This is a genomic window from Kitasatospora sp. NPDC098652 (genome assembly GCF_044760155.1).
Taxonomy (GTDB): Bacteria; Actinomycetota; Actinomycetes; order Streptomycetales; family Streptomycetaceae; genus Kitasatospora.
In genome coordinates this window covers 109,773-166,130 of record NZ_JBIWAQ010000013.1, presented here as the reverse complement: position 1 = coordinate 166,130, position 56,358 = coordinate 109,773, and the positions used below count along the sequence as shown (strand labels likewise).

Here is a 56,358-nt window from a genome sequence, read left to right as displayed (position 1 = left end):
CGAGGTCGTCGGCGAGCGGCAGGATGCGCAGCACCGGGGCCTCGACCACCTGGGCGCCGCGGCGGGTGAGCAGGGCGGTGAGCTCCTCGCGGCGGCGTGCGGCGGTGACGCCGATGGTGAGGCCGGTGAGCGGGCCGGGCGGGGTCGCCTGTTCCGCCGGGCTTGCCGCTCCGGGCGGTCCTGCCGGTCCTGCCGGTCCGGGCGGGGTGGGGTTCGGTGCCATGCCGGTCAGCCTGCGCGGCACGTGTTACGGGGGCATTGCCTGCCCGTCACCCACCGGTAAGCGGAAGTGCCGCTGCGGTTACGGCAGATGTCCGGGTGTGCACCCCGGTGACCGGGCGCCGTGAGCGAGGCGTACCGCGCCCGCAACATCCGCGACCCGGACGCGAAACAGCGGGCCGCGACCGTTCTCGGCATGACGCCGACCAGCCCCGCCGCCCTCGCCGCGGCCACCGACACCCACTGCCCGTACTGCTCGCTGCAGTGCGGCATGCGGCTGGCGCCGGGCGCGGACGGGCCGCTGGAGGTGCTGGAGCGCCCGGCCTTCCCGGTGAACCGGGGCGCGCTGTGCGGAAAGGGCCGGACGGCGCCCGCGCTGCTCGCCCGGGGCGTACGGCTGGACGGTCCACTGCTGCGGGACCGGCCCGGCGCCCCGCTGCGCTCGGCGAGCTGGCCGGAGGCGCTGGACCGGGTCGCCGCCGGGCTGGCCCGGGTGCGGGCCGAGCACGGCCCGGACGCGGTGGGCGTGTTCGGCGGCGGCGGTCTGACCAACGAGAAGGCCTACCTGCTGGGCAAGTTCGCCCGGGTGGTGCTGGGCACCGCCAACATCGACTACAACGGCCGGTTCTGCATGTCCTCGGCCGCCGCCGCGCACCGCAGGGCCTTCGGCCTGGACCGCGGGCTGCCCTTCCCGCTCGCGGACCTCCCGCACACCGGCTGCCTGATCCTGGTCGGCGGCAACCCGGCCGAGACGATGCCGCCGGCCGTCCGCTACCTGCGCGAACTCCGGGAGAACGGCGGGAAGTTGATCGTCGTCGACCCGCGCCGCACCCGGACCGCCGAACTCGCCGACCTGCACCTCCAGCCGCGCCCCGGCGGGGACCTGGCGCTGGCCCTGGGCCTGCTCCACCTGGTGATCGCCGACGGCCTGCTGGACCGGGAGTTCATCGCGCGCCGGACCACCGGCTTCGAGGCGGCCCGCGCCTCGGCGATGGCCCACTGGCCGGACCGGGTGGAGCGGATCACCGGCGTCCCGGCCCGTCAACTCCACCAGGCCGCCAGGATGTTCGGTGAGGCCCGGACCGGCATCGTGCTCACCGCGCGCGGCCCCGAGCAGCAGAGCAAGGGCACCGACACCGTCGGCGCCTGGATCGACCTCTGCCTCGCCACCGGCAAGGCCGGCCGCCCGTACAGCGGCTACGGCTGCCTCACCGGCCAGGGCAACGGGCAGGGCGGGCGCGAGCACGGCCAGAAGGCCGACCAACTGCCCGGCTACCGCTCGATCGAGGACCCGGCCGCCCGGGCGCACGTCGCCGCCGTCTGGGGGGTGGACCCGGCGTCGATCCCCGGCCCCGGCAAGTCCGCCTACGAGCTGCTGGACGACCTCGGCCGGCCCGGCGGCGTCCGGGCTCTGCTGCTGGCCGGCTCCAACCCGGCGGTGTCCGCGCCGAACGCCGGGCACGTCACCGGACGGCTGCGCGCACTGGACCTGCTGGTGGTCGCCGACGTGGTGCTCTCCGAGACCGCCCGGCTCGCCGACGTCGTGCTGCCGGTCACCCAGTGGGCCGAGGAGGACGGCACCACCACCAACCTGGAGGGCCGGGTGATCCTGCGCCGCCGCGCCGTCGACCCGCCGGACGGCGTCCGCAGCGAACTGTGGCTGCTGCGCGAACTCGCCGCCCGGCTCGGCGTGCCGGCCGGCTTCCCCGCCGAGGGCTTCCCGGCCGACGCCGAGCGGGCCTTCGACGAACTGCGGCGCGCCTCGGCCGGCGGCGACGCCGACTACGCGGGCATCAGCTACGCCCGGATCGTCGCCGAGGACGGAGTCTTCTGGCCCTGCCCGGCCGAGGACCACCCCGGCACCCCGCGGCTCTTCCTGGACCGCTTCGCCACCCCGGACGGCCGGGCCCGCTTCGCCGCGGTCACCCACCGCCCGGCCGCCGAGGAACCGGACGCCGAGTACCCGCTGTACCTGACCACCGGCCGGGTGCTCGCCCAGTACCAGAGCGGCGCCCAGACCCGCCGGGTCGGGGCGCTCAACGCGGCCGCGCCCGGCCCGTACGTCGAACTGCACCCGCGGCTCGCCGAGCGGCTCGGCATCGCCGACGGCGTCCCGGTCGCGGTCACCAGCCGGCGCGGACGGGCCGTCGCCCCCGCGCGGGTCACCGACGCCATCCGCCCGGACACCGTCTTCATGCCCTTCCACTGGGCGGGCGCCGGCCGGGCCAACACCCTCACCAATCCCGCGCTCGACCCGGTCTCCCGGATGCCCGAGTTCAAGCTCTGCGCGGTGCGGGTCGAACGAGTGGAGGTGACGACGACATGACCGACCAGCGGATCGCCGGGGTCGGCGGGGACGCCGCGGGCCCCAGGGCCACCGGGGTCGGCGGCGACACGGCGGGCCCCAGGATCGCCGTGGTCGGCGGCGGCATGGCGGCGGCCCGCTTCGCCGAGCGGTACACCGCCCTCGGCGGGCCCGGCACGGTCACCGTGTACGGCGCCGAGCCGCGCGCCCCCTACAGTCGGGTGCTGCTCGCCGAGGTGCTCACCGGTCGCTACGACGCCGAGTCGATCGCCCTGCCGCTCGGCGGGGCCCGGGCCCGGACCGGCTGCGAGGTGGTCGCGCTGGACACCGCCGACCGCACCCTGCGGCTGGCCGACGGCACCGTGGAGCCCTGGGATGAACTGGTCCTCGCCACCGGCGCCAACCCGGTGCTGCCGCCGGTGCGCGGGCTGCGCCGCCCCGACGGGTACGGACTGGCCGAGGGCGTGCACACGCTGCGCACCCTGGAGGACTGCACCCGGCTCGCCGAGGAGGCCGCCGGTGCCAAGCGGGCGGTGGTGATCGGCGGCGGAGTGCTCGGGGTGAGCGCCGCCCGGGCGCTGGCCGCGCTCGGCGTGCGCACCGAAATCGTCCACCAGGCACCGCACTTGATCGATCGTCAACTGGACCCGGAGGCGGCCGTCGTGCTCCGCGACCGGCTCCGCATGTTCGGTGTCGACTGCTACCCCGGCAACCGGGCCCGGGCCGTCCACGGCGGGGAGAGGGCCGGCGCGGTGGAGCTCGCCAGCGGCTACCGCCTGGACTGCGACCTGGTCGTGCTCGCCTGCGGCACCCGCCCGCGCACCGCGCTCGCCCACGCCGCCGGACTACCCGTCGGCACCGGCGTCCTGGTCGACGACCAACTGGCCGTCGCCCCACAGGTGTCCGCGATCGGCGACTGCGCCGAACACCGCGGCACCGTCCACGGCCTGGCCGGCCCCGCCTGGGACCAGGCCGACGTCCTGGCCCGCCGCCTCTCCGGCGCCGAACCCGACGCCCGCTACCACGGCACCGGCCCGCGCGCCCGGCTCAGCACCGGCGGCCTGGAGTACGCGGCCTTCGGCACCGTCGACGAGACCCTCGACCCCGGCCTCGACGTGCTGCGGCTCACCGACGCCACCCGCGGCAGCTACAAGAAGCTCGTCCTGCGCGGCGACCGGCTGGTCGGCGCCATCCTGCTCGGCGACCTCGCCACCGTCGACGCGCTGGCCGGCGCCTTCGCCGACGGCGGCGCGCTCACCGGACACCCCCTGCACCTGCTCACCCGAGACCGCAATGACTGGAGAGGCGCAATGACTGGAGACGCGCAATGACTGGAGACGCGCGATGACCACCCCGAGCGACCGCGCCGTACGGGACCTCGTGCTGGTCGGCCACGGCATGGTCGGCCAGCGCTTCCTGGAGGCCTGGAGCGAGCAGCCCGCCGCCCGCGACTGGCGGGTCACCGTGCTCGCCGAGGAGCCCCGGCCCGCCTACGACAGGGTCCACCTCAGCTCGCTGTTCTCCGGCAGCACGCCCGAGGACCTCGCACTCTGCCCGTCCGGCTTCCTCGCCGAACACGGCTTCGACCTGCGGCTCGGCGACCCGGTCAGCGCGATCGACCGGGCGGCGCGGTTGGTCCGCACCCGCTCCGGATCCGAACTCCGGTACGACGTCCTGGTGCTGGCCACCGGCTCGGTGCCCTTCGTGCCGCCCGTCCCCGGCACCGACGCGCCCGGCTGCCACGTCTACCGCACCGTCGAGGACGTCGACGCCATCCGCGCCGGCGCCACCGGCGCCGCCACCGGCGTGGTGGTCGGCGGCGGACTGCTCGGCCTGGAGGCGGCCGGCGCCCTGCGGGCCGGCGGACTGGCCACCCACGTCGTCGAGTTCGCGCCCCGGCTGATGGCCGTCCAGGTCGACGACGGGGGCGGCGCCGCGCTGCGCCGCAAGATCGAGGAGCTGGGCGTGACCGTGCACACCAGCGCCGGCGCCAGCGGGGTGCTCGCCGGCCCGGACGGCCGGGTCCGCGGCCTCGCCCTCTCCGACGGCCGCGAACTGGCCGCCGACCTGGTGGTCTTCTCCGCCGGGGTGCGCGCCCGCGACCAGCTCGCCCGGGACTGCGGTCTGCCCGTCGGCCAGCGCGGCGGCATCGTCGTCGACGCCCGCTGCCGCACCGAGGACCCGGCCGTCCTCGCCATCGGCGAGTGCGCCCAGGCCGCCGACGGCCGGGTGTACGGGCTGGTCGCCCCCGGCTACCAGATGGCCGAGACGGCCGCCCGCACCATCGCCGAGCAGCCCGGCCAGGCCTTCACCGGCGCCGACACCTCCACCAAGCTCAAGCTGCTCGGCGTCGACGTCGCCAGCTTCGGCGACCCGCACGGCACCGCCGAGGGCGCCCTCGACGTGCTCTACAGCGACAGCCGCAGCGGCGTCTACCGCAAGCTGGTGATCGGTGCCGACGGCGCCCTGCTCGGCGGCGTCCTGGTCGGCGACACCGAGGGCTACGGCGTGCTGCGCCCGCTCGCCGTCGCCGGCAAGCCGCTCACCGTGGCCCCCGAACAGCTGGTGCTGCCCGCCGGGTTCGCCTCGGCCGGACCGCTCGCCCTGCCCGACGACGCGGTGCTCTGCTCCTGCCACAACGTCACCCAGGGCGCCGTCCGGGCCGCCGTCCGCGAACAGGGCGCCGACAGCGTCGCCGCCGTCAAGAAGTGCACCCGGGCCGGCACCGGCTGCGGCAGCTGCCTCAAGCAGCTCGGCACCGTCGTCACCGAGGAACTGGCTGCCGCCGGGGTCGCCACCGTCCAGGGCCTGTGCGAGCACTTCGCCCACAGCCGGGCCGAGTTGTACGAGATCGTCCGGGTCACCGGGCTGAACAGCTTCTCCGAGCTGCTCGCCGGGCACGGCAGCGGCGGCGAGGGCTGCGAGATCTGCAAGCCGACCGTCGCCTCCATCCTGGCCAGCCTCGGCAACGGCCACATCCTGGACGGCGAACAGGGCGCCCTCCAGGACTCCAACGACCACTTCCTCGCCAACCTCCAGCGCAACGGCTCCTATTCGGTCGTGCCCCGGGTGCCCGGCGGCGAGATCACCCCCGAGGGCCTGATCGCGATCGGCGAGATCGCCCGCGACCACGGCCTCTACACCAAGCTCACCGGCGGCCAGCGGATCGACATGTTCGGTGCCACCGTCGACGAACTCCCCGTCATCTGGCGCAAGTTGGTCGACGCCGGCTTCGAGTCCGGACACGCCTACGGCAAGTCCCTGCGCACGGTGAAGTCCTGCGTCGGCGAGGCCTGGTGCCGCTTCGGCGTCCAGGACTCCACCGCCCTCGCCATCGAACTGGAGCTCCGCTACCGGGGGTTGCGCTCCCCGCACAAGCTCAAGGCCGCCGTCTCCGGCTGCGCCCGCGAATGCGCGGAGGCGCAGAGCAAGGACTTCGGCGTCATCGCCACCTCGGCCGGCTGGAACCTCTACGTCGGCGGCAACGGCGGCACCACCCCCCGGCACGCCGACCTGCTCGCGGCCGACCTCGACCGCGAGACCCTCATCCGCACCATCGACCGCTTCCTGATGTTCTACATCCGCACCGCCGACCGCCTCGAACGCACCTCGGTCTGGCTGGAGCGCCTGGAAGGCGGACTCGACCACCTGCGGGCCGTCGTCCTGGACGACTCGCTCGGGATAGCCGCCGAACTCGACGAACTGACGACACGTCATATCAGCGGTTATCGGGACGAATGGGCCGAGACCCTGGCCGACCCCGAGCGGCTGCGGCGGTTCGCCTCCTTCGTCAACGCCCCCGGCACCCCCGACCCCGCCGTGACCTTCGTCCCCGAACGCGGCCAGATCCGACCGGCCCGCCCCGGCGAGGCCGGCCACACCCTCAACTCCCCGGTGCTCGTCGCCGGGGCCCGACTGGAGGTGCTCACCCCGTGACCGTACAGATCCACGATGGCAACCACTGGCAGACCGTCTGCGCCCTCACCGACCTCCAACCCGGCCGCGGCGTCGCCGTACTGCTCCCCGACGCCGACCAGGTCGCCCTCTTCCGCGGCCGCGACGGCGAGCTCTACGCCGTCGACAACCTCGACCCGTTCAGCGGCGCCCCCGTCCTCTCCCGCGGCCTGCTCGGCAGCCGCGGCGACCGGCCCACCCTCACCTCGCCGATGTACAAGCAGGTGTACGACCTCACCGACGGCCGCTGCCTGGACGAGGACACCGCGCCCGACGGAACCCCCGCCGTGCTGCGCCGCTGGCCGGTCCGGGTGCTCCCCGTGGAGGCCGCGGCGTGACCACCGTCCTGGAGCCCGGAACCCGTTCCCCGCTGGCCGGTTGGGACCCGGAGGACGAGGAGCTCTGGGCCCGTGGCGGCGCCCGGATCGCCCGGCGCAACCTGGTCTTCTCCGTCCTCTCCGAGCACATCGGCTTCTCGGTGTGGAGCCTGTGGTCCGTGCTGGTGCTCTTCCTCGGGCCCGAGTACCACATCGACACCGCGGGCAAGTTCACCCTCACCGCGCTGCCCACCGCGCTCGGCGCCCTGCTCCGGCTGCCCTACACCTTCGCCGTCGCCCGGTTCGGCGGCCGCACCTGGACGGTGATCAGCGCCCTGCTGCTGCTCGTGCCGACGGTCCTCGCCGCCCTGGTACTGGAACCCGGCGTCTCCTACGGCACCCTGCTCGCCGTCGCCTGCGCGGCCGGCGTCGGCGGCGGCAACTTCGCCTCCTCGATGGCCAACATCAACGCCTTCTACCCGTACCGGCTCAAGGGCTGGGCCCTCGGCATCAACGCGGGCGGCGGCAACCTCGGCGTCCCCGCCGTCCAGTTGCTCGGCCTGCTCGTGCTGGCCACCGCGGGTGCCGCCCACCCCCGGCTGCTGCCGCTGCTCTACCTGCCGCTGATCGTGCTCGCGGCGGCGGGGGCCCAGTGGAAGATGGACAACCTGCCGGTGCCGCCGAACGGCGAGGGCCGGGCGCTGCGGGAGGTCGCCCGTGACCCGTACGGCTGGGCGGTCTCCGCCCTGTACATCGGGACGTTCGGCTCCTTCATCGGCTTCGGCTTCGCCTTCGGCCAGGTGCTCCAGGTCCAGTTCCACGACCGCTTCGACACCCCCGTCAAGGCCGCCGCCCTCACCTTCCTCGGACCGCTGCTCGGCTCCCTGCTACGGCCCGTCGGCGGGCGCCTCGCCGACCGGTACGGTGGCGCCCGGGTCACGCTGGCGACCTTCGCCGCCATGGGCGCCGGCACGGCGGTCGTGCTGTTCGCCTCCCGGGCCGGCTCGCTGCCGCTGTTCCTCGGCGGGTTCGTGGCGCTCTTCGTGCTCAGCGGGATCGGCAACGGTTCCACGTACAAGATGATCCCGGCGCACTACCAGGGCGTCGCCCGGACGGCGGTCGCGACCGGTGCCGACCCGGCCGCCGCCGAGGCCGACTCCCGACGGCGGACGGCGGCGCTGATCGGCCTGGCGGGCGCGGTCGGGGCCTTCGGCGGGGTGCTGGTGAACCTGGCCTTCCGGCAGTCCTTCCTGAGCAGCCACAACGGGGACGCCGCATACCTCGGCTTCCTGGTGGCGTACCTGCTGTGCTCGGCGCTGACCTGGGCGGTGTGGCTACGGCGACGACGGTGACGCTGTGCTGCTGCCGCGCCGCCGCCGGGTCGTTCGTACGACGATCGGACGACCCGGCGCGCGGACCCGCTGACCGGCGGTTAGCGTCGGCCGAACCACGCCCCACACCCCCGGAGGTTGCAGTGCAGCGGTGGATCGTCCTGACGGTACTGACCTCGGCCCTCGTCGGCCTCGCCGCCCCGGCCCAGGCCGCCGCTCCGGTGGCGGCCCCGGCCGAGGACGCGGCTACGACCACCGTCACCCTCGGTGACGTCGTGATCGACCCGAAGATCCCCAGTCGGGCCCGGGTCGACGTCAGCTACCTGTGCTCGGTCGCCGACGAGGCCCGCTCGCTCACCGTCTCGGTCGAACAGCAGGACCCGGAGGACTCCTCCTCCAAGGCCTTCGGCTCCAGCCGCACCCCGGAGGCCGACATCGTCTGCGACGGCACCGTCCAGCATCGGCAGCTGCTCGTCCAGTCCAAGACCGTCAACTGGATCCCCGGCGCGGACGCCGTCCTCATCGCCACCGTCTCCAACATCGGCTCCACCCCGTCCGCCGCCGCCGACTCCCGCCGGGTGAAACTCGCCGTCGGCTGACCTGCGCTCCGCGCCCCGTACATGAGGTGGGGCACGGCGCATCGAGCACCTCCATGCGGGGCCCGCCGCCGTCCGGCGCCACGGACGGCGACGACCCGGGTACCCGTGGCCGAGCTCTGCTGAGTGCTGAATCCCACCCCTGAGCAGGGCTGCTCCTTCGTACCCCCATGTTCTACAGTTCTGTAGAACTACGCGAGAGGGGCACGGCATGGACAGGCCGCTTCGGCTGCCGCAGCAGGATCGGGCCGACTTCGAGACGGAGTTGGGCAGGGCGCTGGCCGCGCCTCAGGTGCGGGCGGCGTTGCAGGGGATGGGGGGTGAGGTGGACCGGTTGCGGCGGGTGGCGCGGGAGAACGCGGAGTACGTGCTGGCCGCTGCCGCGCCGGAGTACGAGCGGTATGCGGCGTTGCGGGCGGATGCCGAGGCCGTGGCGCGGTTGCCCGTGGAGGTGCCGGCGCGGGGGCGGGCTTCCGGAGGGTGGGGGGTGTTGGGGGTGATCGTGCCGATCATCGCCGTTGGCGCCGCCGTGGTGCTGTTGCTGCTCGGCTATGTGCTGGGGTTGTCCGACGATGCGGAGGGGTTGGGCCGCGCGCTGGTGGGGGCCGGGTGGGTGGCCGGGGGGATCGGGGCGGCGTGTCTGCTGTTGGGCGGCTTGGGGTTGCTGGGGGCGGCGTCGCGGTCGGCGGGGGGTGAGGAGGCCGTGGGTGGGCCGGGGGAGTTGGTGGTGGCGCGGGATGCGTGGCGGACGGCGCTGGCGGAACGCGGGTTGGTGCCGTTCCTGGTGGCGCAGGCGCATGCGGGGCGGCGGGTCTGAGGAATGCCAAGGTCCTGGCGGGGCCTGGTAAGGGGGAGTTAAAATCCGTGCCCGCCAGGGGAGTTGCCCGCGGGGTGGTCGTGGGGTGATCGGCCCTGGTGGGGTGCGGTGCGGGTCTGTTCGGCCCCGGGGGTGTCGCTGCCGGGCCCTGGGTACGGCACCTTGTGCGCGACCATCAGTGAAATATCATATGGCGCATTGCACAGCGCTCGGCCCGGAGTGAGGCCCGGTTCCCCGTCCGCCCGGACCGCGTGTGCGTCCCGCCCTCCCCCCACGTCTCGAGAGACGGAACCCGACCCGTGTTCAGATTCCGATCCCGCACGCCCAGCGGCGCCCGCAGCCCGGTCCGCGCCCCGCGGACCGCCCTGGTGGCGCTCGCCGCCGCCATGGCCGGTGCCGCGCTCAGCAGTCCGCTGTCCGCGATGGCCGACTCCCACGCGCCGCAGGCCGCCACCGTCGTCGCCCAGCCCGGCACCCCGAGGGCGGACAAGGCCGTCGCCCCGAAGAAGTCCGGCCCGCGCCGGGTCGGGGCCGCGAAGGCCGGCCCGGTGGGCACCACGACGAAGGCGCCGCAGCTGGTGGATGGTGCCGACCCGGGCACCGGCGGCAAGGACGGCGACGGCAGCGTCGCCAACGAGTACGACCTCCAGGTCACCTACAAGGGCGGCCAGGAGTCGACCGGTGTGGTGATCGGCGCGCCCAAGGTGTACCTGGTGCTGTGGGGTTCCCAGTGGGGCACCCCGTCGACGAACGCGACCGGTGACACCGTGGTGACCGGCGACCCGGACCAGGCCGCGCCCTACCAGCAGGACTTCTTCAAGGGCCTGGGCAGCCAGGGCGACGGCTGGAGCGCCGTGCTGACCCAGTACTGCGAGGGCATCGCCGCCGGCTCCGTGCAGTGCCCGGCCGGGGCCGCGCACATCCCGTACCCGCAGCAGGGCAGCGTGCTGGCGGGAGTCTGGGTGGACAACGCCGCGCCCGCGCCGCAGGCGGCGACCGAGCCGCAGCTCGGGGCGGAGGCGCTGGCCGCGGCCAAGCACTTCGGCAACCTGACCGAGGCGCAGAACCGCAACGTGCAGTACGTCATCGACTCGCCGCAGGGCACCGACCCGGACAAGTGGAAGGAGCTGGGCTACTGCGCCTGGCACGACTTCCAGCGCTCCCCGTACGGCCAGCTCGCCTACACCAACATGCCGTACCTGACGGACGTGGCCGGCTGCGGCACCAACTGGTTCGGCGAGAACACCCCGCGGGGGCGGCTGGACGGCTACGGGATCATCGGCGGCCACGAGTACGCGGAGACGGTGAGCGACCCGAACACCCCGGGCGGCTGGACGGACGCCACCGGTCAGGAGATCGGTGACAAGTGCGCCTGGATCCCGAAGGGCGCCAACGGCGGGCTGTTCTTCGAGGACCTGGCGACGGGCAGCTTCCCGTTGCAGACGCTGTGGTCCAACACCGACCACCTGTGCATGGCCTCGGACCCGATCGTGGCCTCCCCGCCGGTCTCGGTGAGCACCATGTGCGACCGTACGGACAAGGCCGGCCAGCCGCTGTCCATCCCGGCGGTGGGCGTCTCCGGCACCGGCTCGGCCCTCACCTACAGCGCGACCGGGCTGCCGCGGGGGCTGGCCATCGACCCGCACAGCGGGGTGATCGCCGGCACCGCCGCCGCGACCAACGGCTACCAGCGGATCGACGTGACGGCGACGGACGCGGCGGGCAAGGCGGCGTCCACCGGCTTCTGGGAGAACGTCAGCGCCGCCGGCGGTTCCGGCTGCGGCTCGATCGAGCAGCTCACCGACGCCGGGTTCGAGAACGGCTCGGCCGACGTCAACCACACCGTGATGACGGACGCGTGGAGCCCGTCGGGGTACAACATCATCACCCCGTCCAGCCTGCACGCGCCGCACTCCGGCTCCTGGTACGCCTGGCTGGGCCAGAACACCGGGACGGACGACTCCATCACCACCTACCTGAACACCTACCCGGGCTACGGACAGGCGAGCTTCTCCTTCTGGCTGGACGTGGAGTCGAGCAACACCTCCACCGCCGCGCCCGACACCCTGTCGCTGGTGGCGGTCGACCAGTACACCGGCCAGCCGCTCGGCACGGTGAAGACCTGGAGCAGCCGGAACCCGACCAACGGCTACCAGTACCAGTCGGTGGACCTCTCCTCGGTGATCGGCCAGGTCGGTTGGGGGACCACCATCGGTCTCAAGCTGGTCTCCCACGAGGCCGGGACGAGCCCGACCACGGCGTTCCTGGTCGACGACGCCTCGGGCCGGGAGAGCTGATCCGGCACCCGAACGTCCGCCCCGGTACCGCGTGTTGCGGTGCCGGGGCTTCGCCGCTACCACGCCGCCGTTGCCGTTCACGCCCCCGGCGGCGGCGGTCCGGCGTGGGTGCGGGCGGCGTCGACCAGCAACTGGACGGCCTCGACCGGCAGAGCCAGCCGGCGGGCGATCCAGGGGGCGGTGCGGCCGGCCCGGGCGAGCATCCAGGCGGAGTACAACTGGCCGAGCTGCGGGGCGTGTTCGGCGAGCAGCAGGGGGCGGACGGCCTCCATCGGGAAGCCCTCGAGCGCCCGGGCGCTGTACTCGCGCCCGTTGGGGCCGGGCGGGGGCAGCGGGAGCGGACGGCGGGCTTCGAGCCAGCGGCTGAACAGGACCGCGCCGACGACCAGCAGGCCGGAGCAGGAGGCGCCGATCAGGATGCCGCCGATGACGGGGCGGTCCTCCTCCTCGGCGAGGCCGAGGGCGATCTCCTCCAGGACGAGCAGCCCGAGGACGGCGGCCAGGACGGCCGCCTCACGGGGGTCCGGGAGGAGCCTGGACGTCGTCATGGGGTACCTCTTCCTCGGCGGGGGGTGCGGAGGGCGGGGGCGGGCGCGGCGGATCACCTTCCGTACAACGGTGGCGAGCAGCTCGGGGTACGCCCGGACGGCCAGGTGGTGAAGGACTGCGCACGGAGTTGACGCCGCGTCAGCAGTTCATCCCCGGAAGGGAGTTCTGCCGGAGGCGGACCCGCGGGTACGGGGCCGGGAGTGGGCCCGGGTGCGGGCGTCGCGCGGGCGGGGGCCCACCGGGGTGCGGTCCGTGTGTCTCGCCTCCTTCCGGTCGGGCGCGCCAGGGCGGTGCGGACGTCGACGGGTACAGGAGTCCACCTTCGGACCTGCCGACAGCATAGCCCGGCCATGCCGGCATCGACAGGCTTGTCGAAGTTGACAGTCGAGGTTGACAGCCGAAGTTGGCATGCGGAGCGGCCAACTCCCCTCCGGTCCACGGCCGGACGGGCCGCGCCCGGCTTGGAGGATCGACCAGCGGCGGCCCGGTCCGAATGGTGCCCGGGACCACTCGTGACGCCCGCCCGCCGACGGCTTCAATCGCCCTACCGAACGAACGGAACCGGCCGAGGACGGAGGGGCGACATGGATCTGAACACGGTGGCCGAACTGCGGGACGCCCGCCTCGGCGGCCCCTGGCGGACCGGCGACGCCTGGCTCGGCGGCGGGACGTACCTGTTCTCCGAGCCGCAGCCGCACATCCGCCGCCTGATCGACCTCGGCCGGATGGGCTGGGAGCCGCTCACCCGCACCCCGGGCGGGGGCCTGGAGATCGCCGCGACCTGCACCGTCGCCCAGCTCTCCCAGTACGGCCGCCAGGAGGCGGACTGGACGGCCGCGCCGCTGGTCGAGCAGTGCTGCCGGGCCTTCCTGGCCTCCTGGAAGGTCTGGAACGCGGCCACCGTCGGCGGCAACCTCTGCAACGGCCTGCCGGCCGGCCCGATGATCTCGCTCACCGCCGCGCTGGACGGCGTCTGCCTGCTGCGCGCCCCCTCCGGCGAGTACCGGAAGGTCCCGGTGGCGGAGTTCGTCACCGGCGCCGGCCGCAAGGACCTGCGGACCGGCGAACTGCTGCGCTCGATCACCCTGCCGGCCCGCGCGCTGGCGAGCCGTACGGCCTTCCGCCAGGCCTCGCTGTACGGGCTGGGCCGCTCCGCCGCACTGCTGGTCGGCACCCTGGACCCGGTGGACGGTTCGCTGACCCTCACCGTCACCGCCTCCACCGTCCGCCCGTTCCGGTTCTGGTTCCCGCCCGCACCCAGTGCGGCGGCCGTCGAGGAGGCGATCCGGGACGGCATCCGGCCGGAGGACTACTTCGACGACATCCACGGGCTGCCCGCCTGGCGGCGGCACCTGACCTTCCACTTCGCCGAGCAGATCCGGCGCGAGCTGGGTGCCCCGAGCTGAGCCCCGCAGCCCCGGCCGTGGCCCCCGTCCCCCGCCCCCCAGCCCTGGCCCCCGCCCCCCAGCCCTGGCCCCCGGCCCCCGGCCCCCGGCCCCGTACTGAGCTTCCGGACCGAGCTTCCAGACCCCCACCCAGGAGGCAGCGCGATGAGCTTCGCGATGCACGTCAACGGCCGCCCCACCGGGGTCGAGCCGCGCCCCGGCCAGTGCCTGCGCACCTACCTGCGTGAGCGCGGCTGGTTCGGCGTGAAGAAGGGCTGCGACGCGGGCGACTGCGGCGCCTGCACCGTGCAGGTCGACGGCGACCCGGTGCACAGCTGCCTCTACCCGGCGGCCCGGGCCGAGGGCCGGTCCGTCACCACGGTGGAGGGCCTGGCCGGACCGGACGGCGAACTGCACCCGATGCAGCAGCGGTTCCTGGACGCCCAGGGCTTCCAGTGCGGCTTCTGCACGGCCGGCTTCCTGATGACCACCAGCGCCCTGGACGACGAACAACTCACCGACCTGCCACGCTCGTTGAAGGGCAACCTGTGCCGCTGCACGGGCTACCGGGCGATCGAGGACGCGATCAACGGCGTCCGCCACACCGAGGAGCCCGACCCCGGCCACGCCGTCGGCCGCAACCTCGGCGCCCCGGCCGGCCCGCAGGTGGTCACCGGCACCGCCCGCTACACCTTCGACGTCGAGGTGCCCGGCCTGCTGCACATGAAGCTGCTGCGCTCCCCGCACCCGCACGCCCGGATCCTCGCCATCGACACGGCGGCCGCCCTGCGCGTGCCCGGCGTGCACCTCGTGCTCACCCACCACGACGCGCCCGAGCGGCTCTACTCCTCGGCCCGGCACGAGCACCCGACCGAGGACCCGGACGACACCCGGGTGCTGGACGACGTGGTGCGCTTCGTCGGCCAGCGGGTGGCCGCCGTGGTCGCGGACAGCGAGGCGGCCGCCGAGGAGGGCTGCCGCCGGATCGTCGTCGAGTACCAGCAACTCCCGTACGTGCTCGACCCGGAGGAGGCGATGGCGCCCGGCGCGCCGGTGCTGCACCCCAAGGGGCCGGAGTCCCGGATCGCCCGCCCGGAGAACAACGTCTGCGGCGAGGCCCACGGCGAACTCGGCAGCGTGGAACAGGGGTTCGCCGAGGCGGACGTGGTGTACGAGGAGACCTTCCGGACCCAGCGGGTCCAGCACGCCAGCCTGGAGACCCACGGCTGCGTCGTGACCTTCGAGCCGGCCGGGCAAGCCGGGCAAGCCGGGCAACCCGGGGAAGCCGGGCAACCCGGGGAAGCCGGGCAACCCGGGGAAGCCCGGCAACCCGGGCAAGCCGGGGAAGCAGGCGAGGGCGGCGGGGAAGGTGCGGGGGAGGAGCGGATCGTGGTCCGGTCCTCCACCCAGGTGCCCTTCCTCACCCGGCGCGCCCTGTGTGCCCTGTACGACCTGCCGATGGAGAAGGTCCGGGTGGTGGCCGGCCGGGTCGGCGGAGGCTTCGGCGGCAAGCAGGAGATGCTCACCGAGGACATCGCGGTGCTCGCGGCGATGCGGCTGCACCGGCCGGTGAAGCTGGAGTTCACCCGCGCCGAGCAGTTCCACGGCGCCACCACCCGGCACCCGTTCCTGATCACCGTCAAGCTCGGCGCCAAGCGGGACGGCACCCTGACGGCGATCCGGTTCCGGGTGGTGTCCAACACCGGCGCGTACGGCAACCACGGTCCGGCGGTGATGTTCCACAGCGTCGGTGAGTCGATGGGCGTCTACCGGGCGCCGAACAAGAAGGTGGAGGCGTACTCCGTCTACACCAACGGCGTGCCGGCCGGGGCCTTCCGCGGCTACGGCCTCGGGCAGGTCACCTTCGCCGTGGAGTCCGCGATGGACGAGCTCGCCCGGCGCCTCGGCATCGACCCGCTCGTCCTGCGCGAGAAGAACATCATCGGCCCCGGCGAGCACATGGAGGGCCCGCTCGGCGAGGAGGAGGACCTCCACATCGCCAGCTACGGCCTCGACCAGTGCCTCGGCGTCGTCCGGGAGGCCCTCGCGAACGACACCAGCGCCGAACTCGCCCCCGAGGGCTGGCTGGTGGGCCAGGGCTTCGCGATGGCGGCCATCGCCTGCGGCCCGCCCGGCGGGCACATCGCCGACGCCACGGTGCGGCTGCTGGAGGACGGCGGGTACGACATCGCCGTGGGCACCGCCGAGTTCGGCAACGGCACCACCACCGTGCACCGGCAGATCGCCGCCGGGGCCCTGGGCACCACCGTGGACCGGATCACCGTCCGGCAGTCCGACACCGACGTGGTCCGGCACGACACCGGCGCCTTCGGCTCGGCCGGCACGGTGGTCGCTGGCAAGGCGGTGATGCAGGCCGCCAACGCCCTCGCCGAGCGCCTCCTCACCTTCACCGCCGAGTACGCCCGCACCCCGCGCAGCCTGCTGCGGCTCGGCGCCGACGCGGTCGAGTGCGACGGGCGGACGATCACCCTCAAGGAGGTCTTCGAGGCCGCCCGGGGCAAGGGCGTCGAGCTCGCCGCCGACGGCCACTTCGGCGGCTCGCCGCGCTCCATCGCCTTCAACTCGCAGTGGTTCCGGATCGCCGTCGACCCGGACACCGGGGAGATCCGGATCCTGCGCAGCGTGCACGGCGCCGACGCCGGGCGGGTGATGAACCCGATGCAGTGCCGCGGCCAGGTCGAGGGCGGGGTCGCCCAGGCGCTCGGCGCGACCCTGTTCGAACGGGTGCTGCTGGACGAGCACGGCGAGGTCACCACCGCGGCCTTCCGCCGCTACCGGCTCCCGGCGTACGCCGACGTGCCGCGCACCGAGGTGCACTTCAGCACCACCTCGGACGCGATCGGCCCGCTCGGCGCCAAGTCGATGAGCGAGAGCCCGTTCAACCCGGTCGCCCCGGCCTTCGCCAACGCGCTGCGCGACGCCACCGGCATCCGCTTCACCGACCCGCCGTTCCTGCGTGACCAGGTCTGGCAGGCGCTGGCCGAGCGGCGGGGGGCCACTACTGCGAGTGACGGGGCCGAGTGACGGGGGCGCGTTCCCCGCCCGGTGGTCCACAGTGGTGGGGGAGGCCGGGACGGATGGGACTCACCAGTCACAAACTGCTGGCGCTGGCCGCACTGCTCGCGGTGGCCACGGTGCTCGGCACGCTCTGGGTATGGCCCAGGCTCGCCGTCCGCAGCTGGCCCGCGATGTTCCTGCGGCTCGGCACCATCGCCGTCACCCAGGTGGCGCTGCTCGCCACGCTCGGGCTCGCCGTCAACGACTACTTCGTCTTCTACAGCAGCTGGTCCGACCTGCTGGGGCGCGAGCACGGCGCCGGCGTCATCCAGGGCGCCTCCCCGGGAGCGCCCGCCTCCCCGGGCACCCCGGGCGCCACCGCCACCCCGGGCACCCCGGGTGGCGGGCCGGCCGGGGTGCAGGTGCTCGGCACCGCGGAGATCACCGGCGCGGGCCCGGGCAGCCACGACCCGGCCCGGATCGGGCGCCTGGACAAGGTCCGGCTGCCCGGCGGCACCACCGGGCTGAGCACCGACGGCTACGTCTACCTGCCGCCCCAGTACTTCCAGCCCGGCAACGAGGGCCGGCACTTCCCGGCGGTCCTGGTGATGACCGGGTTCCCCGGGGACGCCACCAACCTGGTCACCAAGCTCCGCTACCCGGCCACCGAACTCGACCTGCTCGGCAAGGGCGCCATGAAGCCGACCGTCCTGGTGCTGATGCGCCCCTCGCCGAGCATGCCCCGGGACAGCGAGTGCGAGGACGTCCCGCAGGGCCCGCAGGCGCAGACCTACTTCACCACCGACGTGCCCGCCGACCTGCGGGCGAGCTACCGGGTGCTCGGGGGCGAGGCCGGGGGCGCGAGCGGGAGTGGGGGCGGGAGCTCGGGCGGCCTGGGCGTGATGGGCGACTCCACCGGCGGCTACTGCGCCGTTAAGCTCGGCATGGTGCACCCGGGCACCTTCCCGGCGGCGGTCTCGCTCTCCGGCTACTTCAAGGCGGCGGAGGACATCACCACCGGCGACCTCTTCGGCGGCAGCCAGCAGCGCCGCAACGAGGCCGACCTGAACTGGCGCCTCGCCCACCTGCCGGCGCCCGCGCTGTCGGTGCTGCTCGCCGACAGCAAGGAGGACGGCAGTACCTACGCCGACTCCAGCGCCTTCGCGGCGGCGGCCCGTCCCCCGCTGGTGGTGGCCCAGGAGACGGTCGACAGCGGCGGGCACAACTTCACCACCTGGGACCGGCTGATCCCGCCCGCGCTCGGCTGGCTCAGCGCGCGCCTGCCGGACCCGTCGTGAGGGTGCGGAGAGGACGGCTGGCACCCGCCGCCCCGGCGGGGTGCGCCGGGGCGGCGGGGCGTTCTCGGGTTCCGCGGCGGGTTCCTCGGCGGCGCGTCGGCGGCTCGACGGCTGGGCCGGGCCGGGCCCGAAGGCTCCCGCCCGGGTCCGCTACCGCGCCAGCAGCGGCAGCGGCGCCCCGGTACGGGCGGTCAGCTCCAGCCGGGTCAGCAGCGCCGACGGCGAGACCTCGACCACCCGGCAGCCCGCCCGGTGCCGGCAGTACCGGGCGACGGAGGTGCCGCGCAGCAGGTCGAAGCGGCGCCGGGTGGCGGCACCGAGGACGAGCAGGTCGTCCGGTCCGCTGACGGCGGCGGCCAGGGCGGGCCCCGGTTCGGCGTTCACCACCACCGGGTGGATCACCAGGCCGGACGGGTAGCCGCCGTAGGCCTGCTCGAAGGCGATGTCCAGCCGCCGGCGGGCGGCGTGCTCCAGTTCGGACAGCGGGCGCAGCCCGTCCCGGTCGCCGACCGTCCAGGCGGCGACGGGCACCAGCACGGCCTCGTGCCGGGCCGCCTCGCCGACGGCGTGGTAGAGGGCGGCCAGACTGCTCAGCGACCCGCTCAGGCCGACGATCACCCGGGTGGTGCCGGTCGTGGTGCCGGTGATGGTGCCGGTGGTGGTGTCGGTCGTGGTGCCGGTCATGGCGGTTCGCCTCCGTCTCTCCGGTAGTGCACTCCGGTCGGGTTGTGCCGGTGCGGTGCTCCTTGCTTCGGATGCCTCCAGTGAACCCCGGAACCGTGCCGTCCGTCCCGGCGCTGACACCGCCATGACGCCGGTCGCACACATCTTGACGGCCTCCTGACAGCCGTGGGGTTCAGCCCAGGCCCGGGACGAACTCGATCAGCAGGTCGATCGCCTTGATGCCGAGGAACGGCAGCACCAGCCCGCCCAGTCCGTACACCCGCAGGTTGCGCCGGAGCAGGTCGGTCGCGGAGGCGGGCTGGTAGCGCACGCCGCGCAGGGCGAGCGGGATCAGGGCGACGATGATCAGCGCGTTGAAGATGATCGCGGAGGTGATCGCGGACTGCGGGCTGTGCAGGCCCATGATGTTGAGGTGGTGCAGCCCGGGGTAGGCGTGGGCGAACATCGCGGGGATGATCGCGAAGAACTTGGCCACGTCGTTGGTGATCGAGAAGGTGGTCAACGCGCCCCGGGTGATGAGGAGTTGCTTGCCGACCCGGACGATGTCGATCAGCTTCGCCGGGTTGGAGTCGAGGTCGACCATGTTGCCGGCCTCCTTGGCGGCCGGGGTGCCGGAGTTCATCGCGACGCCGACGTCGGCCTGGGCGAGGGCGGGGGCGTCGTTCGTGCCGTCGCCGGTCATCGCGACCATGTTCCCGGCGGCCTGTTCGCGCTTGAGGTGGGCGAGCTTGTCCTCGGGGGTGGCCTCGGCGAGGAAGTCGTCCACCCCGGCCTCCTCGGCGATCGCCCGGGCGGTCAGCGGGTTGTCGCCGGTGACCATGACGGTGCGGATGCCCATCCGGCGCAGTTCGGCGAAGCGCTCGGCGATGCCCTCCTTGATCACGTCCTTGAGCTCGACCACGCCGAGCGCCCGGGCGCCGTGCCGGTCGTGCACGGCGACCAGCAGCGGGGTGCCGCCGGCCGCGGCGATCCGGTCGACCAGGGGCTTCGCCTCCATCGGCATCCGTCCGCCGGAGTCCACCACCCAGCGGGCGACGGCCGCGGCCGCGCCCTTGCGGATCAGGCAGCCGGCGCCGTCCGGCCAGCTGAGGTCGACGCCGCTCATCCGGCTGTGCGCGGTGAACGGGACGGGCCGCTGCTCGCCCAGTTCGCCGGGGGTCCGCGGCGGCACCCAGTACTGACGGTTCGTCAGTTCCACCAGGGAGCGGCCCTCCGGGGTCTCGTCCGCGACGGAGGCCAACTGGGCCGCCTCGGCGAGCTGTTCGGTGGTCGCGCCGGGCAGCGGGTGCAGGGCGACGGCCCGGCGGTTGCCGTGGGTGATGGTGCCGGTCTTGTCGAGCAGCAGCACGTCCACGTCGCCCGCGGCCTCGACGGCGCGGCCGGACAGGGCGATCACGTTGCGCTGGACGAGCCGGTCCATCCCGGCGATGCCGATCGCGGACAGCAGGGCGCCGATGGTGGTCGGGATCAGCGCGACCATCAGCGCCACCAGCACGACGGTGGTCTGCGGGGCGTGGGCGTAGATGGCCATCGGCTGGAGCGAGACCACGGACAGCACGAAGACGATGGTGAGCGAGGCCAGCAGGATGTTGAGGGCGATCTCGTTCGGCGTCTTCTGCCGGTTCGCGCCCTCGACCAGGGCGATCATCCGGTCCACGAAGCTCTGCCCGGGGCGCGAGGTGACCCGGACGACCAGGTGGTCGGAGAGCACCTTCGTCCCGCCGGTGACGGCCGTGCGGTCGCCGCCGGACTCCCGGATGACGGGCGCGGACTCGCCGGTGATGGCGGACTCGTCCACCGTGGCGACGCCCTCGACCACCTCGCCGTCCTGCGGGATCACCTCCCCGGCCGGCACCAGCACGATGTCGTGCAGCATCAACTCCTCGGCGGGGAGCACCTCGTGGCGGTGGTCGCGGATGCCCACCCGCCAGTGCAGCAGCCGTCGGGCGGTGGTGGCCGCCTGGGCGCGGCGCAGGTAGGCGGCCTGGGCCTTGCCCCGGCTCTCGGCCACGGCCTCGGCGAGGTTGGCGAACAGCACCGTCAGCCACAGCCAGAAGGAGATCAGCCAGGCGAAGACGCTCGGGTGGATGACGGCGCTGATGGTGGTGAGCGCCGAGCCGGTCTCGACCACGAGCATCACCGGGTTGCGCAGCATGGTGCGCGGATGCAGCTTGCGTACGGCGGCGGGCAGCGCCTCGGCGAGTTGCTGCCGGGTGATCAGCTGCCGTCGGCCCTTGGCGGTCGACGGGCGGTGGCTCGGGTGCGGTGGCTCCGGCGCGGCGGGCACCGGTGCAGTGGACTCCGGGCGGCGGAACCAGTTCTGCCGGCCGGGGCCGGTGTCCGGGCCGGTGCCCGGGGTGGTGCCGGTGGTGGTGCCGGGTGTGGTGTCCGGTGGGGTGAGGGCCGAACGGCGCATCGTCTCGGGGGACCTTCCGGGGCGCCCCGAAGCTGCGGGGCGGCGTGCTCGGGGCGACGGGGACGGGCCACAGCCCACCATCGGAGTCCGCCGCGCCATGCGGGCCTTGACGCAGGCTTGGCGGGGAAGCGGCCGTCCTTGACGCTTCCCTGACATCGTGAGCGCCCGGCTCGCGCCCGGCCCCTGACCTGCGCGAACAGCCGTTCGGAAGGCGGGAATCCCGGGCACGTCAGGGAGTCGTCAAGGTACGCCCCCGATGCGTAGGCCGTGCGTCAAGGCCGGGTGCGAACGGTGCCCGGAGGGTCTCCACTGGATGCGGGCCGCCGGACGACGGCCCCCGCCGCAGACCCGAGGAGCCCGCCGTGACCACCGCCACCGCCGTCATCGACGTCGACCGGCCGCTGGGGCGCACCGTCCGCCTGGTGCCCGCCCTCGGCCACCAGGACCGGCAGGACCGGCCCGAGCCGCCCTTACCCGCGCCGAGCGCCGTCGACCGGGCGCGCACCCGCCCGGCGCACTGCCGCTTCGCCGTGCACTACGAGGACTAGGCCGGCACGCCTAGCCGAGCCGCCTTCCCGACCACCCGTAGGAGTAGTCGCCATGACCCAGCTGATCGCCCCGCCGGTTCCGACCCCCGCCCCCGCCGACGCGCTCGGCGGCCCCTGGCCCGCCTCGGCGCGGCCCGGCCCGGGTGGTGAGGTGCTGGTCGGCGGCGTCGGACTGGCGGAGGCGGCCGAACGGTTCGGCACCCCGCTGTACGTCCTGGACGAGGGCGAGGTGCGCGGCCGCGCCCGGGCCTACCGGCGGGCGCTGCCGCACGCCGAGGTGCTGTACGCGGCCAAGGCCTTCCTGTGCAGCGCGATGGCCGACTGGGTCGCCGAGGAGGGCCTCGGCCTGGACGTCTGCTCCTCCGGCGAACTGTGGCTGGCCGTCTCGGCCGGCTTCCCGGCCCAACGCATCCTGCTGCACGGCAACGCCAAGTCCCCGGAGGAACTGCGGCTGGCCCGGCGGCTGCGGGTCGGGCGGATCGTGATCGACGGCCCGGCGGAGATCGCCCGGCTGGCCGCGCTGGTCGCCGCCGACACCCCGCAGCGGGTGCTGGTCCGGGTCGTCCCCGGGATCGCGGCCGGGCACCACGCGGCCGTGCGGACCGGCGTCGGCGGCCAGAAGTTCGGCTTCCCGATCGAGGGCGGCGACGCGGCCGACGCCATCGCCCGGGTGCTCGACCAGCCCGGCCTCGAACTGGCCGGACTGCACTGCCACTTGGGCTCGCAGATCACCGAGCTCGAACCCTTCCTCCAGGCCGTGGACGCCCTGGTGGGCCTGCTCGCCGAGGTGCGGGAGCGGCACGGCGTCGAACTGGCCGAACTGGACCTCGGCGGCGGCCACGGCATCAAGTACCTGCCGGGGGACGCCGAGTTCGACCTCGCCGAGTTCGCCGTCCGGGTCACCGACCGGCTCGCGGTCCGCTGCGCCGAGGCCGGGCTGGAGGTGCCCCGGCTGATCGTCGAGCCGGGCCGCGCCATCGTCGGACCGGCGGCGGTGGCCGTCTACCGGGTGCTCTCCGTCAAGCACACGGCGGACGGCCGCACCTTCGTGGCCGTCGACGGCGGCATGAGCGACAACCCGCGCCCCGCCCTGTACGGATCCCCCTACAGCGTCCGCCTGGTGGGCCGCCGTTCCGACGCCGGCGCGGCCCGGGTGGACGTCGTCGGCCGCCACTGCGAGGCCGGGGACGTCCTGGTGCGCGACGCCGTCCTGCCCGCCGACCTGCGCCCCGGCGACCTGCTCGCCGTCCCCGCGGCCGGTGCCTACCAGCTCTCGATGGCCTCCGGCTACAACCTGGTCGGCCGCCCCGCCGTGGCCGCCGTCAAGGACGGCCGCGCCCGGCTGTTGATCCGCCGCGAGACGGTCGAGGACTTCCGGCTGCGCGAGGTGGGGCGCTGAGACCTTCGCTCCACCCGTTCATTCATCCGTTCGGGTGGATTGACGTGTCTCCGTCCGGGACGACTGCCGGCCGCGGTCAAGACTGTCGCGACGCGCCGCTGGGGCGCGTCGCGACAGAAGGAGTCCGCCATGCCGGGCTGGAGCTACACGAACGCCGGTCTGCCGTCGGATCCGCTGCGGATCGACTCCGTCTCGGTCACGCCGGATCCGCTGAAGCCGGGGAGCGCCGCCACGCTCCGGATCGACGGGACGGTGCAGCGGGAGATCCAGGAGGGCGCCTACTTCGACCTGACCATCAAGATCGGCCTGGTCAAGATCCTCCACCGCAGGTTCGACCTCTTCGAGGAGCTGCGCGGAGGCGGCTCGGAGGCCCTGCGGCTGAGTTGCGACACCAGCGACGGGAAGGGCCCCGTCCCGGTGGGCGGCACAGTGCTGACCGCCGCCATCGACCTCCCCGGGGACGTCCCGCGCGGGAAGTTCAAGCTCCAGGTCCGCGCCTGCACCGTCGACGAGGACGACCTGGCGGCCCTGGACCTCGACGTGGACCTCATGCCCACCCGGTAGGTCCGACGGACCGCGCGGGACGTCGGCCCGGCCGACTTCCCGCGGAACCGTGTTCAGCCGAGGAGGTCGCGGCCGAGGGCGGTGACGCTGTGCCGGACTTCCCGGCCCCGGCGCTCGGTGGTGATGGCCCCGGCGTCGCGCAGCACGGTGGCATGGGCCGAGGCGGTCGGCGCGGAGACGCCGAGGCTCTCGGCCAACTGGCCCGTGGTGCAGGCGCCTTGGGCGATCGCCCGGAGGGCCCGGGTGCGGGCGGCGCCGATCAGCCGGGCCAGGCCGTCCGCGCGGCGGGCCGGGTGCTCGCGGCCGGGGTAGAGCAGGGCCGACGACCGGTGGTCGCCCAGGGGCGCGGTGAGGCCGGAGAGGAAGAGGTTCGGGCGCAACTCCAGCCCGCGCCCCCCGAGGTCGTACGCGAGCTGCCACTCCGGACCGGCGTACCGGAGGAGGCCCTCGTCGTGCCAGGACAGGTCCGGGTGGAGCTGCGCCAGCATCGGGCCGAGCCCTGTCTCGGCGACGGTGCGCGAGCGCTGCTCGATGTCGGCCCGTAGGGCGCGCTGGATGTCGGGCCAGTCCGGGGCGAGGCAGCTGCGGAACAGCGCCCAGGCAGCGTCGGTGATCCGGCGCAACTGGCGGGTGCCGTCGTCACGCAACTCGGCGATGACGCGGGGGAGGTGCGGCCCGGTGCCGTAGCCCTGCATCTCCTGGTGGACCTCGGCCTCGGGGAGGGCGAGCAGGGCGTCGAGTTCGTCGCCGATGGTCGCCCGCGCGCCCGTGCGGTCAGGGGTCAGGAACATCGGCACGCCGAGCGGGCTCGCGTTGACCAGCTCGACGAAAACCGCGGCCTGCTGCGGGACATGCCCCTTCACCCGGCGCCACCACCGGTCGCGGTTCACCGAGTCGCGGGCGCAGTGGTGCTGCGGGCCGGCCACGCCGCCCAGCACGTGATCCAGCGGAGAGACCGCGAACCGGACGCGAGCCAGGTCGGCCGGCCGGAAGCCGATTTCGAGCACAGCCGATGGTGCCACGCGGCCGGGCCGCCGTGGGTGAGTTCTCAACTATGAGGCCCAGCGGCGAAAAGCTGTCGCCGGAGGAGCCCCGACGGCGAGGGTGGCGGTGCACGGCCAATCCGACAGCGGAGGAAACACACCCATGCGCAAGCTCACCAGCCTCGCCCTCGCGGCGGCGGCCACCCTCGGCCTGGTCGCCGGCTCCGCCGGCAGCGCCTCGGCGCAGGCGATCGGAGGCGGCGGCTGCCGCGGGGGCATCGACATCAAGGCGAACTCGGTGTACGTGGGCCACGGCGTCTCGCTGCTGCCGTGCGCGCGGCCCGACAACTACCAGAACAGCGTGGCCTCGTCGGTGACCGTCTACGGGACGCCGGACACCCAGCTGCGCGTCTGGCAGGCGGTCGCCCGCGTCAACCCGGACGGTTCCATCAGCGACTTCTACCCGAGCGTCCTCTACACCGTCGACAGCGATCTGACCGTGAACGTCTCGCAGCAGTGGATGGGGCACGACCTCTACTGCGCGCTCGGCGGGACCCTGGTGATCGACACCTGGATCACCAACAACGACGTCCGCCAGGGCTCGGTGCAGTCGCCGAGGTTCACCTGCTGACGCAGGATCCCGACGGCCCCGAGCCGGCGCGCGCCCGCGCGGGTCTGGTGAGTCTCCCCCACGACTCACCGGGCCCGCGCGGCCGTTCTCCCATGACCCCTTGTTAGACATTTAGCCAAGGTGCTAAATATTGGGGATGACCGATGCCCAGGCCGAGGCCGGAGCCTTCCGCGCCCTCGCCGATCCGACGCGGCGCCAGATCCTCGAGGACCTCAGGGGCGGTGAGCTCGCGGCCGGCGAGATCGCCGCCAGGTTCGCGATCAGCGCGCCCTCCATCTCACGACACCTCGGCGTGCTCAAGGGAGCCGGGCTCGTCACCGAGCGGCGGGAGGGCAACCGGATCATCTACGCGCTGGCCGAGGAACGCCTGGCCACCTGCGTCGGCCGGTTCCTCAGCGCGGTCTGCCCCGAGCAGATCGTGCTCCGTCACACCAAATGGCGCCCCGGGGCGCAGAACGAGGGGTCATGAGGCAGCCACGACTGTCCAGCGTCGTCGAACGACGGCTGCTGGTGAACTACCGGGTCGCGCCGGAGGTCGCGGCGCGTCTGCTCCCCGGGCCGCTGCGCCCGCAACTGGTGCACGGCCACGCGGTCGCGGGCATCTGCCTGCTGCGCCTGGGGAGTGTGCGGCCCGTCTGGGCGCCCAGGGCGTTCGGGCTGCGGAGCGAGAACGCGGCCCACCGCTTCGCCGTCGAGTGGGACGGGCCGGACGGCGTCGAGACCGGCGTCTACATCTCCCGCCGCGACACCGCCTCGCGGCTCAACGCCTGGGCCGGCGGCCGGCTCTTCCCCGGTGAGCACGGCCGGGCCGACTTCGAGGTGGACGAGACGCCCGACCGGCTGCGCGTCGCACTGGCGGCCAGGGACGGCGGTACCCGGGTGGACGTCACCGTCGAGCTGTCCGACGAACTGCGGGGCAGCGAGCTCTTCGCCGACCTCGCCGAGGCCTCCCGGTTCTTCCGGAACGGGGCGAAGGGCTTCTCGGCCACCGGCTCCGGCCGTCGCCTGGACGGCATGGAACTGCGGCCCGACGCCTGGCCGGTGGAGGCCTGCCGGGTCCGCTCCGCCGCGTCCTCCTTCTTCGACGACCCGGACCGCTTCCCGCCGGGGAGCGCCGCCGTGGACTGCGCCCTGGTGCTGCGCGACGCCCCGGCGAGCTGGTGGCCGATCCCGGCCATGGCCGTCGAACCGCAACCGGCGTAGCCGGCCCAGCCGGCCTACCCGAGCGAGGCCTCGGCCACGGCGACCAGACCGAGGCCCTCGCGGTGGACCCGCCCGGCGCCCCAGGCGCCGAGCGGCCGGAGCGCCTCGTTGAGCGTCCGCCCGTCCTCGGTCAGGGAGTACTCCACCCGCGGTGGCACCTCCGCGAAGACCTCCCGGTGGACGAGGCCGTCCTGCTCCATCTCCCGCAGGTGCTGCGTCAGCATCTTCTCGCTCACGCCCGGCAGGGCGCGCCGGAGTTCGCCGAAGCGGCGCATGCCGTGGGTGGCGAGTTCCCAGAGGATCAGCCCCTTCCACTTGCCGCTCACCACGTCGAGCGCGGCGTCGATCCCGCAGATGTAGGGCCCGTTCCTCGGTGCCTTGGCCATCACCGATCCCCCTTACGAGAAGGTAAGTACCGCAGAAAACAGTGGGTACTTCCAAGGATAGTGACCCTGGTCGAGCATGGAGGGGTGAACGAACGACAGAACCACACCAGCAGTCAGCACAGCGCCGTCACCGTGATCGGGCTCGGCCCGATGGGGCAGGCGATGACCCGTGCCCTCCTCGCCGCCGGCCACCCGGTCACCGTCTGGAACCGTACCGCCGCCCGGGCCGACGGCGTCGTCGCCGCCGGGGCGACGCTCGCCGCGACGCCCGCCGAGGCGGTCGGGGCGAGCGACCTCGTGCTCCTCAGCCTCACCGACTACCGGGCGATGTACGACATCCTCGACGGCGCCACCGCGGCGCTCGCCGGGCGGACCCTGGTCAACCTGAGCTCCGACACCCCCGACCGCTCGCGCGAGGCCGCCGCCTGGGCGGCGGGCCACGGCGCCGCCTTCCTCACCGGGGGCGTCATGGTCCCCGCGCCGATGGTCGGCACGGCGGCGGCCCAGGTCTACTACAGCGGCCCCGCGCAGGTGATGGAGCGCCACCGGTCGGCGCTGGCCCTGGTCGGAGCGCCGAAGTACCTGGGTGAGGACCCGGGCCTGGCCCAGATGATGTACCAGGCCCAACTCGCCGTCTTCCTCACCACTCTGTCCGCCCTGATGCAGGCCACCGCGATGCTGGGCACCGCGGGGATGAAGGCCGGGGAGGCACTGCCCGAGCTGCTGGCCTCCGCCGACACGATCGGCGCCATCCTGCGGGCCGGCGAGGCCAGCCCCGGCACCGCGCTCGACGCCGGCGAGCACCCCGGTGACCTCAGCACGGTCACCATGATGGGGGCGACCGCCGACCACATCGTCGAGACCAACACCTCGCTCGGCCTCGACCTCGCCCTCCCGCTGGCCGTCCAGGCCCACTACCGGCGCGCCATCGAGGACGGACACGGCGGTGACAACTGGACCCGCATCATCGACGGCATCCGGTCACCCCGCTGACCGACCGCCGTGCGGGGCGCCGTGCGTGGGAAGTCGGCCCGGCCGACTTCCCGCACACGGTTCCGCCCCGTCGAGCCGGACGACTCGACGGGGCGGAGCACCGTGCCGCCGTCAGCCCGCCCGGACGGCGCTGACCAGGTCCGGCAGCAGGTTCGCCGCGTCGGGCGTGCCCAGGCCGGTGACCGGGTCCCAGCCCGTACCGGCCGGGTAGCCCGGGACGGTCGGGTCGGTGGTGTTGTCGCCGAGCGTCACGTCGTGGAAGTCGGCCGCGTACTTCGCCGGGTCGGTGCCCAGCTTGTACAGGGCCGGGTTGATCAGGCCCAGGCCGCCGCCGTTGATCTGGTCCGCGATCGAGACCAGGCCGGCCCACTGCGGGCAGGACAGCGAGGTGCCGCCGATGTCGTACCAGCCCGTGCTGCACGGGGTGGCACCGCACTTGAGGCCCGAGGAGCCGTCCGGCGGCAGCGACAGGTAGACCAGCGCGCCGGTGCTGGAGGCGGCCTGGAGGGAGATGTCCGGCACGCCGCGCTTGGCGCCGATCGCGGTGGAGCCGGCCGGCAGTGCCGACTGGTAGTCGGGCCGGTCGAAGACCCGGCTGAACCCGCCGCCGGAGTAGGTCCAACCCACCTCGGCGGAGCCGGAGTCGTGCTGGCAGACGGCCGGGTTGTCGGTGCTGTCCACGGTCCGGGCGCCGGTCGCCCCGGGGTCGGTGCACAGGTAGGTGCCGCCCACACCGGTCACCAGCGGGTCCGAGGCCGGCCACTCCACCGACGGGTACGGCAGGGTCGAGCCGCCCGACTTCACCGGGGTCTTCTCCGAGCCGGTCGTGCCGTTGTCGCCGGAGGAGCCCAGCACCGTGACCCCGTTCAGGGCCGCCGACTTGAAGGCGTGCCGCAGCGGCTCGATGGACTGGGCGCTGCCGAAGGCGCCCTCGGCGGAGGCGAAGGACTGCGAGATGACGTTCGCCAGGTGGTGGTCGACCACGTACTGCTCGGCGTTCATCATCGCGGGCAGGCCCTGGACGCCGAGCGTCTCCGCGGTCGGCGTGCTGACCAGCAGGATGTTGGCACCGGGCGCCATCGCGTGCGCGGTCTCCACGTCGAGCGCGACCTCCAGCGCCCACGCGGCCTTGCTCTCCTGGCCGGTGCCGTGGCTGGTGGGCGGTGGCGCGGTGGTGCCCGGATCGCCCTGGACGTGCAGCTCGCTGAAGGACGGCATCCCGGGCCGGCAGGTCACCGCCTCCTCGCCGCACATCGCGGCGACGCCGAAGGCCTGGTCGAAGACGTGCAGGTCGTGCGCCATGGTGTCGCTGCCGTACGAGTCGAGGATCGCGATCGTCTGGCCGCGGCCGTCGAAGCCGCCCGCGTAGAGCGGGCCCAGGTGGTAGGCGGCCCTGATCGCCTGCGGGTCGAAGCAGCGGCGGCCCGCACCGGCGCACTGCGCCGGGGTGGGGGGAGTGGTGCTCGCCGACACCTGGGCGTAGTCGGCCACGGTGGGGTGCACCGTCGGGTAGTCGGCGGTCACGGCGCTGCCGGCCACGGTGCCGCCGACCACCGGTGCGGCGAGCGCGCCGGAGGCCGCGAGGGCCAGGCTGCTCGCCCCGGCCAGGAGCATGCGGCGTATCGTTCGAGCCTTCAAGTAGTCCTCCACGAGGGTTGGTTGGGGGACGTGGGCGATCGGCCCGGGGCGGATCGAGCGCCCTGGGCACGGGGGGAATGCGGAGCGGAACACGGGGGAATGCGGGGCGGAACACGGAGCGGAATCCGGGACGCGGGGTCACGGACGGCCGCGAGTGTAGGCGGGTCGTCGGCGGGCTCTCAATGGCCCGTTCGACGCGGGTTCGGCGCCCTTTCGACGGCGGCGGCCGCCCGTCGCGCCCCGGCGTACCCCCGCCGGAACCGGTGGAACCCGTTCGAGTGAACGGCCGCCCGGTTGCTTCGTCCACGGCCGTCGACCCGCCAAGCTGGGCCGCGGATGCGTAAGAACCAGGTGAGGAAAGGCCGTTCGATGACGCGCGCGCTGATCGTGGTGGATGTGCAGAAGGACTTCTGCGAGGGCGGAAGCGTCCCGGTCGGCGGCGGTGCCGACCGGGCCCGGGCGATCGCCGCGCTGATCCAGGGCCCGGAGCGGGAGGGTTGGTCCCGGGTGGTCGCGACCCGGGACCACCACGTCGACCCGGGCGGCCACTTCTCCGAGCACCCCGACTACCGGGACTCCTTCCCGGTGCACTGCGTGGTCGGCACCGACGGCGGCGAGTTCCACCCCGACTTCCTGCCCGCGGTCGAGGCCGGCGCGGTCGACGAGGTGTTCTACAAGGGCGCCCGCTCCGCCTCCAAGAGCGGCTTCGAGGGCTTCACCGCCGACGGCACCCCGCTCGCGGACTGGCTGCACGACTGCGGCGTGGACGCCGTCGACGTCGTCGGCATCGCCACCGACCACTGCGTCAAGGCCACCGCCCTGGACGCCCGCCGGGCCGGCTTCGACGCCCGCGTCCTGCTCGACTACACGGCCGGCGTCGCCCCCGACACCACCGACGCCGCGCTCGCCGAGCTCCGCCACGCCGGCGTCGACCTCACCGGCGCCCCGGTGGTCCGCCCCTGACCCCCGACGCTCATAACGGAACGGTTGCGGAGCCCGTCCTTCGGTGCGCAGGGGTTGACGGCGCGGGGAGGGCGGGCGTTTGCTGTGTCCCGCTCGTGCGAATCTGTTGAGTTGTGGTCTGTTTTGTTGCTTTGAACGTTCAAACTCAGCCGCCGAGCGTACACCACCCCCATGCCCCGCCTCCGTCCAGAGCCACCCATCGGGAGGAATGCAATGTCACACCTTTCCCGCCGCGATCTGCTCCGCGCCTCCGGCGCCGGCCTGCTGGCCCTCGCGGCCGGCGGAGCCCTCGCCGCCTGCGGCGACTCGGGCTCGGGGAGCGCCTCCGGCGGGGACGCCGACACCGGCAAGGTCACCGTCTGGTCGTGGGCCACCGCGGCCGTCGCGCTGCGCGCCGTCGTCCCGGCCTTCGAGAAGGACAACCCGGGCATCACGGTGGACGTCCAGGACATCGGCAACCCCGCCATCTGGGACAAGATCACCGTCGGCCTGGCGGCCGGCGGCCAGGGCCTCGGCGACGTCCTGCACATCGGCTGCGACTACCTGCCCGGCTACCTGGAGAAGTTCCCCGGCGGCCTCGCCGACCTCTCGGCCCTCGGCGCCGACGCGCACCGGGAGAAGTTCGCCAAGGGCCTGTGGCCGGTCGTCACCGGCAAGGACGGCCACGCCTACGCCCTGCCCTGGGAGGCCAACCCGCTCGGCTTCTTCTACCGCAAGGACTACTTCGACAAGGCCGGCCTCGACCCCACCACCTTCGCCACCTGGGACGACCTCACCGCGGCCGCCGACCGCTTCAAGGCCGCCAACCCCGGCATCTCGCTGATCGGCATCAACAAGGCCGCCAACCCCAGCCCCGACCTGGACTTCGTCCAGTCCCTGATGCAGCTCCAGGGCGCCTTCTACTTCGACCTCCAGGGCCGGATCACCCTCGGCTCCGAGCCGGACGTCCGCGCCCTGGCCACCCTCAGGCGCCTGGACGACGCCGGGCTGGTCGCCGACGCCCCCGGCGACCACGGGTGGGCCAACCTGATGAAGGCCGGAAAACTCGCCGTCGCCCCGATGCCCGCCTGGGCCGCGCACTACCTGGAGGCCAAGTTCGCCGACCAGCACGGCAACTGGCGCCTCGCCAAACCCCCGGCCGTCACCGCCGGCGGCAGGCGCACCGCCCTGGTGAACTCCACCCACCTCACCGTCGCCGCCTCCAGCCCGCGCCGCCGCGCCGCCTGGAAGTTCGTCGAGTACGCGCTCACCCGCCCCGCCTCGGTGAACGCCATGTTCGAGGCCGGCGGAGTCTTCCCCGCACTCCTCGACGCCTACGGCGACCCGATGTACGCCAGGCCCAGCGACTACTACGGCGGCCAGTCCCCGTTGCGCACCTTCGCCGACCTGGCCACCGACGGCGGCGACCCCACCAACTACTCCGGCGACTACGCCCGCGCCCTCAAGCTCGCCAGCGACGCCCAGACCAAGGTCCTGCTCAAGGGCGGCGACCCCGCCGCCGTCCTCCAGGACGCCGCCAAGCAGCTCGCCCAGCAGACCGGACGCACCGTCGTATGACCGCCACCACCGCCGTCACCGCGCCCGCCGTCAGCGGGGCGGCCGGGCCCGCCCGCCCCGCCGGCCCGGCCGCGCGCGCCCACCGCCGGGCCCGGCTGCGCCGCACCGCCCTGCCGTACCTGCTGCTCGCCCCCGCCCTGATCACCTTCGGCGTGTTCAAGGCCTACCCGATCGTCGACTCGCTGCTGCTCTCCTTCACCACCGGCTCCGGCCCCGCCGCCCGCCCGGCCGGACTCGCCAACTACCGGCGCCTGCTGGACGATCCACTGTTCTGGACGGCCCTGCGCAACACCGGCGAGATCCTCGTGGTGCAGGTCCCGCTGATGCTCGGGCTGGCCCTGCTGCTGGCCGTCGGCATCAACTCCACCCTGGTGCGCTGGCGGGCCGTTTGGCGGCTCGGCGTCTTCATGCCCGCCGTCACCGGCCTGGTCGCCACCGGCGTGATGTTCGCCTTCCTGCTCAAGCGCGACGACGGCGCGGTCAACTGGCTGCTGCACGCCGTCGGTCTGCCCTCCGTCGACTGGCTGGGGCAGCCGTTCTGGGCCCGGATGTCCGTCGTCCTGGTGCTGACCTGGCACTACACCGGCTACAACGCCGTCATCTACCTGGCCGGCCTGCAGTCCGTCCCGAAGGAGCTGTACGAGGCCGCGATGGTCGACGGCGCCGGTGCCGTCCGCCGCTTCACCGCGATCACCGTCCCGGCGCTGCGCCCGGTGCTGCTGTTCACCGTCGTGCTCTCCACCATCGGCACCCTCCAGCTCTTCGACGAGCCGTACGTGCTGACCGGCGGCGGCCCGGACAACGCGAGCCTGACCGTCTCCATGTACCTGTACCAGAACGGCTTCCGCTACTTCGACTTCGGCTACGCCTCCGCCATCGCCTACGCGCTCACCCTGCTGGTGGCCGTGCTCGGCGCGGTCCAGATGCGCCTGATGGGGGAGAAGGACGGATGAACCCCAAGAACCTCCGCGGCTGGCCGCTGACCTTCCTCCTGGCGGGCCTCACCGGCCTCTCGGTCGCCCCCTTCTACTGGCTGCTGATCTCCGTCACCCGCAAGGACACCGAGATCTTCGACTGGCCGCCGCACCTGCTGCCCGGCGGGGGCCTCGGCGACAACCTCCACCGGCTGGACCAGCGGATCGGCCTGCTCCGGGTGCTCGGCAACTCCCTGCTGGTGGCCGGGATCCAGACCCTCGGCGCCCTGGTCGTCGCCCTGCTGGCCGGCTACGCCTTCGCCAAGTTCCGCTTCCGCGGCCGCACCCTGCTGTTCGCACTGCTGCTCTCCACCCTCGTGGTGCCCGAACAGGTCGTGCTGGTGCCGCTGTTCAGGATGATGACGGACTTCGGCCTGCTGGACTCCTACCAGGCGATCATCCTGCCCGGGCTGTGCGTGCCCTTCGCGGTCTTCCTGATGCGCCAGTCGCTGAGCAGCCTGCCGGACGAACTCCTGGACGCCGCCAGGGTCGACGGCGCGGGCGAGTTCCGGGTGCTGTGGAACGTCGTCGTCCCGGTGATGCGGCCGGTGCTCGCCGCGCTCTCGATCTTCCTGTTCCTGGGCTCCTGGAACCAGTTCGTCTGGCCGCTGATCGCGCTGCGCAGCCCGGACATGCACACCCTGCCGGTCGCCCTGGCGACCCTGTACGGCAACCAGAGCACCACCGACTACGGCGCGATCCTCTCCGGGACCGCGCTCTCCACCCTGCCGATGATGGTCCTCTTCCTGGTCCTGCAACGGCAGTTCATCTCCGGCCTGCTGGCCGGCGCGACGAAGGGCTGAGCGGCATGACCGACACCGACACCGGCACTGGTACCGGCACTGGTACCGGCAGCGGGGCCGAGGCCACGACCGAGGTCTGGGAGCCGCACGCCCCCGCCCCCGGAGCGCTCCACCCGCTGCTCCACGCCGGGGGCCCGGACCTGCGGGCGAGCGGCACCGCCACCGCCCGGGAGGTCGCCGACGGCGTGGTCGAGGTGACCGCCGAGGGCCCCGCCGAGGTCCGGATCGAGTGGCGGGTGCCCTGCGTGGACGTCACCTCCTTCTGGACCCCGGAACCGCGCGGCACCGGCTGGCTGCCCGCCGCCTGGAGCGCCCCGCGCCGCACCGGCCTCGCCGCCGGCGCCCCGATCGCCGCGCTGGTCGGCACCGGGGACACCGCGGTCTGCGCCTTCGCGGCCGAGCAGACCGAGGTGCTGGCCGGGGCCGGAGTGGTCGAGGAGACCGGCGACTTTCGCTTCTGGGCCCAGGCCACCGGCCGGATCACCGTCCGGATCGACACCTCGCGTCGGCACTTCGCCCGCTGCCTGGCCGACCTCGGCGCCTGGTGGGGCGAGGGCCGCACCGTCGTCGTCCCCGAGGACGCCCGCCGCCCCGCCTACTCCACCTGGTACTCGATGCACCAGGACGTCTCGCCCGAGCGCATCGAGACCCAGGCCGCGCTCGGCAAGGCCCTCGGGCTGGACGTGATCATCGTCGACGACGGCTGGATGACCGCCGACCGCACCCGCGGCTACGCCCACTGCGGCGACTGGGAGCCCGTCTCGCTGCCCGACACCGCCGAGCACGTCCGGCGCGTCCACGACCTCGGCGTGCGGTACCTGCTCTGGTACGCGCTGCCGTTCATCGGCAAGGACAGCGCCGCCTACCGGAAGATCGGCCGGCACGCCCTCGCCGACGTCCCCCACCTGGGCGCGGTGGTCGCCGACCCGCGCTACCCCGAGGTCCGCGAGTTCCTCACCGACCGGCTGGCCCGGGCCGTCGAGGAGTGGGGCATGGACGGGCTCAAGGTCGACTTCGTCGACTCCTTCGCCCGCGCCGCCGAGCGCCCCGACGCCCCAGTGCCCGGCCCCGAGGCGGACTGCGCCGAGGTGGCCGAGGGCGTGGCGAAGCTGCTCGCCGCGATCCGGGCCCGGACCACCGCCGTCCACCCGGAGGCGATGATCGAGCACCGGCAGCCGTACGTCAGCCCCGCCCTGTGGCCGTACGTCACCATGATCCGGGCCACCGACTGCCCGCTCAGCCCGCAGGAGAACCGGCAGCGCACCCTGGACGTGCGGCTGGCCGCCGGGCCGGTGCCCGTGCACGCCGACATGCTGATGTGGCACCCGGCCGAGCCGCCCGAGCAGATCGCCTGCCACCTGGTCAACGTGCTCTTCGCGGTGCCCCAGATCTCCGTCGACCTCGCCGCCCAGGGCCCCGGGCAGCGCGAGGCGATCGCCTTCTGGCTGGGGGTGTTCCGCGAGCACCTCGACACCCTGCAACGCGGTGAACTGCTCCCCAGCCGGCCCGACCTCGGATACCCGCTGGTCACCGCCCGCGGCGAGGGGACGGTCGTGGTCGCCCGGTACGCGGCGCTGCCGGTGGACGTCTCGGCGGACGACTGGCACACCCTGCTGGTGGCCAACGCCGACGCCGACCCGGACGTCCGGCTGATCGGCGGCAGCGGGAGGGCCACCGCCACCGTCCAGGACGCCCGGGGGCGTATCGTCCGGCAGGACGAGATCGACCTCGACTGGACGGACACCCTGGCGGTGCCGCGCGGCGGGCTGCTGTCGCTGCGCCGCCCCTGACCCACGACCGGAGGACCCCGCATGCCCGAGGGAGCGCGCCGACCGCGCCGTGGCGCCAGCACCATCGAGGAGGTCGCCCGCGCGGCCGGGGTCTCCCGGCAGACCGTCTCCAACGCGCTCAACGCCCCGCACCGGGTCCGCGCCGAGACGCTGGCCCGGGTCAGCACGGCGATCCGCGAACTCGGCTACCAGCCCGACCAGTCGGCCCGGTCGCTGCGTAGCGGCGCCCGGCGCACCATCGGCTACCTCGCGCCGGTGGACGACCCGCTCGACCCCAACCCGCTGATGGCCGGCTTCCTGGAGGCCCTGGTCGACGCGGCTGGGGAGCGCGGGCAGCGGGTGCTGCTGTTCCGGCCCGCCCCGCCCGAGGCGGACCCGGTGGCGGCCATCGACGAACTGGTGGCGGCCCGGCAGGTGGACGGGCTGGTGCTGGCGGACGTGCTGACCGAGGACCGGCGGATCGCCCACGTCGCCGGGCTGGGCGTCCCCTTCGTCAGCTTCGGCCGGACCGGACCGGGCGAGCCGCAGCACTGGGCGGACATCGCCAACGACGCGGCGATGGCCGCCGTGGTGCGGCACCTCGCGGCGCAGGGCCACCGCCGGATCGGCTACCTCGGCGCCGCCGAGGAGCTGCCCTGGATGGCGGCCCGGCGGGCGGGCTTCCTCGCGGAGACACGCCGGCTGGGCCTGTCGGCGGTGACGACGGCCGGGCCGTCGGCCGTTCCGTCGGCCGGGGCCGGGGTCCGTTCGGCCCCGGCCACCGGCCCGGTGGCAGCGGTGCGGGAGCTGCTGCGCGGGCCCGACCGGCCGACCGCCGTCGCCGCGGGCAGCGACCTGCTGGCGCTGGACGCGTACGAGGCGATCCGGGCCGAGGGGCTGGCGGTCGGGCCCGCCGGGGTGGCCGTCACCGGGTTCTACGACTCACCGCTGTGCCGGCACCTGCACCCGCCGCTGACCTCGGTCCGGCTGCCGCTGCGGGCCCTGGCGGCCGGGCTGGTCGTCCGGCTGCTGGACCAGGTGCACGGCGAGGCCGCGCCGACGGGCGGCCTTGAACTGCCCACCGAGCTGGTCGTGCGGGCGAGTTCGGCCTGACCGGCGGCCCCGCCGCGGTGACTCAGGCCCGGTGCGCCTCCGGGCGCTCCGGGGACGCCTCCGCGAGCGCCCGGGTGACCGCCTCCACCCCGGCGCGCAGCCCGTACACCGGCGTGGCCGGCTGCTGGCGCCAGGAGTCGTCGATGCCGCCCGCGTCCACGGTGTCGAAGCCCAACTCGTCGACCAGCGCCCGCACCACGGCCTTCGCCGCCTCGTCGTCCGACGCGACCGGCACGGCGAGGCGCTCCGGGTCGCCCGCCGGGCGCGGGCGGTCCAGCAGGTCCTGCGCGTAGGTGCCGTTGAACACCTTCACCACCCGGTGGCCCAGGTGCTGCTCCGTCCAGCGGCTCTCCGTCAGCCCGCCGTCCTCGATCGCGTCGATCCGGCCGTCGCGCTCCTTCGGGTAGTAGTTGCCGGTGTCGATCACCGCCACCCCCTCGGCGGCGCCGTCGAACAGGCCCGCGGGGAGGTCCGGAACGTTCTTCAACGGCACCGTCACCACCACGACCTGGGCGCCGTTCGCCGCCTCCGTGGCCGTCACCGCCTTCGCGCCCGTCTCCTCGACCAGGGCCTTCAACGACTCCGGCCCGCGCGAGTTCGCCACCGAGACCTCGTGCCCGAGCGCCGTCAGACGGCGCGTCAGGTTGCCGCCGATGTTGCCCGCGCCGATGATGCCGATCTTCATGGGTAAGCCCCTTCGTGAGTGCCGTACTGGCCGTCGTCCTGCCCCAACCAGGCGGTGATCGGATCTGTTCCCCACCCCAGGGTGGTCCTCCGGAACCCCGGGTTGACGCGGGTCTGGTACCGCCCGGCCGCACGCCGTGAGGGTGGGGCCCATGAACGACTCCACCGTCCTCGTCACCGGCGGCACCAGCGGCATGGGCCTCGCCACCGCCCGCCACCTCCTCAGCACCGGCGCCCGGGTCGTGGTCACCGGCCGCGACGACGGCCGCCTCGCCCGCGCCGCCGAACGGCTAGACGGCGGCGACCGCCTGCTCACCGTCCGCGCCCACGTCCCGCTCGGCCGCCTGGGCCGCCCCGAGGACGTCGACCTCCCCGACTACGGCGGCCTGCGCCGGGTCGCCGGCCTGCGCCGCGAGGAACTCGCCCACCTGGCCGGCGTCAGCGTCGACTACTACACCCGCCTCGAACAGGGCCGCGTCGGCAACCCCTCCACCACCGTCCTCGACGCCGTCGCCCGGGCCCTGCGCCTCGCCCCCGACGAGACCGGCCACCTCCACCGCCTCGCCCGCCCCGCCGACCGCGCCCACCGCGGCCGCCCCGCCCGCCAGCAGCCCCGGCCCTCCCTGCTGCGCCTCCTCGACCGCCTCGACCACACCCCCGCCGTGGTCATGGGCCACCGGATGGACATCCTGGCCTGGAACCGGGCCGCCACCGCCCTCTTCGGCGACTACGGGGCCCTCCCGCCCGAGCACCGCAACATCGCCCGGATCACCTTCCTCGACCCGGCCTCCCGCGACCTCTACGCCGACTGGACCACCTGCGCCCGGGAGAACACCGCCTTCCTCCACCTCGAGGCCGGCCGCCGCCCCGACGACCCCCGGCTCGCCGAACTCATCGGCCAACTCTGCCTCGGCAGTCCGGAGTTCCACCGGATGTGGGCGGACCACCCGGTCGCCGACAAGACCTCCGGCCGCAAGCGCTTCCACCACCCCGTCGTCGGCCCCCTGGAACTGGCCTACGAGACCCTCCGCCCCGCCGACGACCCCGACCAGGCCCTCATCACCTACACCGCCGACCCGGACACCCCCTCCGACGACGCTCTCCGCCTGCTGCTCTCCTGGGAGGTCACCCGTTGACGGTGCTGGATCGCCTCCTCGCCGGTCTCCCCGAGGCGTTCTCGACCGCCCCGCGGCCGAGCCGGATCGACGGCTGCCCCTGCTGTGCCTCCCGGGCCGGGCTGGACCGCCTCCTGCGCACGCCCCGCGAGCAGCTGACGCCCGGGGAGCTCGGCCCCTACGCCGCCTCCGTGCTGAACACCGTCGGCGCGCCCGCCGACCTGCGCTACTTCCTGCCGCGCATCCTCCAGCTCGTCCTGACCGGCGAACTCGCCTGGCCCGAGCTGCCGTTGGTCGGCCGCAAGCTGGCGCAGGCCGGCTGGCAGGACTGGCCGGAGGCGCCGTACCTGCGCCGGCTCCTCGACGCCCTGTGGCTCGACGTCCTGCACGACGCCGGGCAGTGGTGGGACGCCGACGCCGTGCTCTGCGCCCTGGGGGCCGCCGATCCGGACGGGACCGGCGGCCGGCTAGCAGAATGGGCCCGGTTCACGGACCCCGTGGCCGTGGAGCGCCTGTACGAGTTCGCCCTCGGCGGTGAGCTCGAACCGCGGGACGCCTTTTGGGACGAACGGGGCGCCGCGTACCGGACCTTCGCGGCCTGGCTGCGTGGGCCCGAGCTCCAACTGGCCGTCGAGGCGGCCTTCCTGCGGACCGATGACCCCACCCAACTCGATCAACTCATCACCGTCCATGACATCCTGGCGGCATGACCCACGACATGGTGCCGCCACTGCTCGCAGTAGCAGTGCTCCTGCTCGTCATCAAACTGGCCCGCGGGCGGCGAAACGGCAAGCCCTCGCCGCTGATTCCGCAGTCGCTCCCCGCGGTGGCGACGGCGCTGGCGGTCGCCGCCCTGGTGGTGGCCTCCGGACTGGCGGGCGGTCAGCCGTGGGACGCGTCGGTGATCCCGGCGGTCGCACTCGGCGGGCTGGTGGGCTCGTTCGTGGACCTCCGCCACCGCTGAGCGCGGGCCCGCCGGGCCCCCGCGCGCCCGGCTGCCGGCTGGTGGGCTGTCACTCGAAGCGCGCGGTGTCGCCGGCCCCCCGGCGGGTGATCTCGGCCTCGCCGCTGGAGTAGTCGATGACCGTGGTCGGCTCGGTGCCGCAGTCGCCGGAGTCCACCACGGCGTCCAGCACGTGGTCGAGGCGTTCCTTGATCTCCCAGCCCTGGGTCATCGGCTCGTCCTCGCCGGGGAGGATCAGGGTGCTGGAGAGGAGGGGCTCGCCGAGTTCGGCGAGCAGCGCCCGGGTGACGGCGTGGTCGGGGATCCGGACCCCGACGGTCTTCTTCTTGGGGTGCATGAGCCGGCGCGGCACCTCCTTGGTGGCGGGGAGGATGAAGGTGTAGCTGCCCGGCGTCGCGGCCTTGACGGCCCGGAAGACGTTGTTGTCGAGCTGGACGAACTGCCCCAGCTGGGCGAAGTCCTCGCACACCAGGGTGAAGTGGTGGCGCTCGTCGAGGCGCCGGATGGACCGGATCCGCTCGAGCCCGTCGCGGTTGTCCAGGCGGCAGCCGAGCGCGAAGCAGGAGTCGGTCGGGTACGCGATGAGGGCCCCGGAGCGGAGGCTGTCGGCCACGGTGCTGATGGTGCGCGGCTGGGGGGACTCGGGGTGCACGTCGAAGTACTTGGCCATTGGCCGACCTTACGGGATCCCGCCCGTTGATCGCCGCAACCGCGACGTACCGCGTCACCCGCCAACTGTCGGCCACCGTCGGCGGACTGCCGGCGGACTGCTGGCGGAGCGCCGGGCCGCGGCGTACGGTCGGTCACCATGGGCGCGGACCAGGCGAGGGTGAACCGGATCTTCCTGCCCGACACGTACGCCGAGGGCGTGCCGTACGGGCTGTTCCGCGAGCTGCGCGCGGCGGCGCCGGTCTGCTGGGTGGAGGAGCCGGCGGTGGGGGACTGGCCGCCCGGGGCGGGCTACTGGGCGGTGCTGCGGCACGCGGACGTGAAGCACGTGCTGCGCAGCCCGGAGCTGTTCTCCTCGCACCTCGGGGCGACCCAGATCCGCGACCCGGACACCCCCGCCGACCTGGCCTTCGTCCGCACCATGATGCTCAACCAGGACCCGCCGGACCACGCCCGGCTGCGCCGGATCGTCGCCGCCGCGTTCACCCCGCGCGCCCTGGCCGAGCTGGCGGCGGCGGTGGACGGCCGGGCGCGCGAGCTGGTGGAGGCCGTCCGGCCCGCCGGGGCGGCCGACTTCACGGCGATGGCGGCGGACCTGCCGGTGTGGACGCTGGCCCGGGTGATGGGCGTGCCGGAGCAGGACCGCGGCCTGCTGCTCGACTGGGCGAACCGGGTGATCGGCTACCAGGACGCCGACTACGCCCACGCGAGCACGGTCGACCCGGCAGCGCTGACCGACCTCGGCCGGGCCGCCCTCGCCCACCGTCCGACGGCCCGGACCACCCCGGACGGCCGTCCGGTCAACCCGCGTTCGCGGGCCGCGCTGGCCGACATGTTCGCCTACGCGCACGGCCTGGCCCGCCGGCCCGGCCCGGACGGCGTGCTGGCCCGGATGCTCGGGGCGGGGCTGACGGCCGAGGAGTTCGAGACGATGTTCTTCCTCTTCGCCGTCGCCGGGAACGAGACCGTGCGCAACGGCCTGCCGGGCGGCCTGCTGACCCTGCTCGGGCATCCGGACCAGTACCGACTCCTGTGCGAGCGGCCGGAGTTGATCCCGTCCGCGGTGGAGGAGATGCTGCGCTGCTGGCCGCCCGTGGTGCACTTCCGCCGCACCGCGACCCGGGACACCCGGATCGCCGGGCAGCCGGTCCGCCGGGGCGACAAGGTGGTGGTGTACCACGCCTCGGCGAACCGGGACGCGGCCGTGTTCGCGGAGCCGGACCGCTTCGACGTCTCGCGCACCCCGAACGACCACGTGAGCTTCGGGTACGGCCCGCACTTCTGCGTCGGCGCCCAGCTCGCCCGGCTGCAGCTGCGGTCGGCGCTGCGCCACCTGCTCGACCGCCTGCCGGGGCTGGAGCTGGACCCGGAGCGGCCGCCGCGGCGCCTGGTGTCCAACTTCCAGAACGGGCTCAAGAGCCTGCCGGTGCGCTGGACGGTCCCGGGGTGACGCGTGCGCCCGGCCACCCCGGTCCCGGAGGCTCAGCCCGCGCAGGCCGGGCAGAGGCCCCGGTAGGTGACCTCGGCGCCCGAGACGGCGAAGCCGAACCGCTGCTCCGCCGGGAGGTCGGCGAGCGGGTCGCCGAGGGGGTGGACGTCGCGGATGGCCCCGCAGCCGGTGCAGACCAGGTGCTGGTGCGGGTGGTGGGCGTTGGGGTCGTAGCGCTTGGCGCGCCCGTCCGTGGACACCTCGATGACCTCACCGAGGGTGACCAGCTCGCCGAGGGTGTTGTAGACGGTCGCGCGGGAGATCTCCGGGAGGCGCTCGGCCGCGCGGGCGTGCACCTCGTCGGCGGTCAGGTGCACGTGCTCGCCGTCCAGGACCTCGGCCACGACACGCCGCTGGGAGGTGAGGCGCCAGCCGCGCTCGCGCAGCCGCTCCAGCAGGTCACTCATCACGGTTCACCTATTCGGGTCATGGGGGAAGACCGGAGTTTACCAACCAACAGCCAGGCTGCTCCGGTTCCCGATCGGGTACGGGCTTGGTGCCTTTCTTGACTTGGATTCCGTCCATCGTAGGATCGGCTCCGGCGCTAGCCTGGGTAGCAGCAGTGCACATCCTGCACACGCGGCCAGCGCAGCCGCAGCAGGAGCAGGCAGTAGCAGTAGGTGCCGTAGGTAGCAGATAGACACCGTGATCCGCCTTGTACGGAAGGATTCCCATGTCTGAGAACCACGATGCAACCGTTGTAGAGGCGAGCGCGGGCGGCTGCCCGGTCGATCACGGGCGCGCGCTCCACCCGACCCAGGGCGGCGGGAACCGCCAGTGGTGGCCGGAGCGGCTGAACCTCAAGATCCTCGCCAAGAACCCCGCCGTCGCCAACCCGCTCGGCGCGGACTTCGACTACGCCGCGGCGTTCAGCGCCCTCGACCTCGCGGCCGTCAAGCGGGACATCCAGGAGGTGCTCACCACCTCGCAGCCCTGGTGGCCGGCCGACTTCGGCCACTACGGCCCGTTCATGATCCGGATGGCCTGGCACAGCGCCGGCACCTACCGGATCAGTGACGGCCGTGGCGGTGCCGGCGGCGGCCAGCAGCGCTTCGCCCCGCTGAACAGCTGGCCGGACAACGCCAGCCTGGACAAGGCCCGCCGACTGCTGTGGCCGGTGAAGAAGAAGTACGGGCGCAGCCTGTCCTGGGCCGACCTGATCGTCCTGACCGGCAACGTCGCGCTGGAGGGCATGGGCTTCGAGACCTTCGGCTTCGGCGGTGGCCGGGTCGACGAGTGGGAGCCCGACGAGGACGTCTACTGGGGCCCCGAGACCACCTGGCTCGGCGACGAGCGCTACACCGGCGACCGCGAGCTGGAGAGCCCGCTGGCCGCCGTCCAGATGGGCCTGATCTACGTCAACCCCGAGGGCCCCAACGGCAACCCGGACCCGATCGCCGCCGCCCGCGACATCCGCGAGACCTTCTACCGGATGGCGATGAACGACGAGGAGACCGTCGCGCTGATCGCCGGCGGCCACACCTTCGGCAAGACCCACGGCGCCGGCCCGGCGGACAACGTCGGCCCGGACCCGGAGGCCGCGCCGATGGAGCAGCAGGGCCTCGGCTGGAAGAGCCGCTACGGCACCGGCGTCGGCGGCGACGCCATCACCAGCGGCCTCGAGGGCACCTGGACGGCCACCCCGATCACCTGGGACAACAGCTTCTTCGAGACGCTGTTCGGCTACGAGTGGGAGCTCACCAAGAGCCCGGCCGGCGCCCACCAGTGGAAGCCGAAGGACGGCGCCGGCGAGGGCACCGTGCCGGACGCCCACGACCCGGCCAAGCGGCACACCCCGATCATGCTCACCACCGACCTGTCGCTGCGCTTCGACCCGGTGTACGAGCCGATCTCCCGCCGCTTCCTGGAGAACCCGGCGGAGTTCGCCGACGCCTTCGCCCGCGCCTGGTACAAGCTGACCCACCGCGACATGGGCCCGGTCGTGCGCTACCTCGGCCCGGAGGTCCCGAGCGAGCACCTGCTCTGGCAGGACCCGCTGCCGGCCGTCTCGTACCAGCAGATCGGTGCCGCGGACGTCGCCGACCTCAAGCGGCGGATCGCCGAGACCGGCCTGTCGGTCTCCGAGCTGGTCTCCACCGCCTGGGCCGCGGCCTCCTCCTTCCGCAGCAGCGACAAGCGCGGCGGGGCCAACGGCGGCCGGATCCGGCTGCAGCCGCAGGCCGGCTGGGAGGTCAACGAGCCGGACCGGCTGGCCGGTGTGCTGCGGGCGCTGGAGGGCGTGCAGCGGGACTTCAACGCGCAGGCCGGCGACAAGCAGGTCTCGCTCGCGGACCTGGTGGTGCTGGCCGGCGGCGTCGGCGTCGAGCAGGCGGCCAAGGCGGCCGGGCTGGCCGTCGAGGTGCCGTTCGCGGCCGGCCGGGTGGACGCCCCGCAGGAGCTCACCGACGTCGAGTCCTTCGCCGCGCTGGAGCCCAAGGCGGACGGCTTCCGCAACTGGGTCGGCAAGGGCAACCGGCTGCCGGCCGAGTACCTGCTGCTCGACAAGGCGAACCTGCTGGGCCTGAGTGCGCCCGAACTGACCGTGCTGGTCGGCGGTCTGCGCGTGCTGGGCGCCAACCACCAGCAGTCCGCGCACGGTGTGCTGACCGAGACCCCGGGCGTCCTGACGAACGACTTCTTCGTCAACCTGCTGGACCTGGGCACCAGTTGGTCCGCCACCTCGGAGGACGCCCACACCTTCGAGGGCCGGGACGCCTCCGGTGCGGTCAAGTGGACCGGTACCCGCGCCGACCTGGTGTTCGGCTCGAACTCCGAACTGCGGGCCGTCGCCGAGGTGTACGCGGCCGACGACGCCAAGGAGAAGTTCGTGGCGGACTTCGTCGCGGCCTGGGTCAAGGTCATGAACGCGGACCGCTTCGACCTGGTGTGACGCGGTAGTCCAAGGCGGCGGGAGCCCGGGGGTTCGTCGAACCCCCGGGCTCCCGCGCGTGGTTACGGCGCTCCGAACTCCGCTCCGCTGCTCCCGGCGGCCATCCGCCGGTACGGTGCCCCGGACTCCGCTCCGCCGTTACGGCGCTCCCGGTGCGCCCACGCTGACCAGCCCGGTCTCGTACGCCGCGACCACCACCTGGGCCCGGTCCCGCAGCCCCAGCTTGCCCAGGATCCGGGCCACATGGGTCTTCACCGTCGCCTCGGAGAGCTGCAGCCGGCCGGCCAGCTCGGCGTTGCTGAGGCCGCGGGCCAGCAGCCCCATCACCTCCAGCTCGCGCGGGGTGAGGGTGGCCAGCTCGCGGTGCGGGGCGGCCGCCTCGGGCGCGGCCGGGCGGGCGAAGCGCTCGACCAGCCGCCGGGTGATCGCCGGGGCGAGCAGGGCGTCCCCGGTGCGGACCAGCCGGACGGCGGCGGCCAGGTGCTCCGGGGTGACGTCCTTGAGCAGGAAGCCGCTGGCCCCGGCGGCCATCGCGGCGTAGACGTAGTGGTCCAGGTCGAAGGTGGTCAGCATGATGATCCGGGGCGCGTCGGCGGCGCGGTCCGCGAGGATCCGCCGGGTGGCCTCCAGGCCGTCCAGGCCGGGCATCCGGATGTCCATCAGCACCACGTCCGGCCGGTTGCGGCGGACGGCGGCGACGGCCTGCTCACCGTCCTCGGCCTCGGCGACCACCTCGATCCCCTCGGACTCCAGGATCAGCCGGAAGCCGATCCGGACCAGGGCCTGGTCGTCGGCGACCACCACGCGGATCGGTTGCTGCTCCACGACGTCTGTCAACTCTCAACTCTCCAGCGGTATCGAGGCCTTGACGCGGTAACCGCCGCGCGGCCGGGGGCCGGTGTGCAGGGTGCCGCCGTGGACGGCGAGGCGTTCGCGCAGGCCGAGCAGGCCGCGCCCGTTGCCGGTGGCGGCGGCACCGGTGGGGCGGCCGCCGGTGTCGGTGACCTCCACCGTGAGCTGGTCGGCGGCGTAGTCGACGGTCACCGCGGCGTCGGCGCCGCCCGCGTGCTTGACGGTGTTGGTGAGCGCCTCCTGGACGACCCGGTAGGCGGCCAGCTCGACCCCGGGCGGGACGGGCCGGCGCTCCCCGCGCACCGTCAGCTCCACCGGCAGGCCGGCCCGGCGCACGCCCTCCACCAGGGAGTCGAGCCGGCCGAGGCCGGGCTGCGGGCTGAGGTCGGCGGCGGCCGCGGGATCGTCGCCGGTCTCCGAGTCGATGGTCAACAGGCCCATCACCTGGCGCAGTTCGGTCATCGCCGCGCGCCCGCCGGCCTCCACCGCGGCCATCGCCTCGCGGGCCCGGTCCGGAGCGGTGTCCAGGATCTTGCGGGCGGCCCCGGCCTGGATCGTCATCATGCTCACGTTGTGGGTCACCACGTCGTGCAACTCCCGGGCGATGCGCGCCCGTTCCAGCTCCACCGCACGGTCCAGCGCGGCCAGCTGCTCGCGCTCCAGGGCGGACAGCCGCTCCCGGCCCTCCGCCACCCGGCGCCGCCACATCCGCCGTTCGTAGGCCACCGCGAGCACCGGCACCAGGACGAGCACGGCGATCACCGAGTTCGGGAACCTCGGCAGCTTGGCGTCGTCGAAGAGCGCCACGAGCGCGGCGGCGGCGGCCGCCAGGCCGATCAGCACGGCCCTCGGGCGGCGCCCGTACGCGGCCGCGCTGTAGGCGGCGACGATCACCACCACGCCCGCCCAGAACGCGATGTCCTCGTGCTGCGACCGCACCAGCAGCGCGGCCGGCAGCACCGTCCACAGCACCGCCAGCGGGTGGCGCCGGCGCAAGGCCAGCGGCAGCGGGACGAAGGGGGCCAGCAGCAGCAACCCGGTCCAGGGCGATCCGTGCCAGTGCGTGCCGTCCTGGCTGTGCGCGCGGGCCGCGACGGTGGCGTAGCGGGCGCAGACGGAGGCCAGGAGCAGGGCCAGGGCCAGGTCGAGGGCCTGGCCACGCCGGGTGGGCCGGGGCGGGGGCGGCGCGTCGTCGGCGCCGCCGTCCAGCAGCCGTCGCACGGTGGGGTGGTTGATCACCGGGTCATTGTGGCGGTCGGCCGCCGCCGGGGACAGCCCGGCGAATGGCGGTAGGCGCTGCACCTGGCGACTACCTCGCAAGGATGACACCGGCGGCCGTACGTCCGGCGCGGTACGGAAGTTGCGGCGGACGGCGGACGGCGGACGCGGCGGCACGCCCGCCCTGCGGGAGGAGTGAGGCCCCGGGCGGGCCAGGGGGTCAGGACCCGTCGTCCGCCCGGCCCTGTTCGGCCTTCCGCTCCGCCGCCCGGACCTGCTCGGTGAAGGCGTGCTCGTCGATCCGCTCGACGCCAGCCCCGTGCTTGGCGGCCAGCTCGTCCACCGGCCCGGGCGAGGCCTCCCGCACCTCCACGGCGACCAGCGCCCCGCCGTCCGGCACCCGGGGCGACAGCACGATCAGCGCGGCGCCGCCCTCCGACGCCGCGTGCTCCTCGGCCGCGTTGCCGAGCGCCGCGCCCGCCGCGAAGCCCAGCAGCACCCCCACGGGCCCGCCGAGCAGCCCCACCAGGCCGCCCAGCACGCCCGAGCCGACCGTGGCCACCCCGGCGCCCCGGGTGAACGTGTCCTTGATCTCCAGCAGGCCGTCGGCACTGCGCTCCATCGCCGCCGCGTACCGCAGCCCCGGCAGGTGCTGCGCCTCCTCGAACGCGGGACGCCAGGCCCCGCCGTCGGGAAAGGTCAGCAGGACGACATTGTGCTGCTCGCTCATCGCACTCCGATCGGACTGGGCTCGGCTCGTCCTCCATCGTGACCGCCGCCGCGCGACCCGGCCACAGGAACCGGCCCGCGGACCCGGCCGCAGGAGGCGGCCCGTCGACCCGGCCCGATGGGGGTGGTCATCCGATGAGCGGATCACCCGCGGGTGGTCCGCCCGGGCCCGGCCCGAATCGAACATCGCGGACCTCCCCGGTGATCGACATCCACCAACTCGCCGACGCCGACACGGAATCGCCCGGATCGGGTGAGAGCGGACGGGACACGCCGAGCGGGCCCGTCGGCCGCTGCCAGGATCGGGGTCCGCACCGAGAGCCAGCCCTTCGCAGAGTGCCCACCGGCACCGCTGCCGACCCACCGTGCCCATCCGGCGCCGAGGGCTGCCCGCGTGCGGGACCGCTGCGGCCGACGGCCGCCGTACCTGGGAGGAACCCCGTGTCGAAACAGGTCGTGAAGCCCACGAAGCCCCTGGCCGAGAAGCCCCCGGCCGGGGCAGAGCACGACGAGGAGCTGCGCCTGCGCTTCCCCGGCGACCGCCGCGCCGAGGCCGGCGCCTCGATGTCCACCGGCGCGATGCTGCGCCGCCTGCCCCACCTGGTCCGCCGGGCGCTGGCGCTGGCCTGGGCGGCGGACCGCACGTCCACCGTGCTGCTGCTGGTCTGCCAGGCGCTGGCCGGGGTCGCCGGGGCGCTCGCGCTGTACGCCACCACCGGCACCCTGGGCGCCCTGCTGGTCCCCGGACCGGTGGCCGACCACCTGCGCACCGCCACGCCCTCCCTGCTCCTGCTGACCGCCTCGGCCGGGCTGCGGGCCGTCCTGGGCATCGCGGTGGTGGGCCTGTCCGGTCGGGTGTCGCCCCGGATCACCCGGGAGGCGGAGCTGGCGCTGATCGCCGCCGGGTGCGCCGCCGAGCTGGAGGCGTACGACGAACCCGCCTACAACGAGCAGTGGGAGGCCGCCGACCGGGGCGCCTCCACCACGCCCGACCTGCTCTCCAACGCCCAGGACGTGATCGCCTCCACCGTCTCGCTGGCCGCCGCCGCGGGCGTGCTGGCGACGCTCCACCCCTGGCTGGTGCCGCTGCTGCTGCTCGGCTCGGTGCCGACCGCCGTCGCCGCCGTCCGTACCGCCCGGATCCACTACCTGGCCGCGGTGGTCACCAACGAGGACCGCGGCGCGCTGCGCGTCTACCGCTGGTTCCTGATCGACAAGACCCGCGCCGACCAGGTCCGTTCGGACCAGGTCACGCCGTTCCTGATGGCCAAGTACCGCCGCGCCGAGGCCAAGATCGTCGCCGCCACCGACCGGGCCACCCGGCAGGCGGCCAAGGTCTCGCTGCTGGCCGCGCTCGGCACCGGGGCCGGCAGCGCGCTGATCTGGGGCACCCTGCTCTACCTGGTGGCCTCCGGCCGGATCGACCTCGCCGCCGCCGGCACCGCCACCTTCGCGCTGCGCACCGCCTCCTCCGGGCTGCAGGGCCTGGTCGGCAACGGCGCCCGGCTGTACCGGATGGGCCTCTACCTGGACGACTACTTCACCTTCCTGGACGAGGCCGGCGGCCACCGCATCGACCGCGGCGAACTGGTCCCGGGCGCACCGCAGTTGGTCGAGGTGACCGACCTGAGCCACGCCTACCCTGGCGAGCAGCAGGAGCCCGCCCTGCGCGGGGTCAGCCTGACCCTGCGGGCCGGCGAGGTGGTGGCCGTGATCGGGCAGAACGGCAGCGGCAAGTCGACCCTGCTCAAGCTGCTCTCCGGCCTCTACCTGCCGCAGTCCGGCCGGATCACCTGGGACGGCGTGCCGGTGGAGGAACTGGACGCGGACGGCATGTGGTCCCGGGTCGCCCGGGTGCCGCAGGAGTTCGCCCGCTGGCCGCTCGGCGCCGCCGAGAACGTCCACCTGGGCCACCTCACCGAGCGGTGGATGGCGGACGTGGTGGAGGCCGCCGCCCGGACCGGTTTCGACGAGACGGTCGCCCGGCTGCGCTCGGGCTGGCGCACCCTGCTCGCCCAGGGGTGGTGGGGCGGCGCCGAGCTGTCCGGCGGCGGCTGGCAGCGCGCGGCCGTCGCCCGGGCCCTGTACCGCACGGTGCGCAGCCCCGGACTGCTGATCCTGGACGAGCCCACCTCGGACCTCGACCCGCGTGCCGAGCACCGCATCCTGCACGCCCTGCGCGGCCTCGCCGAGGGCCGGATCACCCTGCTGGTGACCCACAACATCGCCAACGCGGCGGTCGCCGACCGGGTGATCGTGATGGACAAGGGCAGCATCGTCCAGACCGGCACCTGGGCCGAACTCGCCGCCCGTCCGGACGGGTTGTTCCGTGAGCTGCTGGACCTCCAGCGTGACCGCGCCGTCCCCGCCCAGCGCTCGGCGACGGACCGGCCCCGGCCGGCCGGGGCCGGAGCCGGGGCCTGACCCCGGGCCCGAGCCGAGCCCCGAGCCAGGGTCCGATCCGGTGACCCCGTCGGGCGGGCGGCTCCCCACCGCCCGCCCGACGGGCCGGAATTCGGGCGACGGACGGGCCCCGATGCACGACGATGACGGCATGCTGAACAACGGGGAACCCGAACCGGACGTGACGGACGAGGACGAGGACGAGCTGCTGCAACGCCTGGTCGGCGAAGTGTGGGTGAACGTCCACCGGTTCGGCGGCATGGGCGTCGTCGACTTCGGCGGGACGGTCTCCTGGCCGCTGGGCGACGGCGGGGAGGTGTCGACGGGCAGCCGGTACGCCGTGCACGCCCAGTGCCCGTTCCGGATCGTCCAGTGCGGGGAGGTGTACCTCGGCTCCGACGACCTGGTGCCGGGCGGGGGCGGCGACCGCCTCGCCTACGACACCGGGGCGGACGCGCTGCGGGAGTTCCTGGCGCGGCGCTCGCCCCGGGTGCTGTCGGTGGAGCGGGCGCCGGAGGGCGACCTGCGGATCACCCTGGAGCACGAGCTCAGGATCGACGTCCTGCCGACCAGTTCGAAGGTCGAGGAGTGCTGGCGGTTCGTGGTCCGGGGCGGGGAGCACGTGGTGTTCCCGCCCGTCGACTGACCCTGCCGGGCCGCCGCGGCCCGACGGGTCGGCCGACGGCTCAGCGCCCGTTGCGGGCCACGGCCCGTAGCCGTCGCCAGGTGCGCCCGGCGGGCCCGCCCGCGGGGGCGTCGTCCGCCCAGTCCCGGGCCGTCCCGGCGAAGGTGTCCGCACCCGTGTCGGTGCCCGCGCCCGTGCCCGTGGCGGTGCCTGTGCCCGTGCCCGCGCCCGTGTCGGTGCCCGTGCCCGTGCCCGCGCCCGTGGCGGCCGGTGGCCGGGCCCGGCCCGTCCGGGCGGCGCGCAGCAGCTGCTCCGGGGTGATGCCGTCGAGCCGGGCCCGGGCGTGGTCGAGCAGGGTGGCCCCGGCGGCGGCGATCGCGGGCTCGCCCAGCGGGCGGGTCGGCAGCGCCAGCCCTTCGGCGAGCAGCTGGTCCAGGGCCGCCCGCAGGTCCGGGACGGAGAGGTCGCGGACCGTCAGCGACAGGTGGCCGGACAGTCCCTCGGCGCCCACCGCGCGGTGGGCGAAGGCGCGCGGGACGTAGAGCACGTCGCCGGGCCCGAGGACGGTGTTCAGGCGCTGCGCCGAGCGTTCGCCGTCGGGGAGTTCGCCCAGCGACCACTCGGCGGCGGCCGGTGCGTCGTGGACGTACCAGGTCTTGCGCCCGGAGACCTGGAGGACGAACACGTCGGCGTCGTCGCGGTGCACCGCGAGGCCCTGGCCGCCGACCGGGGTGAGGAAGAAGAACGCCTCCACCCGCCGGTCCAGCTCCTCGGAGAGCCGGGCCACCAGGTCCGCGGTCGGGCCGTGCCACTGGTCGACGCAGCGCAGCAGCAGCGTCGCCCCGGTGCGCAGCAGTGCGAGCACCTTGGCGCGGTCGGCGAAGCCGTGGTGGGTGGTGCCGTTGACGGTGCGGGAGGTGGTGAAGGCCTCGGCCGGGACGACCACCTTGTCGGAGCGGACCAGCTCCAGGTACGGGGCGCGCAGCAGCCCGCTGTCGAAGGCGGCGTCCAGTGCGTCGAGGTCGAACGGCGAGGCGGGCCGGGCGGGGGTGAAGACGGCGGGTTCGCGCTGCCACCGGTGGTCGGCGAAGCCTGCGAGGTCGCCGACCCAGTCGGCGAGCGTGGGCGATTCCATGGGGTGTCCAGAGCTGTCGGGAGGGCCGGCCGGTTCAGCGGCCGACGGAGGCCTCGAACCGTACGGAGAGCAGTGAGCGCAGCGGGACGGGTGCGTCCTGCCGGGGGCTGCGGATGGTGAGGCCGTGGTCGAGGGCGACGGTGAGCAGGCGTTCGGCCAGCGGGACGACCAGGTGCTTGGCCCAGCAGCGGGCGCCGTCGAAGCCGAACGGCATGAACCCGGGGGTCTTCTCCGGGTCGGCGACCCCGTCCCACCGCCGCGGCCGGAACTCCAGCGGGTCGGACCAGTAGTCCGGGTGGCGGTGCATCAGCAGGGGGAGCAGTGCGACGTTGTCCTCGGGGCGGATCTCCGGGTGCAGCCCGGCGTAGGCGTCCCCGCCGTTGCGGTAGAGCATCCACGCGGGCGGGAGCAGCCGCAGGGTCTCCCACAGGACGGCGGTGAGGTCCTGGCGGGGTTCGGGTGCCGTCCGCAGCAGCCACAGGGCGTTGCCGGCCAGGGCGGCCACGCCGTCGCAGAGGGTGGCGGAGGCCCGCCGGTACATGGCGACGGCCTGTCTGCGCTCCAACGGGTCGTCGGCGCCGCGGATCAGTCCGGCCATGGCGGTGGGCGGGTGGTCGGCCCCGGTGCCGTCCCCGCTCCGGTCGCCGTTGACGTTGCCGTTCCTGCTCCGGTTCCCGCCCGCGCCGCCCGGCCAGGTGGTGACGGCCCGGTCGACGAGCCGGGAGAGGGTGTCGGAGCGGGTGATGCCGCGCCTGGCCAGCAGGGAGACCGGCAGCGGGTCGGATCCGAACAGCCACCGGCGCAGGTACGAGGTGGGCGCGTACGGCCAGGCGCCGGCCAGCCCGCCGGCCGGGGGCGGTGGCTTGCGGATGCCCGCCATGACGTCCTGCCCCAGGGCGCGGATCGTCCTGGTCGCGCTGTCGTGGGGGATGTCGGCACCCGCGGCGGGCTTGTAGACGGAGCGCTCGGTCTGGAGCACCGGGCGGGCGGCCACGATTTCGGCCATCAGCCGGGCGTCGGCGACGCCGACCGTGGTGGCGTCGACGCGGAACACCTTCGCGTCCCGGGCCAGGAGGTCCTGAATTCGCGGGGCGTAGACGACGGAATGTTCGCGGACCGTTTCCGGCGCCATTTCTTGCACGAGGATCCCGCCTCCGTGGGAATAGCGATGAAATGCGGCGCCGGTGGGGCGGCGGTACTGCTGCCGCCCCACCGGCCGTGGTGCATCAGATGACGTGCAGAACCCACGCGTGGTTGGCGAGGTCCTCGTCACGCTTGAACTTCTTCACGATCGCCTTGATCATCTTCATGGCTGTCCCCTTTCCGGGAATTCGGGCGCGACGAATAGGTGTGGTCGCACCGGTGGTGAAGTCCGGCTTTCCGGTCCGGATGGCCGAACTGCTTCAACTGACTCAGGACCTTAACCGAACGACGGCGATCATGACACCCCTTCGACAACCGGAGTTCGATTTCTACGGGGCATTGACGGCCAATTCGAATGTCGAATCGTTATAACCTTTTCCGGTGGGGGCATTCGCTGTCGGAACGCACGGGGAGGGCCCCGCGCGGACGCGGGACCCTCCGGTGCGTGCGGGGCCGGTCAGCTGTACGTGGTGGTGACGGTCACGCCGCCGAAGCCCTGCTGGGCGTACAGGCTGAAGTACACCCAGCCGGACGGCGGGTCGGCGATGGTCAGGGTCTCGCCGTTCCCGGCGGCGGTGGACTTCGCCCGGTACGACGAAGTGGTCGCCCAGGACGGGCCGTTGTAGTACAGGTCGGCGTTGCCGGTGCCGCCGGCGGTGATGGTCAGCTGCTTCACCCCGGCCGGCAGGTACAGGAAGCTGTAGGCGTAGTTGCCGGTGGTGGCGGCGACGCCGTCGCGGCGGCAGTTCCTGTCGTACTGCCGGGTGTCGGCGGCCGCGCACAGCGGGGCCTGGCCGGTGGGCAGGCTGCCGCAGTTGTCGGCGGCGCAGGCCTTGAGCCAGCTCGCGAAGTCGGCGTCGTAGCGGGTGCCGATGGTGGCCTTGAGCAGGGTGCGGGCGCCGTTCCAGTCCCCGGCGCGGTACTTGGCGAGCAGTGCGTCGACGTCCTGCGGGTGCGACTGGAGCATGTAACGCACCGCCAGGTAGCCCCAGTTGTAGATCCGGGTGGAGTCCGCGTTGTCGTAGGTGGTGTCGAACAGCGTGCTCAGCGGGTAGCTGCCCTTGCCGGCCTGGGTGACGGCGTCGTCGTAGTGGACGCCCCGGTAGCTGTACGAGACGTACTCGGCCAGGCCCTCGACCCACCAGACGGTCGGGGTGGTCATGCCCGCCTCGAAGTCGCCGTACATGTCGTAGCGGCCGTCGAGGTAGTGGGTGTACTCGTGGTTGAGGTTCCAGATCTGGAAGCTCGGGCGCAGCCAGTCGGCCTGGTGGGCGATGAAGCGGGCCTGGTTGCCGGGGGTGGCCGGGCTGCCCTCCTCGTACATGCCGCCGTTGTCGACGGCGATGTGGTACATCTCCCAGGCGTAGAGGCTGTAGTTGTAGTAGTCGTCGAAGACGACGACCTCCAGGCCGGTGTTGTGGTCGTCGGCGACCGGGCCGTTGTCCTTGGCCACCCGGTGGAAGAACGCGTCCTGGTCGACCAGGCTGGTGCAGGTGTCGGCGTTCTGCCGGGCGGTCATGCTCTGCGAGCGGATCCGCAGGTTCGGGTTGCAGGTGCTGTCGCTCCTGAGCACCAGCGGGACGAGCTTCGCGGGCACCTCGCAGGTGCCGTAGTAGGAGCAGTTGCCCGCGTCCTTCTGCTCCGCGAACCAGAGCAGGTTCATGGTGAGCGGGCCGGTGGCGCCGACCAGCGGGTAGCGGTTGACCAGGTCCTTGACGATCGGTCGGCCCTGCGCGCGGAGGGCGTCGACGGCGACCAGGTGGCCGAGCTGGATGCCGATCCGGGTGACCGGGTCGGAGCCGGTGAGCTGGGCGCTGTTGCGGGTGACGAAGGAGGCCATGGTGGTGGCGAAGGACGGGTCGGCCTGGAGGGCGGCGGTGAACTCCGGGAGCTCGAAGCCGCGTTCGATGACGGTCTCGGTGTTGCCGACGGCGGCGGCCATCGAGCCGCTCCACCCGCCGGTGTAACCGTCGAGCAGGCGCTTGACCACGCCGGTGTAGCGGGCGTTCTCCCGGGCGCTGTCGATCAGCGTGACGGCCTCGGCCAGGGTGGCGCCGTTGGCCTCGGTGACGTCCTTGCTGTGCGGGGCGGCGAAGAAGGCGTCCAGCGCGCCGCGGATCGAGCTCCGCAGGCCGTCGCCGTACGGGCCGACGGCGTCGGGGTGGTACCACTGCACGTAGTAGCCGGCGCGCAGGAACAGCACCAACTGCCCGGCGGAGGTGGAGTTGTCGCCCGGGTAGCCGGCGGCGGCGGTGTCGCGCAGGGCGTCGGCGACGGTCACCATCTGGGCCTCGGCGAAGGCGCCCTTGGCGTCGTTGCCGGTGAGGGTGAACAGCGTGTTGACGCAGTCGAGGCCGGCCGCCTTGACCTGCTGGACCAGCGCGGCGCCGGACCTGCCGGTGAACTCCGCGGTGTCGCAGGCGGTCAGTTGCCGTGCCGTCCGGGCGGTGCCGACGGTACCGGCCGCGGTCGGGGCGGTGGCCCTGCCCTGGCTCTCGGCGGCGAGCGGACGGGGGTCCTGGGGCGTGTCGGGCGACTTCGGCACCGGGATCGCGCGCGGGGCGGCGGGTGCGGCGGGTGCGGCGGGTGCGGCGACCGGCGGGGCAACCGGCCTGGCAGCCGGTGCGGTTGGCGTCGAAGCGCGGTCGGCCGCGTGCGCCTGCGGGGCGAACAGGCCGGCGGCGAGGAGGAAGGCGACGCCGAGCGCGGGCAGTCTGCGCGCATTCGCCTTCGATATCCGGAAGGGACGCATGGGGTGGGGGCCTCCGGGACCGTGAGGGGGCCGTGCGGTTGGGGGCGCACGGACGGAGCCTGATGTGTGACATGTAAAATGGCACACTCATTCAGGTAAAGGGAAGACCTGGGAGCCGGGCTTCCGGTCGACGAGACCGAACCGTGCCCTCCCGTGCCATCCGACGCGCCGCCCGACGCGCCGCCGGATATGCCGCCCGACACGCCGCCGGATGCGCCGCCCGGTGCGTGGCCTGACGATCCGTCAGGCCGCCGACCGCGCCTGGGGCGTGAGCGCCGCGAACTCCAGCGGCGCCGACGGGTCCACCGACACGTCCGCCGGCGCCGGCTCGACCCCGGCCCGGACGAGGAGGTCGCCGACGGCCGCGACCATCGCGCCGTTGTCCGTGCACAGCCGCAGCGGCGGCACCCGCAGGGCGATCCCGGCCGCGGCGCACCGCTGTTCGGCGAGCGCCCGCACCCGCGAGTTGGCGGCGACTCCGCCGACCACCACCAGGGTGTCGATCCCGTGGTCGGTGCAGGCTCGGACCGCCTTGCGGGTGAGCACGTCCGCGATCGCCTCCTGGAGGGCCGCCGCCGCGTCCGGGACGTGCGGCTCCTCGTCGGCCGTGCGCCGCGCCTCGACCCAGCGGGCGGCGGCGGTCTTGAGGCCGGAGAAGGAGAAGGCGTACGGGTCGTCCCGCGGCCCGGTCAGCGGTCGCGGCAGCCGGACCGCCGCCGGGTCCCCGTCGCGCGCGGCGCGGTCGACGGCCGGTCCGCCGGGGTAGGGCAGGCCCAGGATCCGGGCGACCTTGTCGAAGCACTCGCCGGCCGCGTCGTCCAGGGTGTCGCCGAGGTGGACGATCCGGCCCCGGGCGAGGTCGCGGACCAGCAGCAGCGAGGTGTGCCCGCCGGAGACGATCAGCACGATGCACGGGTCGGGCAGCGGCCCGCCGTCCAGGGTCGCGGCGGCGACGTGCCCGGCGAGGTGGTGCACCCCGT

General features: G+C 74.0%; 49 protein-coding genes (2 of these 49 running past the window's edge). 32 read left to right on the top strand and 17 right to left on the bottom strand.

The window, feature by feature from the left end; translation table 11 throughout:
- Positions 1 to 223 carry the 5' end (the start) of a uroporphyrinogen-III synthase gene (locus tag ACIQWA_RS26420; protein WP_402486618.1) on the bottom strand. Its footprint begins 965 nt before the window's first position, so 223 of the gene's 1,188 nt are visible here — the first part of the coding sequence; the start codon lies at positions 221 to 223; its stop codon lies off the left edge, out of view.
- 192 nt (positions 224 to 415) lie between these two features.
- On the opposite strand from ACIQWA_RS26420, the gene ACIQWA_RS26415 reads away from it, so the two are divergent.
- From ACIQWA_RS26415 to ACIQWA_RS26380, 8 genes are all read left to right on the top strand, one after another.
- The gene (locus ACIQWA_RS26415; protein ID WP_402486774.1) at positions 416 to 2,545 is read left to right on the top strand and encodes a molybdopterin oxidoreductase family protein; all 2,130 of its coding nucleotides are present in this window, start codon (positions 416 to 418) and stop codon (positions 2,543 to 2,545) included.
- Positions 2,542 to 3,855 carry an NAD(P)/FAD-dependent oxidoreductase gene (locus ACIQWA_RS26410; protein ID WP_402486615.1) on the top strand — a complete coding sequence of 438 codons (1,314 nt, stop codon included), beginning with the start codon at positions 2,542 to 2,544 and terminating at the stop codon, positions 3,853 to 3,855. Before ACIQWA_RS26415 ends, ACIQWA_RS26410 begins: the two co-directional genes overlap by 4 nt.
- Positions 3,856 to 3,868: 13 nt before the next feature.
- Entirely contained in the window at positions 3,869 to 6,460 is a 2,592-nt protein-coding gene (nirB, locus tag ACIQWA_RS26405) for a nitrite reductase large subunit NirB (protein ID WP_402486612.1), read from the top strand.
- Positions 6,457 to 6,816, top strand: a complete 360-nt coding sequence (gene nirD, locus ACIQWA_RS26400) for a nitrite reductase small subunit NirD (protein WP_402486610.1) — start codon at positions 6,457 to 6,459, stop codon at positions 6,814 to 6,816. The genes nirB and nirD overlap by 4 nt, the downstream gene beginning before the upstream one ends.
- The gene (locus ACIQWA_RS26395) at positions 6,813 to 8,147 is read left to right on the top strand and encodes a nitrate/nitrite transporter (RefSeq protein ID WP_402486607.1); all 1,335 of its coding nucleotides are present in this window, start codon (positions 6,813 to 6,815) and stop codon (positions 8,145 to 8,147) included. The genes nirD and ACIQWA_RS26395 overlap by 4 nt, the downstream gene beginning before the upstream one ends.
- Positions 8,148 to 8,269: 122 nt before the next feature.
- Positions 8,270 to 8,725 (top strand): hypothetical protein, encoded by a 456-nt coding sequence (locus ACIQWA_RS26390; protein WP_402486604.1) that lies wholly within the window; start codon positions 8,270 to 8,272, stop codon positions 8,723 to 8,725.
- Positions 8,726 to 8,933: 208 nt separating this feature from the next.
- Entirely contained in the window at positions 8,934 to 9,539 is a 606-nt protein-coding gene (locus tag ACIQWA_RS26385) for a hypothetical protein (protein WP_402486601.1), read from the top strand.
- 299 nt (positions 9,540 to 9,838) lie between these two features.
- Complete coding sequence (locus ACIQWA_RS26380) at positions 9,839 to 11,836, top strand: putative Ig domain-containing protein (RefSeq protein WP_402486598.1); 1,998 nt, start codon at positions 9,839 to 9,841, stop codon at positions 11,834 to 11,836.
- Positions 11,837 to 11,913: 77 nt separating this feature from the next.
- Here the strand turns inward: ACIQWA_RS26380 and ACIQWA_RS26375 are convergent, their stop codons facing one another.
- Positions 11,914 to 12,384 (bottom strand): hypothetical protein, encoded by a 471-nt coding sequence (locus tag ACIQWA_RS26375; RefSeq protein ID WP_402486595.1) that lies wholly within the window; start codon positions 12,382 to 12,384, stop codon positions 11,914 to 11,916.
- A 585-nt stretch (positions 12,385 to 12,969) separates the two neighbouring features.
- Between ACIQWA_RS26375 and ACIQWA_RS26370 the strand changes: the two genes are divergently transcribed.
- From ACIQWA_RS26370 to ACIQWA_RS26360, 3 genes are all read left to right on the top strand, one after another.
- Positions 12,970 to 13,791: an FAD binding domain-containing protein gene (locus ACIQWA_RS26370; protein ID WP_402486591.1), complete on the top strand. Its 822-nt coding sequence runs from the start codon at positions 12,970 to 12,972 to the stop codon at positions 13,789 to 13,791.
- Between the two features lie 144 nt (positions 13,792 to 13,935).
- Entirely contained in the window at positions 13,936 to 16,815 is a 2,880-nt protein-coding gene (locus tag ACIQWA_RS26365) for a molybdopterin cofactor-binding domain-containing protein (protein WP_402486588.1), read from the top strand.
- Between the two features lie 53 nt (positions 16,816 to 16,868).
- On the top strand, positions 16,869 to 18,086 hold the full coding sequence (locus ACIQWA_RS26360; RefSeq protein ID WP_402486585.1) for an alpha/beta hydrolase: 1,218 nt from the start codon (positions 16,869 to 16,871) through the stop codon (positions 18,084 to 18,086).
- Positions 18,087 to 18,236: 150 nt separating this feature from the next.
- On the opposite strand, the gene ACIQWA_RS26355 is transcribed toward ACIQWA_RS26360, so the two are convergent.
- A complete protein-coding gene (locus ACIQWA_RS26355) occupies positions 18,237 to 18,770 on the bottom strand; it encodes a universal stress protein (protein WP_402486582.1) in 534 nt (177 codons plus the stop codon).
- A gap of 172 nt (positions 18,771 to 18,942) precedes the next feature.
- Positions 18,943 to 21,186, bottom strand: coding sequence for a potassium-transporting ATPase subunit KdpB (gene kdpB / locus ACIQWA_RS26350; RefSeq protein WP_402486579.1), 2,244 nt, complete (start codon positions 21,184 to 21,186; stop codon positions 18,943 to 18,945).
- A 362-nt stretch (positions 21,187 to 21,548) separates the two neighbouring features.
- Here kdpB and ACIQWA_RS26345 point away from each other — a divergent pair, with 362 nt between their 5' ends.
- From ACIQWA_RS26345 to ACIQWA_RS26335, 3 genes are all read left to right on the top strand, one after another.
- The gene (locus tag ACIQWA_RS26345) at positions 21,549 to 21,734 is read left to right on the top strand and encodes a hypothetical protein (RefSeq protein ID WP_402486576.1); all 186 of its coding nucleotides are present in this window, start codon (positions 21,549 to 21,551) and stop codon (positions 21,732 to 21,734) included.
- Between the two features lie 52 nt (positions 21,735 to 21,786).
- On the top strand, positions 21,787 to 23,133 hold the full coding sequence (gene lysA / locus ACIQWA_RS26340; protein ID WP_402486573.1) for a diaminopimelate decarboxylase: 1,347 nt from the start codon (positions 21,787 to 21,789) through the stop codon (positions 23,131 to 23,133).
- A gap of 129 nt (positions 23,134 to 23,262) precedes the next feature.
- Positions 23,263 to 23,697, top strand: coding sequence for an ML domain-containing protein (locus ACIQWA_RS26335; RefSeq protein ID WP_402486570.1), 435 nt, complete (start codon positions 23,263 to 23,265; stop codon positions 23,695 to 23,697).
- Between the two features lie 53 nt (positions 23,698 to 23,750).
- On the opposite strand, the gene ACIQWA_RS26330 is transcribed toward ACIQWA_RS26335, so the two are convergent.
- A complete protein-coding gene (locus tag ACIQWA_RS26330; protein WP_402486567.1) occupies positions 23,751 to 24,635 on the bottom strand; it encodes an ArsR/SmtB family transcription factor in 885 nt (294 codons plus the stop codon).
- A 208-nt stretch (positions 24,636 to 24,843) separates the two neighbouring features.
- On the opposite strand from ACIQWA_RS26330, the gene ACIQWA_RS26325 reads away from it, so the two are divergent.
- The 3 genes from ACIQWA_RS26325 to ACIQWA_RS26315 all read left to right on the top strand — a co-directional run bounded on the left by ACIQWA_RS26325 (position 24,844) and on the right by ACIQWA_RS26315 (position 26,514).
- Positions 24,844 to 25,311, top strand: coding sequence for a hypothetical protein (locus ACIQWA_RS26325; RefSeq protein ID WP_360238546.1), 468 nt, complete (start codon positions 24,844 to 24,846; stop codon positions 25,309 to 25,311).
- Between the two features lie 136 nt (positions 25,312 to 25,447).
- A complete protein-coding gene (locus tag ACIQWA_RS26320) occupies positions 25,448 to 25,780 on the top strand; it encodes a metalloregulator ArsR/SmtB family transcription factor (RefSeq protein WP_402486563.1) in 333 nt (110 codons plus the stop codon).
- Positions 25,777 to 26,514, top strand: a complete 738-nt coding sequence (locus tag ACIQWA_RS26315) for a DUF2071 domain-containing protein (RefSeq protein WP_402486560.1) — start codon at positions 25,777 to 25,779, stop codon at positions 26,512 to 26,514. The genes ACIQWA_RS26320 and ACIQWA_RS26315 overlap by 4 nt, the downstream gene beginning before the upstream one ends.
- A 14-nt stretch (positions 26,515 to 26,528) precedes the next feature.
- On the opposite strand, the gene ACIQWA_RS26310 is transcribed toward ACIQWA_RS26315, so the two are convergent.
- On the bottom strand, positions 26,529 to 26,900 hold the full coding sequence (locus ACIQWA_RS26310; RefSeq protein ID WP_402486557.1) for a winged helix-turn-helix transcriptional regulator: 372 nt from the start codon (positions 26,898 to 26,900) through the stop codon (positions 26,529 to 26,531).
- Positions 26,901 to 26,984: 84 nt separating this feature from the next.
- On the opposite strand from ACIQWA_RS26310, the gene ACIQWA_RS26305 reads away from it, so the two are divergent.
- Positions 26,985 to 27,893, top strand: a complete 909-nt coding sequence (locus ACIQWA_RS26305; protein WP_402486554.1) for an NAD(P)-dependent oxidoreductase — start codon at positions 26,985 to 26,987, stop codon at positions 27,891 to 27,893.
- A gap of 111 nt (positions 27,894 to 28,004) precedes the next feature.
- On the opposite strand, the gene ACIQWA_RS26300 is transcribed toward ACIQWA_RS26305, so the two are convergent.
- Complete coding sequence (locus tag ACIQWA_RS26300; protein ID WP_402486551.1) at positions 28,005 to 29,507, bottom strand: protease; 1,503 nt, start codon at positions 29,505 to 29,507, stop codon at positions 28,005 to 28,007.
- Positions 29,508 to 29,900: 393 nt separating this feature from the next.
- On the opposite strand from ACIQWA_RS26300, the gene ACIQWA_RS26295 reads away from it, so the two are divergent.
- The 6 genes from ACIQWA_RS26295 to ACIQWA_RS26270 all read left to right on the top strand — a co-directional run bounded on the left by ACIQWA_RS26295 (position 29,901) and on the right by ACIQWA_RS26270 (position 36,710).
- Positions 29,901 to 30,494: an isochorismatase family protein gene (locus tag ACIQWA_RS26295; RefSeq protein WP_402486548.1), complete on the top strand. Its 594-nt coding sequence runs from the start codon at positions 29,901 to 29,903 to the stop codon at positions 30,492 to 30,494.
- Between the two features lie 213 nt (positions 30,495 to 30,707).
- Complete coding sequence (locus tag ACIQWA_RS26290; RefSeq protein ID WP_402486545.1) at positions 30,708 to 32,051, top strand: ABC transporter substrate-binding protein; 1,344 nt, start codon at positions 30,708 to 30,710, stop codon at positions 32,049 to 32,051.
- Positions 32,048 to 33,004, top strand: coding sequence for a sugar ABC transporter permease (locus ACIQWA_RS26285; RefSeq protein ID WP_360238562.1), 957 nt, complete (start codon positions 32,048 to 32,050; stop codon positions 33,002 to 33,004). Before ACIQWA_RS26290 ends, ACIQWA_RS26285 begins: the two co-directional genes overlap by 4 nt.
- A complete protein-coding gene (locus tag ACIQWA_RS26280) occupies positions 33,001 to 33,828 on the top strand; it encodes a carbohydrate ABC transporter permease (RefSeq protein WP_402486541.1) in 828 nt (275 codons plus the stop codon). Before ACIQWA_RS26285 ends, ACIQWA_RS26280 begins: the two co-directional genes overlap by 4 nt.
- A 5-nt stretch (positions 33,829 to 33,833) precedes the next feature.
- A complete protein-coding gene (locus ACIQWA_RS26275; RefSeq protein ID WP_402486538.1) occupies positions 33,834 to 35,618 on the top strand; it encodes a glycoside hydrolase family 36 protein in 1,785 nt (594 codons plus the stop codon).
- A gap of 21 nt (positions 35,619 to 35,639) precedes the next feature.
- Positions 35,640 to 36,710: a LacI family DNA-binding transcriptional regulator gene (locus tag ACIQWA_RS26270; RefSeq protein WP_402486534.1), complete on the top strand. Its 1,071-nt coding sequence runs from the start codon at positions 35,640 to 35,642 to the stop codon at positions 36,708 to 36,710.
- A 22-nt stretch (positions 36,711 to 36,732) separates the two neighbouring features.
- Here ACIQWA_RS26270 and ACIQWA_RS26265 read toward each other — a convergent pair whose 3' ends face one another.
- Positions 36,733 to 37,395, bottom strand: coding sequence for an NAD(P)-binding domain-containing protein (locus ACIQWA_RS26265; protein ID WP_360238570.1), 663 nt, complete (start codon positions 37,393 to 37,395; stop codon positions 36,733 to 36,735).
- Positions 37,396 to 37,546: 151 nt separating this feature from the next.
- Between ACIQWA_RS26265 and ACIQWA_RS26260 the strand changes: the two genes are divergently transcribed.
- The 3 genes from ACIQWA_RS26260 to ACIQWA_RS26250 are packed head-to-tail and all read left to right on the top strand — an operon-like array spanning position 37,547 to position 39,473.
- On the top strand, positions 37,547 to 38,530 hold the full coding sequence (locus tag ACIQWA_RS26260) for an SDR family NAD(P)-dependent oxidoreductase (protein WP_402486530.1): 984 nt from the start codon (positions 37,547 to 37,549) through the stop codon (positions 38,528 to 38,530).
- A complete protein-coding gene (locus tag ACIQWA_RS26255; RefSeq protein WP_402486528.1) occupies positions 38,527 to 39,219 on the top strand; it encodes a hypothetical protein in 693 nt (230 codons plus the stop codon). Before ACIQWA_RS26260 ends, ACIQWA_RS26255 begins: the two co-directional genes overlap by 4 nt.
- Entirely contained in the window at positions 39,216 to 39,473 is a 258-nt protein-coding gene (locus ACIQWA_RS26250; RefSeq protein ID WP_402486525.1) for a hypothetical protein, read from the top strand. Before ACIQWA_RS26255 ends, ACIQWA_RS26250 begins: the two co-directional genes overlap by 4 nt.
- A 49-nt stretch (positions 39,474 to 39,522) precedes the next feature.
- On the opposite strand, the gene ACIQWA_RS26245 is transcribed toward ACIQWA_RS26250, so the two are convergent.
- The gene (locus tag ACIQWA_RS26245; protein ID WP_402486522.1) at positions 39,523 to 40,143 is read right to left on the bottom strand and encodes an L-threonylcarbamoyladenylate synthase; all 621 of its coding nucleotides are present in this window, start codon (positions 40,141 to 40,143) and stop codon (positions 39,523 to 39,525) included.
- Positions 40,144 to 40,281: 138 nt separating this feature from the next.
- Here ACIQWA_RS26245 and ACIQWA_RS26240 point away from each other — a divergent pair, with 138 nt between their 5' ends.
- Positions 40,282 to 41,592, top strand: coding sequence for a cytochrome P450 (locus tag ACIQWA_RS26240; RefSeq protein ID WP_402486519.1), 1,311 nt, complete (start codon positions 40,282 to 40,284; stop codon positions 41,590 to 41,592).
- 32 nt (positions 41,593 to 41,624) lie between these two features.
- On the opposite strand, the gene ACIQWA_RS26235 is transcribed toward ACIQWA_RS26240, so the two are convergent.
- Entirely contained in the window at positions 41,625 to 42,038 is a 414-nt protein-coding gene (locus ACIQWA_RS26235) for a Fur family transcriptional regulator (protein WP_360238584.1), read from the bottom strand.
- 266 nt (positions 42,039 to 42,304) lie between these two features.
- On the opposite strand from ACIQWA_RS26235, the gene katG reads away from it, so the two are divergent.
- A complete protein-coding gene (gene katG / locus ACIQWA_RS26230) occupies positions 42,305 to 44,521 on the top strand; it encodes a catalase/peroxidase HPI (protein WP_360238586.1) in 2,217 nt (738 codons plus the stop codon).
- Positions 44,522 to 44,659: 138 nt separating this feature from the next.
- Here the strand turns inward: katG and ACIQWA_RS26225 are convergent, their stop codons facing one another.
- The 3 genes from ACIQWA_RS26225 to ACIQWA_RS26215 form a co-directional block, all read right to left on the bottom strand.
- Positions 44,660 to 45,358, bottom strand: coding sequence for a response regulator (locus ACIQWA_RS26225; protein ID WP_402486514.1), 699 nt, complete (start codon positions 45,356 to 45,358; stop codon positions 44,660 to 44,662).
- Between the two features lie 3 nt (positions 45,359 to 45,361).
- The gene (locus ACIQWA_RS26220) at positions 45,362 to 46,612 is read right to left on the bottom strand and encodes a sensor histidine kinase (RefSeq protein ID WP_402486511.1); all 1,251 of its coding nucleotides are present in this window, start codon (positions 46,610 to 46,612) and stop codon (positions 45,362 to 45,364) included.
- Positions 46,613 to 46,811: 199 nt separating this feature from the next.
- A complete protein-coding gene (locus tag ACIQWA_RS26215) occupies positions 46,812 to 47,321 on the bottom strand; it encodes a hypothetical protein (protein WP_402486507.1) in 510 nt (169 codons plus the stop codon).
- Positions 47,322 to 47,776: 455 nt separating this feature from the next.
- On the opposite strand from ACIQWA_RS26215, the gene ACIQWA_RS26210 reads away from it, so the two are divergent.
- Both ACIQWA_RS26210 and ACIQWA_RS26205 read left to right on the top strand, forming a co-directional pair.
- A complete protein-coding gene (locus ACIQWA_RS26210) occupies positions 47,777 to 49,744 on the top strand; it encodes an ATP-binding cassette domain-containing protein (protein ID WP_402486504.1) in 1,968 nt (655 codons plus the stop codon).
- A 112-nt stretch (positions 49,745 to 49,856) separates the two neighbouring features.
- A complete protein-coding gene (locus ACIQWA_RS26205) occupies positions 49,857 to 50,369 on the top strand; it encodes a hypothetical protein (RefSeq protein WP_402486501.1) in 513 nt (170 codons plus the stop codon).
- Between the two features lie 40 nt (positions 50,370 to 50,409).
- Here the strand turns inward: ACIQWA_RS26205 and ACIQWA_RS26200 are convergent, their stop codons facing one another.
- Together ACIQWA_RS26200 and ACIQWA_RS26195 are read right to left on the bottom strand one after the other, a co-directional pair.
- The gene (locus ACIQWA_RS26200; protein WP_402486498.1) at positions 50,410 to 51,483 is read right to left on the bottom strand and encodes a JmjC domain-containing protein; all 1,074 of its coding nucleotides are present in this window, start codon (positions 51,481 to 51,483) and stop codon (positions 50,410 to 50,412) included.
- A gap of 34 nt (positions 51,484 to 51,517) precedes the next feature.
- The gene (locus ACIQWA_RS26195; RefSeq protein ID WP_402486495.1) at positions 51,518 to 52,615 is read right to left on the bottom strand and encodes a cytochrome P450; all 1,098 of its coding nucleotides are present in this window, start codon (positions 52,613 to 52,615) and stop codon (positions 51,518 to 51,520) included.
- 143 nt (positions 52,616 to 52,758) lie between these two features.
- Here ACIQWA_RS26195 and ACIQWA_RS26190 point away from each other — a divergent pair, with 143 nt between their 5' ends.
- Positions 52,759 to 52,998, top strand: coding sequence for a hypothetical protein (locus ACIQWA_RS26190; protein WP_402486492.1), 240 nt, complete (start codon positions 52,759 to 52,761; stop codon positions 52,996 to 52,998).
- A gap of 85 nt (positions 52,999 to 53,083) precedes the next feature.
- On the opposite strand, the gene ACIQWA_RS26185 is transcribed toward ACIQWA_RS26190, so the two are convergent.
- Both ACIQWA_RS26185 and tsaD read right to left on the bottom strand, forming a co-directional pair.
- A complete protein-coding gene (locus ACIQWA_RS26185) occupies positions 53,084 to 55,378 on the bottom strand; it encodes a M9 family metallopeptidase (RefSeq protein ID WP_402486490.1) in 2,295 nt (764 codons plus the stop codon).
- A 243-nt stretch (positions 55,379 to 55,621) separates the two neighbouring features.
- Positions 55,622 to 56,358 carry the 3' portion of a tRNA (adenosine(37)-N6)-threonylcarbamoyltransferase complex transferase subunit TsaD gene (gene tsaD / locus ACIQWA_RS26180; protein WP_402486487.1) on the bottom strand. 337 nt of this gene lie beyond the right edge of the window, so the window shows 737 of its 1,074 coding nt (coding positions 338-1,074); the start codon falls outside the window, past its right edge; it ends in the stop codon at positions 55,622 to 55,624.

Bases quoted from the DNA above. Each gene is read 5' to 3' on its own strand.
- ACIQWA_RS26415 (WP_402486774.1), top strand. From the start codon at position 416: ATGACGCCGACCAGCCCCGCCGCCCTCGCCGCGGCCACCGACACCCAC.
- ACIQWA_RS26410 (WP_402486615.1), top strand. From the start codon at position 2,542: ATGACCGACCAGCGGATCGCCGGGGTCGGCGGGGACGCCGCGGGCCCC.
- nirB (WP_402486612.1), top strand. From the start codon at position 3,869: ATGACCACCCCGAGCGACCGCGCCGTACGGGACCTCGTGCTGGTCGGC.
- ACIQWA_RS26385 (WP_402486601.1), top strand. From the start codon at position 8,934: ATGGACAGGCCGCTTCGGCTGCCGCAGCAGGATCGGGCCGACTTCGAG.
- ACIQWA_RS26375 (WP_402486595.1), bottom strand. From the start codon at position 12,384: ATGACGACGTCCAGGCTCCTCCCGGACCCCCGTGAGGCGGCCGTCCTG.
- ACIQWA_RS26370 (WP_402486591.1), top strand. From the start codon at position 12,970: ATGGATCTGAACACGGTGGCCGAACTGCGGGACGCCCGCCTCGGCGGC.
- ACIQWA_RS26365 (WP_402486588.1), top strand. From the start codon at position 13,936: ATGAGCTTCGCGATGCACGTCAACGGCCGCCCCACCGGGGTCGAGCCG.
- ACIQWA_RS26360 (WP_402486585.1), top strand. From the start codon at position 16,869: ATGGGACTCACCAGTCACAAACTGCTGGCGCTGGCCGCACTGCTCGCG.
- ACIQWA_RS26355 (WP_402486582.1), bottom strand. From the start codon at position 18,770: ATGACCGGCACCACGACCGACACCACCACCGGCACCATCACCGGCACC.
- kdpB (WP_402486579.1), bottom strand. From the start codon at position 21,186: ATGCGCCGTTCGGCCCTCACCCCACCGGACACCACACCCGGCACCACC.
- lysA (WP_402486573.1), top strand. From the start codon at position 21,787: ATGACCCAGCTGATCGCCCCGCCGGTTCCGACCCCCGCCCCCGCCGAC.
- ACIQWA_RS26335 (WP_402486570.1), top strand. From the start codon at position 23,263: ATGCCGGGCTGGAGCTACACGAACGCCGGTCTGCCGTCGGATCCGCTG.
- ACIQWA_RS26325 (WP_360238546.1), top strand. From the start codon at position 24,844: ATGCGCAAGCTCACCAGCCTCGCCCTCGCGGCGGCGGCCACCCTCGGC.
- ACIQWA_RS26320 (WP_402486563.1), top strand. From the start codon at position 25,448: ATGACCGATGCCCAGGCCGAGGCCGGAGCCTTCCGCGCCCTCGCCGAT.
- ACIQWA_RS26315 (WP_402486560.1), top strand. From the start codon at position 25,777: ATGAGGCAGCCACGACTGTCCAGCGTCGTCGAACGACGGCTGCTGGTG.
- ACIQWA_RS26310 (WP_402486557.1), bottom strand. From the start codon at position 26,900: ATGGCCAAGGCACCGAGGAACGGGCCCTACATCTGCGGGATCGACGCC.
- ACIQWA_RS26300 (WP_402486551.1), bottom strand. From the start codon at position 29,507: ATGCTCCTGGCCGGGGCGAGCAGCCTGGCCCTCGCGGCCTCCGGCGCG.
- ACIQWA_RS26295 (WP_402486548.1), top strand. From the start codon at position 29,901: ATGACGCGCGCGCTGATCGTGGTGGATGTGCAGAAGGACTTCTGCGAG.
- ACIQWA_RS26290 (WP_402486545.1), top strand. From the start codon at position 30,708: ATGTCACACCTTTCCCGCCGCGATCTGCTCCGCGCCTCCGGCGCCGGC.
- ACIQWA_RS26285 (WP_360238562.1), top strand. From the start codon at position 32,048: ATGACCGCCACCACCGCCGTCACCGCGCCCGCCGTCAGCGGGGCGGCC.
- ACIQWA_RS26280 (WP_402486541.1), top strand. From the start codon at position 33,001: ATGAACCCCAAGAACCTCCGCGGCTGGCCGCTGACCTTCCTCCTGGCG.
- ACIQWA_RS26275 (WP_402486538.1), top strand. From the start codon at position 33,834: ATGACCGACACCGACACCGGCACTGGTACCGGCACTGGTACCGGCAGC.
- ACIQWA_RS26270 (WP_402486534.1), top strand. From the start codon at position 35,640: ATGCCCGAGGGAGCGCGCCGACCGCGCCGTGGCGCCAGCACCATCGAG.
- ACIQWA_RS26265 (WP_360238570.1), bottom strand. From the start codon at position 37,395: ATGAAGATCGGCATCATCGGCGCGGGCAACATCGGCGGCAACCTGACG.
- ACIQWA_RS26260 (WP_402486530.1), top strand. From the start codon at position 37,547: ATGAACGACTCCACCGTCCTCGTCACCGGCGGCACCAGCGGCATGGGC.
- ACIQWA_RS26250 (WP_402486525.1), top strand. From the start codon at position 39,216: ATGACCCACGACATGGTGCCGCCACTGCTCGCAGTAGCAGTGCTCCTG.
- ACIQWA_RS26245 (WP_402486522.1), bottom strand. From the start codon at position 40,143: ATGGCCAAGTACTTCGACGTGCACCCCGAGTCCCCCCAGCCGCGCACC.
- ACIQWA_RS26240 (WP_402486519.1), top strand. From the start codon at position 40,282: ATGGGCGCGGACCAGGCGAGGGTGAACCGGATCTTCCTGCCCGACACG.
- ACIQWA_RS26235 (WP_360238584.1), bottom strand. From the start codon at position 42,038: ATGAGTGACCTGCTGGAGCGGCTGCGCGAGCGCGGCTGGCGCCTCACC.
- katG (WP_360238586.1), top strand. From the start codon at position 42,305: ATGTCTGAGAACCACGATGCAACCGTTGTAGAGGCGAGCGCGGGCGGC.
- ACIQWA_RS26215 (WP_402486507.1), bottom strand. From the start codon at position 47,321: ATGAGCGAGCAGCACAATGTCGTCCTGCTGACCTTTCCCGACGGCGGG.
- ACIQWA_RS26205 (WP_402486501.1), top strand. From the start codon at position 49,857: ATGCACGACGATGACGGCATGCTGAACAACGGGGAACCCGAACCGGAC.
- ACIQWA_RS26200 (WP_402486498.1), bottom strand. From the start codon at position 51,483: ATGGAATCGCCCACGCTCGCCGACTGGGTCGGCGACCTCGCAGGCTTC.
- ACIQWA_RS26195 (WP_402486495.1), bottom strand. From the start codon at position 52,615: ATGGCGCCGGAAACGGTCCGCGAACATTCCGTCGTCTACGCCCCGCGA.
- ACIQWA_RS26185 (WP_402486490.1), bottom strand. From the start codon at position 55,378: ATGCGTCCCTTCCGGATATCGAAGGCGAATGCGCGCAGACTGCCCGCG.